Origin of the sequence: Flavobacterium sp. (assembly GCF_017744675.1) — a bacterium.
GTDB lineage: Bacteria > Bacteroidota > Bacteroidia > Flavobacteriales > Flavobacteriaceae > Flavobacterium.
In genome coordinates this window covers 173,015-230,685 of the sequence record NZ_JAGIAV010000003.1, presented here as the reverse complement: position 1 = coordinate 230,685, position 57,671 = coordinate 173,015, and the positions used below count along the sequence as shown (strand labels likewise).

Annotated in this window: 59 protein-coding genes and 3 pseudogenes (2 of these 62 running past the window's edge); 47 read left to right on the top strand and 15 right to left on the bottom strand. The window is 36.5% G+C overall.

The annotated features are described in order from the left end of the window. Positions 1–2,148 carry the 3' portion of a DUF6443 domain-containing protein gene (locus tag J7574_RS09780; protein WP_290967497.1) on the top strand. It extends 1,356 nt beyond the left edge of the window, so 2,148 of the gene's 3,504 nt are visible here — the last part of the coding sequence; its start codon lies off the left edge, out of view; the stop codon is at positions 2,146–2,148. Continuing rightward, on the top strand, positions 2,090–2,659 hold the full coding sequence (locus J7574_RS09775; protein ID WP_290967673.1) for a hypothetical protein: 570 nt from the start codon (positions 2,090–2,092) through the stop codon (positions 2,657–2,659). Before J7574_RS09780 ends, J7574_RS09775 begins: the two co-directional genes overlap by 59 nt. On the opposite strand, the gene J7574_RS09770 is transcribed toward J7574_RS09775, so the two are convergent. The 7 genes from J7574_RS09770 to J7574_RS09740 form a co-directional block, all read right to left on the bottom strand. Continuing rightward, a complete protein-coding gene (locus J7574_RS09770) occupies positions 2,656–3,258 on the bottom strand; it encodes a type II secretion system protein GspG (RefSeq protein ID WP_290967495.1) in 603 nt (200 codons plus the stop codon). The genes J7574_RS09775 and J7574_RS09770 overlap by 4 nt on opposite strands. Before the next feature lie 83 nt (positions 3,259–3,341). After that, positions 3,342–3,995: a hypothetical protein gene (locus J7574_RS09765; RefSeq protein ID WP_290967493.1), complete on the bottom strand. Its 654-nt coding sequence runs from the start codon at positions 3,993–3,995 to the stop codon at positions 3,342–3,344. A 143-nt stretch (positions 3,996–4,138) separates the two neighbouring features. Continuing rightward, entirely contained in the window at positions 4,139–5,242 is a 1,104-nt protein-coding gene (locus J7574_RS09760) for a DUF2971 domain-containing protein (protein ID WP_290967491.1), read from the bottom strand. A gap of 183 nt (positions 5,243–5,425) precedes the next feature. After that, entirely contained in the window at positions 5,426–6,457 is a 1,032-nt protein-coding gene (locus J7574_RS09755) for an HNH endonuclease signature motif containing protein (RefSeq protein WP_290967489.1), read from the bottom strand. A gap of 177 nt (positions 6,458–6,634) precedes the next feature. Next, on the bottom strand, positions 6,635–9,049 hold the full coding sequence (locus J7574_RS09750; RefSeq protein WP_290967487.1) for an AAA family ATPase: 2,415 nt from the start codon (positions 9,047–9,049) through the stop codon (positions 6,635–6,637). A 472-nt stretch (positions 9,050–9,521) separates the two neighbouring features. After that, a complete protein-coding gene (locus J7574_RS09745; protein WP_290967486.1) occupies positions 9,522–9,881 on the bottom strand; it encodes a hypothetical protein in 360 nt (119 codons plus the stop codon). An 83-nt stretch (positions 9,882–9,964) separates the two neighbouring features. Then, positions 9,965–10,207, bottom strand: a complete 243-nt coding sequence (locus J7574_RS09740; RefSeq protein ID WP_290967484.1) for a helix-turn-helix transcriptional regulator — start codon at positions 10,205–10,207, stop codon at positions 9,965–9,967. Positions 10,208–10,875: 668 nt separating this feature from the next. Here J7574_RS09740 and J7574_RS09735 point away from each other — a divergent pair. Genes J7574_RS09735 through J7574_RS09725 form a run of 3 tightly spaced genes read left to right on the top strand, consistent with a single transcriptional unit; the run spans position 10,876 to position 17,863 of the window. After that, positions 10,876–13,905: a TonB-dependent receptor gene (locus tag J7574_RS09735; RefSeq protein ID WP_290967483.1), complete on the top strand. Its 3,030-nt coding sequence runs from the start codon at positions 10,876–10,878 to the stop codon at positions 13,903–13,905. Between the two features lie 17 nt (positions 13,906–13,922). Continuing rightward, positions 13,923–15,299 carry a RagB/SusD family nutrient uptake outer membrane protein gene (locus J7574_RS09730; RefSeq protein ID WP_290967481.1) on the top strand — a complete coding sequence of 459 codons (1,377 nt, stop codon included), beginning with the start codon at positions 13,923–13,925 and terminating at the stop codon, positions 15,297–15,299. 2 nt (positions 15,300–15,301) lie between these two features. Further along, positions 15,302–17,863 carry a prolyl oligopeptidase family serine peptidase gene (locus tag J7574_RS09725; protein WP_290967479.1) on the top strand — a complete coding sequence of 854 codons (2,562 nt, stop codon included), beginning with the start codon at positions 15,302–15,304 and terminating at the stop codon, positions 17,861–17,863. Positions 17,864–17,917: 54 nt separating this feature from the next. On the opposite strand, the gene J7574_RS09720 is transcribed toward J7574_RS09725, so the two are convergent. Beyond that, complete coding sequence (locus J7574_RS09720; RefSeq protein ID WP_290967478.1) at positions 17,918–18,175, bottom strand: hypothetical protein; 258 nt, start codon at positions 18,173–18,175, stop codon at positions 17,918–17,920. An 81-nt stretch (positions 18,176–18,256) separates the two neighbouring features. Next, positions 18,257–19,744, bottom strand: a complete 1,488-nt coding sequence (locus tag J7574_RS09715) for a MauE/DoxX family redox-associated membrane protein (RefSeq protein ID WP_290967477.1) — start codon at positions 19,742–19,744, stop codon at positions 18,257–18,259. A 1,053-nt stretch (positions 19,745–20,797) separates the two neighbouring features. Between J7574_RS09715 and J7574_RS09710 the strand changes: the two genes are divergently transcribed. Genes J7574_RS09710 through mobB form a run of 3 tightly spaced genes read left to right on the top strand, consistent with a single transcriptional unit; the run spans position 20,798 to position 23,047 of the window. After that, positions 20,798–21,268: a hypothetical protein gene (locus J7574_RS09710; protein ID WP_290967475.1), complete on the top strand. Its 471-nt coding sequence runs from the start codon at positions 20,798–20,800 to the stop codon at positions 21,266–21,268. Between the two features lie 22 nt (positions 21,269–21,290). Then, the gene (mobA, locus tag J7574_RS09705; RefSeq protein WP_290967474.1) at positions 21,291–21,728 is read left to right on the top strand and encodes a conjugal transfer protein MobA; all 438 of its coding nucleotides are present in this window, start codon (positions 21,291–21,293) and stop codon (positions 21,726–21,728) included. A 29-nt stretch (positions 21,729–21,757) separates the two neighbouring features. Further along, on the top strand, positions 21,758–23,047 hold the full coding sequence (gene mobB, locus J7574_RS09700) for a conjugal transfer protein MobB (protein WP_290967473.1): 1,290 nt from the start codon (positions 21,758–21,760) through the stop codon (positions 23,045–23,047). A gap of 92 nt (positions 23,048–23,139) precedes the next feature. On the opposite strand, the gene J7574_RS09695 is transcribed toward mobB, so the two are convergent. After that, positions 23,140–23,511: a helix-turn-helix transcriptional regulator gene (locus J7574_RS09695; protein WP_290967471.1), complete on the bottom strand. Its 372-nt coding sequence runs from the start codon at positions 23,509–23,511 to the stop codon at positions 23,140–23,142. A gap of 467 nt (positions 23,512–23,978) precedes the next feature. Here J7574_RS09695 and J7574_RS09690 point away from each other — a divergent pair, with 467 nt between their 5' ends. The 8 genes and pseudogenes from J7574_RS09690 to J7574_RS09655 all read left to right on the top strand — a co-directional run bounded on the left by J7574_RS09690 (position 23,979) and on the right by J7574_RS09655 (position 30,480). Further along, the gene (locus J7574_RS09690; protein WP_290967469.1) at positions 23,979–24,542 is read left to right on the top strand and encodes a hypothetical protein; all 564 of its coding nucleotides are present in this window, start codon (positions 23,979–23,981) and stop codon (positions 24,540–24,542) included. 4 nt (positions 24,543–24,546) lie between these two features. Then, the gene (locus J7574_RS09685; protein ID WP_290967467.1) at positions 24,547–26,217 is read left to right on the top strand and encodes a hypothetical protein; all 1,671 of its coding nucleotides are present in this window, start codon (positions 24,547–24,549) and stop codon (positions 26,215–26,217) included. A gap of 158 nt (positions 26,218–26,375) precedes the next feature. Further along, positions 26,376–27,293: a tyrosine-type recombinase/integrase gene (locus J7574_RS09680; RefSeq protein ID WP_290967465.1), complete on the top strand. Its 918-nt coding sequence runs from the start codon at positions 26,376–26,378 to the stop codon at positions 27,291–27,293. 11 nt (positions 27,294–27,304) lie between these two features. After that, complete coding sequence (locus tag J7574_RS09675; RefSeq protein ID WP_290967464.1) at positions 27,305–28,174, top strand: tyrosine-type recombinase/integrase; 870 nt, start codon at positions 27,305–27,307, stop codon at positions 28,172–28,174. 119 nt (positions 28,175–28,293) lie between these two features. Next, a complete protein-coding gene (locus J7574_RS09670) occupies positions 28,294–28,551 on the top strand; it encodes a type II toxin-antitoxin system Phd/YefM family antitoxin (protein ID WP_290967462.1) in 258 nt (85 codons plus the stop codon). A 10-nt stretch (positions 28,552–28,561) separates the two neighbouring features. Beyond that, on the top strand, positions 28,562–28,837 hold the full coding sequence (locus J7574_RS09665) for a Txe/YoeB family addiction module toxin (RefSeq protein ID WP_290967460.1): 276 nt from the start codon (positions 28,562–28,564) through the stop codon (positions 28,835–28,837). A gap of 297 nt (positions 28,838–29,134) precedes the next feature. Beyond that, positions 29,135–29,932 (top strand): annotated as a pseudogene (locus J7574_RS09660) (RHS repeat-associated core domain-containing protein); the annotation flags it as partial. Beyond that, complete coding sequence (locus J7574_RS09655; RefSeq protein ID WP_290967458.1) at positions 29,929–30,480, top strand: hypothetical protein; 552 nt, start codon at positions 29,929–29,931, stop codon at positions 30,478–30,480. The pseudogene J7574_RS09660 and the gene J7574_RS09655, both read left to right, overlap by 4 nt. A 56-nt stretch (positions 30,481–30,536) precedes the next feature. Here the strand turns inward: J7574_RS09655 and J7574_RS09650 are convergent, their stop codons facing one another. Beyond that, positions 30,537–31,781 carry a relaxase/mobilization nuclease domain-containing protein gene (locus tag J7574_RS09650; protein WP_290967456.1) on the bottom strand — a complete coding sequence of 415 codons (1,245 nt, stop codon included), beginning with the start codon at positions 31,779–31,781 and terminating at the stop codon, positions 30,537–30,539. Next, positions 31,769–32,125, bottom strand: a complete 357-nt coding sequence (mobC, locus tag J7574_RS09645; protein ID WP_290967454.1) for a plasmid mobilization relaxosome protein MobC — start codon at positions 32,123–32,125, stop codon at positions 31,769–31,771. The genes J7574_RS09650 and mobC overlap by 13 nt, the downstream gene beginning before the upstream one ends. A 651-nt stretch (positions 32,126–32,776) precedes the next feature. Between mobC and J7574_RS09640 the strand changes: the two genes are divergently transcribed. The 4 genes from J7574_RS09640 to J7574_RS09625 all read left to right on the top strand — a co-directional run bounded on the left by J7574_RS09640 (position 32,777) and on the right by J7574_RS09625 (position 35,728). Further along, a complete protein-coding gene (locus tag J7574_RS09640) occupies positions 32,777–33,214 on the top strand; it encodes a hypothetical protein (protein WP_290967453.1) in 438 nt (145 codons plus the stop codon). 67 nt (positions 33,215–33,281) lie between these two features. Next, on the top strand, positions 33,282–33,872 hold the full coding sequence (locus J7574_RS09635) for a hypothetical protein (RefSeq protein ID WP_290967451.1): 591 nt from the start codon (positions 33,282–33,284) through the stop codon (positions 33,870–33,872). A 115-nt stretch (positions 33,873–33,987) separates the two neighbouring features. Further along, complete coding sequence (locus J7574_RS09630) at positions 33,988–34,773, top strand: hypothetical protein (protein ID WP_290967450.1); 786 nt, start codon at positions 33,988–33,990, stop codon at positions 34,771–34,773. A gap of 199 nt (positions 34,774–34,972) precedes the next feature. Beyond that, on the top strand, positions 34,973–35,728 hold the full coding sequence (locus J7574_RS09625) for a hypothetical protein (RefSeq protein WP_290967449.1): 756 nt from the start codon (positions 34,973–34,975) through the stop codon (positions 35,726–35,728). A gap of 147 nt (positions 35,729–35,875) precedes the next feature. On the opposite strand, the gene J7574_RS09620 is transcribed toward J7574_RS09625, so the two are convergent. Continuing rightward, complete coding sequence (locus tag J7574_RS09620) at positions 35,876–36,283, bottom strand: helix-turn-helix transcriptional regulator (RefSeq protein WP_290967447.1); 408 nt, start codon at positions 36,281–36,283, stop codon at positions 35,876–35,878. A 173-nt stretch (positions 36,284–36,456) separates the two neighbouring features. Between J7574_RS09620 and J7574_RS09615 the strand changes: the two genes are divergently transcribed. From J7574_RS09615 to J7574_RS09565, 11 genes and pseudogenes are all read left to right on the top strand, one after another. After that, positions 36,457–37,314 (top strand): hypothetical protein, encoded by an 858-nt coding sequence (locus tag J7574_RS09615; protein WP_290967446.1) that lies wholly within the window; start codon positions 36,457–36,459, stop codon positions 37,312–37,314. A gap of 13 nt (positions 37,315–37,327) precedes the next feature. Then, a complete protein-coding gene (locus tag J7574_RS09610) occupies positions 37,328–37,552 on the top strand; it encodes a hypothetical protein (protein ID WP_290967445.1) in 225 nt (74 codons plus the stop codon). 142 nt (positions 37,553–37,694) lie between these two features. Next, positions 37,695–38,024 (top strand): hypothetical protein, encoded by a 330-nt coding sequence (locus J7574_RS09605; RefSeq protein ID WP_290967444.1) that lies wholly within the window; start codon positions 37,695–37,697, stop codon positions 38,022–38,024. Positions 38,025–38,387: 363 nt separating this feature from the next. Beyond that, complete coding sequence (locus J7574_RS09600; protein ID WP_290967442.1) at positions 38,388–38,951, top strand: hypothetical protein; 564 nt, start codon at positions 38,388–38,390, stop codon at positions 38,949–38,951. 4 nt (positions 38,952–38,955) lie between these two features. Beyond that, a complete protein-coding gene (locus J7574_RS09595) occupies positions 38,956–40,626 on the top strand; it encodes a hypothetical protein (protein WP_290967441.1) in 1,671 nt (556 codons plus the stop codon). A gap of 175 nt (positions 40,627–40,801) precedes the next feature. Further along, complete coding sequence (locus J7574_RS09590; RefSeq protein ID WP_290967439.1) at positions 40,802–41,719, top strand: tyrosine-type recombinase/integrase; 918 nt, start codon at positions 40,802–40,804, stop codon at positions 41,717–41,719. A 10-nt stretch (positions 41,720–41,729) separates the two neighbouring features. Further along, positions 41,730–42,605 carry a site-specific integrase gene (locus J7574_RS09585; protein WP_290967437.1) on the top strand — a complete coding sequence of 292 codons (876 nt, stop codon included), beginning with the start codon at positions 41,730–41,732 and terminating at the stop codon, positions 42,603–42,605. Between the two features lie 40 nt (positions 42,606–42,645). Next, positions 42,646–43,269, top strand: a complete 624-nt coding sequence (locus tag J7574_RS09580; protein ID WP_290967435.1) for a zeta toxin family protein — start codon at positions 42,646–42,648, stop codon at positions 43,267–43,269. Beyond that, positions 43,218–43,382 carry a hypothetical protein gene (locus J7574_RS09575; RefSeq protein WP_165768443.1) on the top strand — a complete coding sequence of 55 codons (165 nt, stop codon included), beginning with the start codon at positions 43,218–43,220 and terminating at the stop codon, positions 43,380–43,382. Before J7574_RS09580 ends, J7574_RS09575 begins: the two co-directional genes overlap by 52 nt. A gap of 203 nt (positions 43,383–43,585) precedes the next feature. Then, positions 43,586–44,449: pseudogene (locus tag J7574_RS09570) on the top strand (RHS repeat-associated core domain-containing protein); the annotation flags it as partial. After that, positions 44,446–45,009 carry a hypothetical protein gene (locus tag J7574_RS09565; protein ID WP_290967430.1) on the top strand — a complete coding sequence of 188 codons (564 nt, stop codon included), beginning with the start codon at positions 44,446–44,448 and terminating at the stop codon, positions 45,007–45,009. The pseudogene J7574_RS09570 and the gene J7574_RS09565, both read left to right, overlap by 4 nt. Positions 45,010–45,073: 64 nt before the next feature. Here J7574_RS09565 and J7574_RS09560 read toward each other — a convergent pair whose 3' ends face one another. After that, the gene (locus J7574_RS09560; protein ID WP_290967428.1) at positions 45,074–45,346 is read right to left on the bottom strand and encodes a helix-turn-helix transcriptional regulator; all 273 of its coding nucleotides are present in this window, start codon (positions 45,344–45,346) and stop codon (positions 45,074–45,076) included. Between the two features lie 103 nt (positions 45,347–45,449). Between J7574_RS09560 and J7574_RS09555 the strand changes: the two genes are divergently transcribed. The 12 genes from J7574_RS09555 to J7574_RS09500 all read left to right on the top strand — a co-directional run bounded on the left by J7574_RS09555 (position 45,450) and on the right by J7574_RS09500 (position 55,768). Beyond that, positions 45,450–46,145, top strand: a complete 696-nt coding sequence (locus J7574_RS09555; protein ID WP_290967427.1) for a hypothetical protein — start codon at positions 45,450–45,452, stop codon at positions 46,143–46,145. Positions 46,146–46,187: 42 nt separating this feature from the next. Further along, positions 46,188–46,754, top strand: a complete 567-nt coding sequence (locus J7574_RS09550) for a hypothetical protein (RefSeq protein ID WP_290967426.1) — start codon at positions 46,188–46,190, stop codon at positions 46,752–46,754. Positions 46,755–47,152: 398 nt separating this feature from the next. Further along, positions 47,153–47,779, top strand: coding sequence for a hypothetical protein (locus J7574_RS09545; protein ID WP_290967425.1), 627 nt, complete (start codon positions 47,153–47,155; stop codon positions 47,777–47,779). A 2-nt stretch (positions 47,780–47,781) separates the two neighbouring features. After that, positions 47,782–47,928, top strand: coding sequence for a hypothetical protein (locus J7574_RS09540; protein WP_290967424.1), 147 nt, complete (start codon positions 47,782–47,784; stop codon positions 47,926–47,928). Positions 47,929–48,076: 148 nt separating this feature from the next. Beyond that, positions 48,077–48,754, top strand: a complete 678-nt coding sequence (locus tag J7574_RS09535; RefSeq protein WP_290967422.1) for a recombinase family protein — start codon at positions 48,077–48,079, stop codon at positions 48,752–48,754. 462 nt (positions 48,755–49,216) lie between these two features. After that, positions 49,217–49,780: a hypothetical protein gene (locus J7574_RS09530; protein ID WP_290967420.1), complete on the top strand. Its 564-nt coding sequence runs from the start codon at positions 49,217–49,219 to the stop codon at positions 49,778–49,780. A 4-nt stretch (positions 49,781–49,784) separates the two neighbouring features. After that, positions 49,785–51,455, top strand: a complete 1,671-nt coding sequence (locus J7574_RS09525) for a hypothetical protein (protein ID WP_290967417.1) — start codon at positions 49,785–49,787, stop codon at positions 51,453–51,455. Between the two features lie 118 nt (positions 51,456–51,573). Next, the gene (locus J7574_RS09520; RefSeq protein ID WP_290967416.1) at positions 51,574–52,491 is read left to right on the top strand and encodes a tyrosine-type recombinase/integrase; all 918 of its coding nucleotides are present in this window, start codon (positions 51,574–51,576) and stop codon (positions 52,489–52,491) included. A 12-nt stretch (positions 52,492–52,503) separates the two neighbouring features. Further along, positions 52,504–53,370 carry a site-specific integrase gene (locus tag J7574_RS09515; protein WP_290967414.1) on the top strand — a complete coding sequence of 289 codons (867 nt, stop codon included), beginning with the start codon at positions 52,504–52,506 and terminating at the stop codon, positions 53,368–53,370. 110 nt (positions 53,371–53,480) lie between these two features. Next, positions 53,481–53,786, top strand: coding sequence for a hypothetical protein (locus J7574_RS09510; protein WP_290967412.1), 306 nt, complete (start codon positions 53,481–53,483; stop codon positions 53,784–53,786). A 56-nt stretch (positions 53,787–53,842) separates the two neighbouring features. Continuing rightward, a complete protein-coding gene (locus tag J7574_RS09505) occupies positions 53,843–54,961 on the top strand; it encodes a hypothetical protein (protein WP_290967410.1) in 1,119 nt (372 codons plus the stop codon). A 12-nt stretch (positions 54,962–54,973) separates the two neighbouring features. Further along, positions 54,974–55,768, top strand: coding sequence for a hypothetical protein (locus J7574_RS09500; RefSeq protein ID WP_290967408.1), 795 nt, complete (start codon positions 54,974–54,976; stop codon positions 55,766–55,768). Between the two features lie 14 nt (positions 55,769–55,782). Here J7574_RS09500 and J7574_RS09495 read toward each other — a convergent pair whose 3' ends face one another. After that, complete coding sequence (locus J7574_RS09495; protein WP_290967406.1) at positions 55,783–56,136, bottom strand: hypothetical protein; 354 nt, start codon at positions 56,134–56,136, stop codon at positions 55,783–55,785. A 171-nt stretch (positions 56,137–56,307) separates the two neighbouring features. Here J7574_RS09495 and J7574_RS23170 point away from each other — a divergent pair. From J7574_RS23170 to J7574_RS09480, 4 genes and pseudogenes are all read left to right on the top strand, one after another. Further along, a pseudogene (locus J7574_RS23170) lies at positions 56,308–56,481 on the top strand (RHS repeat-associated core domain-containing protein); the annotation flags it as partial. Between the two features lie 9 nt (positions 56,482–56,490). Then, the gene (locus tag J7574_RS09490) at positions 56,491–57,153 is read left to right on the top strand and encodes a hypothetical protein (protein ID WP_290967404.1); all 663 of its coding nucleotides are present in this window, start codon (positions 56,491–56,493) and stop codon (positions 57,151–57,153) included. 10 nt (positions 57,154–57,163) lie between these two features. Continuing rightward, a complete protein-coding gene (locus J7574_RS09485) occupies positions 57,164–57,454 on the top strand; it encodes a hypothetical protein (RefSeq protein ID WP_290967402.1) in 291 nt (96 codons plus the stop codon). Continuing rightward, a protein-coding gene (locus J7574_RS09480; RefSeq protein WP_290967400.1) for a hypothetical protein crosses the window boundary here: on the top strand, positions 57,447–57,671 show its 5' portion. 282 nt of this gene lie beyond the right edge of the window; the window shows 225 of its 507 coding nt (coding positions 1–225); it begins with the start codon at positions 57,447–57,449; its stop codon lies off the right edge, out of view. The genes J7574_RS09485 and J7574_RS09480 overlap by 8 nt, the downstream gene beginning before the upstream one ends.

Sequence of the window (57,671 nt, the reverse complement as noted above, 5' to 3'; positions counted from 1 at the left end):
TATGATGATAAGGCAAGGCCAATAAAAAATTATCTTGAGAACCATTTGGGAGGCTATACGTCAAGCGAGAGCAAGATTGACTTTACAGGAAAAACGCTTTATACCGTAACAAAACATAAAAGGACTTCTGGCAATCCAGAGATTGCGGTAAGAGAAGAATTTACGTATTCGCCGCAAGACCGTCTTCTTACGCATACCCATCAGATAAACGGCGGGACAGTGGAACTTTTGGCCGAGAATACTTATGACGCATTAGGGCAGCTTATAAGCAAAAAAGTGGGAAGCAATACAGGAAACCCGCTTCAGAAAGTAGACTTTGAGTATAATATCAGAGGCTGGCTGAAAGAAATTAACAAAACCGCCAATTTGCAGCAGGGTACAGACCCTGCAGATTTGTTTGCTTTCAAGATTAATTATGAAAACACGCAAACCGATATCACAGATGTAAGGCCGCTTTATAACGGAAACATTTCAGAAACCTTCTGGAAAACGGCTTCAGACTTAAACGAAAGAGCCTATGGATACAAGTATGATAACCTAAACCGTCTGACCAATGCCATTTATGAAAAGAACGGTTTAACGACAAGCGCATACGATGAAAACCTGTCTTACGACAAAAATGGAAATATTAAAACATTGGGCCGTAAAGGAGATTACGACCCTCAGGTAGGCAATCTTGATATAGATGATTTAGTTTACACTTATCCGACAAATTCTAACCAATTGTCTAAAGTTGTAGACAATTCCAACAACAGCAGCGGATTTAATGACATCAATAAAACCGATGATGATTACAGTTATGATGATAATGGAAATATGATTACGGATAAAAATAAAAGCATTACAGAAATCAGCTACAACCATTTAAACCTGCCAAAGAAAATAACATTTGGAACAACAGGAAGTATTGAATACTTTTACAATGCGTCTGGACAAAAAATACAGAAAGCGGTAACAGAAGGAACGGTTACCACTGTGACCGATTATTTGGGAGGCTACCAGTACAAAGACAATGTTTTGGAGTTTTTCCCAACGGCAGAGGGGTATGTAAAGAATACGGCGGGAGCTCTTTCGTATGTTTTCCAGTACAAAGACCATTTAGGAAACGTTCGAGTTAGCTATGCTAAAAACCCGACAACGCAGGTTGTTGAAATTATTGAGGAGAACAATTATTATCCTTTTGGATTAAAGCACAAAGGGTATAATGATTATCTCGCAACAGCAAATAAGTATAAATACAATGGAAAAGAGCTGCAAGACGAGATGGGGCTTAACTTTTACGACTATGGCGCAAGGAATTATGACCCTGCTTTAGGTCGATGGATGAATATTGACCCGCTGGCGGAGAAAGGAAGACGATGGTCGCCGTATGCGTATGCAATGGACAATCCGGTTTTCTTTATTGACCCAGACGGAATGTGGCCATTTCCTATTTCCATAAGATCGTTTGCACCGTTTAGCTCTTTTGGTGGCGGATTTCATGGGGATGGTGCCAATAGAGGATTTACAACTTCTGCTTCAGCGACATCTAGAGTGAAACAAACAGTTACAGTTGATCCGACAGCAGGTACATATTCAGGATTGAAAACATCAAGTGACCCGAGTTCTCACCCTATTTTGGGAAGTGCTACTGAAAAACCTTCGGGCAGTATTTCTGATTTTAAACAAACGCAAAATAAAGATGGTAGTAGTACAGTTTCATTCTCATCATCAATGTCTGGAGCGAATCCATTGGTGCCTGGCTCACCTGATATTGATGTTAAAACAAACTTTACAATGACAGAAAATATGAAAGCTGGCACACTTGATGTTAGTATTAGTCAAACAGGCGATAAATTTCCAGCTGCCGAAACTTTTATGAAAGACACTGGTGGCAATGCTTTATTTATGGGAGTTAGTCCATATGAAGGCAATCCATATACAAGCCTTCCAGGAGATAATAATAGACAAATGATGTCTAACTCATTTACAGTAACAATGGATGATAAAGGAGTCTTTACAGGAGTTGTACAAGGCGATAAGACTTACACAACATCTGAATGGAATAAAATGTATCAGGGACAACCAGTAAGTACTGAAAGAAGAGGATTTGAGGAAGGATTTGGCACAGGTGGATTTAGTGGAACTGGTGCAGGTGGAAGATATTAAGATAATAATTAAACATAAGAATATGCATTTAGTATTTTATTTTTTGACATTTTTTTCTTTGATGGGCTGTAATCAAAGTAAGGAAAAAGAAATTTACCTAATACAGTCAGGTTTTAAGGGGAAGGTTAATGTTATATTTAACAACGCGAAAGGCGAGCCAACCAAATATGAAAATGGTGTTAGGATTTATGAAATTCCAAAAGACGGCATTTTACTAACCCAATTCAAAGTACAGGAGGGACTTATCAAACGGGATTATTACTATGTAGATGGCAGTGGCAAAAGGAATCCATTGAAAATAATGACAGATTCTGAAAACACCAATGATTCTGAAATTGGAATTTTTAGAGATGGAACAATTGGTGTATATGGAGATTCTAATGATAAGAACTCTTTAACTTACCAAGAGTTTTATGTAACAGATAAAAATAAATTAGAAGGTTATTTTACTGATGAAAGCATTAATGAGTTCAACAAACGAGTACAAGTAAAGACTGGATATAAATTTTAGTTTTTAAATACAATGTCATCTTTTGTAAATAATTTTTGGTCTTTGCCTTTAGAAATTAAAATAAAATTTTTATCATTATTTATGGATTTGTAATACAGGTCATTATTCCATCTATCTTTTTTCCAGGCCTTTCTTAAAGGATTATTACCTATCAAGCTGTCCATACTCTTTGGATAACTTGATAGGTCTTTTTTATATGAATTTAGTGCAGTTACTATTTCTTCACAATCCTGTCTTGTATTCTGGTTTTTATAATAAGATTTAGAAAAATAAAAAAATCCGATAATTGCAATTGTAGTTATTGTGAGTGTAAGTAAAACAATTTTAATAGACGAAACCACTGACTTTTCAAAATCTTCCTTTTTTAAATTGTTACCGATAGTTCTAAAATTAAAATTTTGTAGATCGAATTTAACGCTGGTATCAACATCTTTATTTGTAAATATCATAAACCCGCCTAAAAGCATAAAAAGTAAATAAATAATACTTGGCCAAAAGCCAAAAAATACCATACAAATATTTAATACTAATCCAATGACGAATAATATTTTACCCGATATTTTTATTAAGCCTCGAATGATTTTAGAATTGCTATCCATTATTTTACAATGAAATGCTAAAGTTACAAATAAAACCGCAATATCTGTAGCAACCAGATACCAATTATTGCTTCAAACCGCTGTTAGCGGTTCTGCTTTTTACTGTCAAACTTTTCACGATAATAAGCAACTTTAAAATCATAAACTGGTTTCGCCGAGTTTCTATATTTCTCTTTATTTTCTAAGTAAAGACTTGATTTTGAAATTCCAACGTTTGAAGATCCTGATGGAGAAAACAATACGGTTAATTTGATAGGTCGTCCAAATATTTTAGTGTCAACTATTGTTCCTCGGTTTAACTTGATTTCTTTAGTAATTTTAAGTCCTAGAATATCTTTATAGAAAAGCCTAAAAGCATTGTTTTTACCGAAACCGCTCGTGAAAAATATTTCAGTAATATTTGATTTCTTTATATCATCTATAATCTTCTTGTTTAGTTTGATTGGAATTAAATCTTTATCTAATGCTGTTGGATTAATTCTATCACAAACTAGTATTGTATCACTAACGGCGATTTTTCTTTTCTTCAAGAAATTTCTAATTCCGTCAAGTGTTAATGGCCGTTTTAAATCTTCTGGAAATGCTAAACTTAGTATATTCCAAATACTTGTTACATTTCCATAGAAGAATTGTATTGTAAAATTATCGTGATTATGTGGATGAATTGTTCCGACTATTAGTTTTTCGCTGTCTTTAGAAATTGGATATTTGTCAAGAAATTGATGGGTTGTTCTCATTTTGTCTTTTTTCTGGGATGTGTCGAAAGTTGACCGCTAACGTGCCGCGGCTTGGCGTTAGTAGCGGCAATTTAAGAAAAATATTCTGCGGATGAACAGGTTTTGAAAAATCGCTAGATTTTCGGCGTAGCAGTTATGAGCTATTACGCCAAACCGCTGTTATAAGCAGGCTTTTTAACTATATTAGTTCTAGTTAAAACGAATGTATTTTCTTCAACTTTTTCGATTTCCATTTTCTCTTTCGTTCTAACTAAATAATGCACTCCATTTTCGTCTAATTCATATTTTACGCCTGAATAAAATAATCTATCTTTTAAATTTTGGAAAACATAATCCATAAATAAGTTCAGGCTTTCATACTCCCAATTTGAATCTGATTTCAAAGTTTTAACTTTAATGTTTTGAGAATCTAACCACTCTATTTCAAAATCTCTACTATTGAAAAAATCTACACCCAAAGTTATTTCTTCAACTATTTCCTTATCATAGTAAACGTATCTGTTCTTTTTGTCAATATGGTAATCTTTTTGAATGTTTAACCCTCTTTTACTGTAAGGAACTCCCATATTTTGTTTTGAAACTAGCAATCTCCATTCATTTTCGTAGTTCCAACTTTGCGCTTTTATGTTAGTGGAATAATATAAAGGAACTAGTAACGATTTGAATGGACTTATATCGATTGGAGCCAACTTTTCTACGTAGTTTACAGGATATAATCCTATATATTGTTCATTTTTAGGAAATTTTTGTTGAATGCTTTTCTCAAGTTTTTCAGTAGTGAATTTTATTTGAAATCCTTTTTCTTGAGTATAATATGGCCACATTAATGGGCTGAATTCATTTTCGGAAGTCGATATTATTCCAAAAAGATTGGTTGCAACTTGCCACATTGTTGAAATATAACTTTGGCATAAACGTTCTCTATTTGCATCGTCCTCGTAAATTTTGTCTAATTCTTCCTTACTTTGAACTACTGGCCCATAAAGTTTTTCATATAATACAAAGTCTAGCTTTTCAGAAGTGAAAAATAAAAATGGACTACTATCCAGAAGATCGTTTAACTCTATTGGATGAGATGCATATAGATATCCATTCATTAGTGCGTCAACACTATATTTAGTTAAAGAGTAATATTTAAATATATTTTCAGGCTTGGATTTTCCATGTTCAATAATTGGACTTTCGTCGCTTGGAGCATAATTTTTTAAATAAGTAAATCCATTAAATTGATAATCTTCTTTGTCCATTTTTTTTCTTTATATTGGTGGTGAAAAGCTTGCTTATAAAGTTCCGCGGCTTCGCGACAGTTGCGATGCCAGCGAACGGATTATTTTCTATTAAAGATATAGTTTTTTCGTGAAGAAAAAACGTCAAGGTCACTAAGCAACCAGCTATTGTGCGAAATTGCTGTTAGCGGTTCGGCATTTTGATTATAATTCTTGAGTATATTCAGTAAATATTTCTTCTAACTCTTCTGTCGGATGAAAGCCCGATTCTGCCCTTCCGTGAACAAATAAACCATCTTCATAGGTTACTTCCGCAAGTGAATGAGGTAAATCTTTAGCAGAAATTTTTTCCTGAAGTTCAGCTAAAGGTGTGGGTTTCCATTCTCCATCTTTTTGTTCGCGATATACATAAGCAGCCTTTGTCATTACATATAGTGTTTTCTTGTCTTTGGAAAATCCACTTTTCACAACTACATATTCTCCGTTATGGTTTCGGAAGAAAGTAGCTCCCTTGTTCAAACGTTCATTATATGCTATCAATGGGTTACCCTCAAACAATTGCGGAGTACTTGGATATTCGTTTGGTTTATCTTCAAAGGTGAAAACAATGCGTTGTGCTGCATTAGGAGTTTTAGACATTATGTAATTTGGTCGAGTAACAGATGGACTTTCAACAATTTCTCTGCTAAAGATCCACTCTCCTAACGAACCTCCTTGCAATGGTTGATTACTTTTTGCCCAAGATTGCATTCGTTTTAAACTTACTTGTGCTTCTTCTACTGAAACGGCACACATCCATTCATAGTTTGGGTCTGGAAATTTGTCACGGAATTTTGAAGGGTCAGCAAGAAACGCTTCAACACTTCCGCAAATAAGTTCAATTCGTCTTGCTGTAATTGGGTTGAGTAAAATGTTTTCTAATCTTGTTACCCACCGAAGGTTTTCAGGTCGATTATTTTGCTTGTTTGTATCAATATGGTCTACAACGTGTTCTTTTGTTGGCGGTTCGCTGTGAAATGCGGTCGCAACTATTCTGTGAATTCTAACAGAAGCAATTTCTAAATAGCCTGACTTTCTGTTTAGTTTTCCAAAAGTCCAATTGTTGTCGGTTGGTCGAGGTCGTTTTCCTTCAGGTGAATGACGTAATATTGCCCCGTTATCACGAACAGAATAACGTTCGTCTTTGTAAATGCATTCAAATTCTTGTTCAAAATCTTCCAAGTCAATCATATTCATTCTTAAAATCGTTTGTCGGTTAGATGTTCTTTATGTACAAGGTGTAATATATTGACCATTAACTTGTTAATATTTGATAATGTCATACATGTACATCTATTTTTGGCAGATATGTATGACAAGACCCACATTCACTTGCTAATTTAATAATAATTAAGAAATAGTATTTCAAAATTTTTAATCCTTTTCCACCAAAGGGCTTTCTATTTCTTCTGGTATTATAACACCAATACTTAATAACAATGCTTCGTATTGCTCACTATCTTTTTCTTTAATTCTCTCCAGAATATAAGACGCTGTTTTTTTCATTTCTGGTATGTCAATGGGAGTCATGCTCCTTTCAAACAAACCTTCCAGATGTGAAAATTCATTGTTTATTCGGTCTGTCATTGTTGATGCTTGACGATTATCACCAAAGAATTTAAATAGTTTTTCCTTATCGTTAACATTAGCATTTGGATATTTGTAATAAAGAAATGCTTCTAAAAATTTTCGAGTATTATTCGCAAAATTATAAAATATATGATGCTGGCTATCATCATCTGCATCAACTGTTGAACACATATAAATTTGGTTGAAGAGAAAATTGAACTCCGTAACATAATCCTTCAAATATCTTGGCATTATCTTGATCTTGCTATTCTCACTATCTCTAGAAATTATAAAGTAACCACATTGGTTCTTATTCAATGCACCTGGCAATCTTTTTAAGTATTTTAGAAAATCAAGGTTATGCGTAGAAATGAATAGTTGCTCAAATTCTTCCTTGGTTACTATTTCAGAATTAATAAGACTGTAAACAAAAAAAATATGATTACTATCTAAACTTGAAATTGGGTCGTCAATCCAAATAATTGGTTTGCTATCTTTAGTTTCAACATCTTCAAGTTTAGCCATGAAGTAACAAAATGCTATTAAACTACATTCACCTTCACTTAGATGGTGTGCTTTTTTCCCATTTCTGACTATTTCAAATTTTATTTTTTTCCCACTTCCAGATTCATCTTGCTCTTCTAATGCTTGTAATGTAAGAAAGTCATGACCGAAGAAATTGTTTAGATACTCATTTACTTTTAATGCCCCTTTTTCTTCATCCTTCATTAACCTTTCTTTATCCTCAATTTCTGTAATTTGGCTTTGAATCTTCTTTTCGATTACCTGTTTTTTTTGAATTTCTCCATCCGAAACATTTTTTAAGCTTTGGATTTTTGCTACAAGGGCTGTGTATTGAATTGTTTTTACAAAATCACTAACTTCACGTAATCGCAATAATTTTTTTGCATCAGCTTGCTCATTCGATAATGAATTGCCATAATCATTAGCCAGAGTTCTAAAATTTTCAAAAATCATCCAACACCATTCAAGCCTTTTACTATTATCAGTTATTTCAGGAAAATCCTTTGCGTTTAAAAGGTCATCTTTTCTTTCACGCAAACTATCTTTAATGCGATTTAATTCAGTTTTTATTTTTCCGATGATAATTTGTCTTAGCAAAATCAATCTTTCTAAATCTGAATGAAATTTTGAATAAAAAACGCTTTTATTTATTTGTATTTGAGAATCAATATTTACAATTAAAGAATCTATTTCTCTAATCATTGTATCAATTTCATTTTCTAATTTTTCAGATTCTTCGTCAAAATGACTATCAAGTTCTTTCCAACGCTCTTGGGATATTTCATTACCACAAAATGAACAATTATTAAGTTTATCCTTGTGGATAATCCTTCCTTCTTTAACCCAACGATTAAGAATAGAATCTTTTACAAGTTGCTCTATTTTATCAGAGTTGCCTATTGATTTGATAACAAGATTTTTTGCTTTGGAACTAAGAGCATTTATATCAAGATTTGGTTTTACAACAGGTTGAATATCTGCATTCACAGTTTCGGTCAGTAAAGCAGTTTTTTGTAATACTTCAACATCGGTAAGAGGTTGGAAAGAAACTTGAGTAACAATTGAAATATCTGCTTCCAGTTTTGGTTTGGTATAATTTTGGTCACCAAACTTTTCAGATTTATATTTTATACCGTCTGGATTATTTGTCGCTTTATAACTTAATTGTTGGTTCAAACTATTGCTTTCTGCTTCATAAGTTTGGAACGCAGTATTGGCAGTTGAATTGGCATTTTTAAGTTCAAGGAAAAAACCACTTTCACTTCCTACTTCATTATTTCCCAATTCATCTTTTAATGTTTGTATTTCTCCTTCAATTGTAGCATTTCCACCTATAATAGCAAAGGGGTTAATACTTTCATCGGAATTTATGATGAATCGAAGATTGTCCTTTACAAAATCTTCATTAAATACTCTAATCTTTTTACCATGTGCTGTTAAGCTACTTTGTGTTGCATCAGAAACATCCTTAATGCTAACTTCAAATTGAGGATTCTCATATTTATCTGAAAGGCTCCCTATTTCCAATGCCCTAATTATTCTTGATATAGTTGTTTTTCCTGAATAGTTACGCCCATAGAAGATATTAATAGGTTTGAATAAAACAACGGTATTTGCTTCATCTCTGATAACTGTATCCCAATCGAAATTTTGAAAAACTGCTAAGTTGTTGATTGATTTTAATTTAGTAATCATTTCTCATTGACAATATATTAATATTTTAAAAAGGTGTAACACAAACATAAGAAAAACTTTTCGAAACAAGTCAACGTATTAATATTCAGTGACTTATTTTTATAGAATCCAAGAAAACACTTGTAAAGTAAGATGGCCCTGGTATCTTTGTCATATCAAAACGCCAAAATTCAATTTTATACGCTATGACAGTAAAACAATTTTTCCAACAATTCCCCAACGAAGAAGCTTGCCAAAAGCACTTCAAAAACTACAGAGATAAAGAAGAGGGAACCTGTAAAAAGTGACAATCAACTGATCATTATTAGCTATCAACAATTTCATACTACAAAAGCAAAAAATGTGATTTTTATACTTCACTAAAAAGCGGAACCATAATGGAAAATGGTAAGCTTCTTTCCAGCATTGGTATATGGCCTTTTAGGGTGTCTTATCTATGCAATTTATTACAGGCACAAATAAAAGCCACTCATTACGGAGTGGCTTTTTTATTTTTCTTACTGTTTTTTTTAATCCAAAACGGGACTTCCACAATTGTACCATCATTGCATCGCAGGGTATCTTTATATTGGGGTTTTAGATCATATACTTTTTGCGGTTTGCCTACACCCAGATCAATTTCTCTCCACTCCCAAAGACTTTCATCGTTTATATATTTTGCATAAGGATGTGTAGAAGGCACTTTATCACCAGGCTTAAGCGGACAGGTTTGACAGGGAGTTATATCATAACTTCGAAACTCAAAATTCAGAAGATCTGTAGTATCTTTTTTCTGTTGGGCAAAAACAAAACAACAAGAAAGAAACAAGGAAGTCAATAAGAAATTTTTCATTAGCAAAATCTAAAATAATACTGAACAAAAATAATCGATTATCACTAATCTATTTTAAAACTATATATTTCAAATTATAGTTTCTAATTAAACAATTCCTTGATATCTACTCCTAATTCCTTTGCGATGGCAAATAATGTTTCAATTTTCGGATTAGTTTGACCTCTTTCGATTTTACCTATATGATTTTTTGCAAATCCTGTTCTTAATCCTAGTTCTTCTTGCGACATTGGCTTACCGGTGTCTTTATTAATGCACTGATTTCTAAGATACATTATTCTTTTTCCTAACCGTATTCTTTCCTTTTTAAAACCATTTTCTTCCATATTATAAAAATCGTTTTAAAAAGAAACAAAAAAGGCAATCTGTAGATTGCTTTTAAAAAAAAAGTATTATATTTGATTTTAATAATTAAATTTGCGATACTTCATAGAAAATAATTGAAGCATTCGCTTTGAATCTCGCCTTCAAAAACTGGTACTTTTTAAATGGGAACGAGAAGATAAGTGTAAATGCTCACGCCTATAAAATGGCGTGGGCTCACTTATTGTTCCCGGTATACCAGTACCATGAAGGCAATAAGCTGAGAACAACCCACGCCTCCTTTTTGGGACTCTATCTCAACTTCTCAAAGCAACTTCACGATTTATTTCTCAGTAAGATCGCAGCCATTTCTGTCTAACCCTTAAGAGGTTTGCTTATGCTGTAGTTTCATTATTTTCATTTATAAGATGCCCAGCCCGTACTGGTATCCAGCTGAGTTAGTCGGGGGAAGGGCTGGGTTATTTTACTATAGTCAAAAGATATAATTTCTCCTGTATAGCCACAGGTTTTAACCCACACAACAGCTATTGACTTATTACATATTCTAAAATCAAATTATGCCTATGGTGAATTAATTAACAAGAAAAAGCCTTCTATTACTTGCGTCCAAACTAGCATAGAAGGCGAGAGAAAACCAAAACTAACGTTTCATTTAATCCTATCTAAAATTATGAAAAATCTTTCATTCAACAAGGGCAGACCTTCCTGTCCTTGCATTTTTATTTTTGTGCTTTTGCTTTCAAACCAAATTTATGCCACCGAACTAACGTTCGGAAGCTACACGAAGCAATCACAACAGCAAATTACAGGTACCGTTACTGATGCTTTGGGACCGCTTCCCAGCGTAACAGTCACCGTAAAAGGAACTGCCATTTCAACCGTAACAGACGACAAAGGCAAATTTTCAATTACGGCTAATTCTACAGACATACTTGTCTTTTCATTTATCGGGTATGCCACCCAAGAAATCATAGTCGGAAACAAAACCTCAATAAATATAACATTATCCGAAGACAGCACTCAGCTGAAGGAAGTGACTATTAATGCAGGGTATTACAAAGTAAAGGATAAAGAGCGTACGGGTAGTATTGCTAAGATTACGTCTAAAGATATTGAAACACAGACTGTTTCAAACCCATTGGCTGCAATGCAAGGACGCGTGTCGGGAGTAAACATTACACAAAGCACGGGGCTTCCCGGTGGTGCTTTTGATATTCAGATTCGCGGACGCAACAGCATACGTACCGAAGGGAACTCCCCGCTTTACATTATTGATGGTGTACCGTATTCTTCGCAATCTGTAATGACTACAGGTCTTTCTGGCGGAATCATGCCGGGAACAACAAGCCCTCTTAATAGCATTAACCCATCAGATATAGAAAGTATCGAAGTATTGAAAGATGCCGATGCTACGGCTATATATGGCTCGCGAGGGGCAAACGGCGTGGTGCTTATTACAACCAAAAAAGGAAAAGCCGGCGCAACACGATTTACAGTCGGCAGCGCCACCACATTCGGGGTAGTAGCAAGAAAAGTAAATCTGATGAACACACAGCAATATATCGCCATGCGGGACGAAGCTTTTGCAAATGACGGCATAACTGAATATCCTGAATGGGAGTATGATGTCAATGGCACTTGGGATCGCAACCGCTATACTGATTGGCAGGATAAGCTGATTGGCAATACTGCCCTGGTAAACACATTGCAAAGTTCAGTTTCAGGCGGCACAGTAAATACACAATTTCTTTTAAGCGGGTCATTCCGTGATGAAACGACTGTCTTTCCCGGAAGTTCAAAGTACAAGAAGGATTCAGTGCATAGCAGCATTACGCACCGGTCTGATAATGAAAAATTCAGTCTGGCATTTTCGGCTGATTATGTTTCCGATAATAATGCACTACCGGGTATTGATCTGACTTCCGAGGCGTACATGCTGCCACCAAATGCACCTGCCCTGTATAATGATGAAGGGAAATTAAATTGGGAAAATGGAACATTCAATAATCCATTAGGCTATTTAGAAGCTAAATTTTCTTCCAAAACACAGAATCTGATTTCAAATGCAATACTGTCCTATAAATTTAATCCAGCTTGGGAATTAAGGGCAAGCGTTGGTTATAATGACAGCCATATATCCGAAATCCGAACTGCACCATCAACAATGTATAATCCTTCTTATGGGCTTACAAGCGCTAATTCATCACTGGCGGTAAGTACTGGCTCACGCCGTTCGTGGATCATCGAACCGCAGCTAAACTGGAACAGGAAATGGAATAACTTGAAATTAAGCGCGCTTGTCGGCACGACTTTTCAGGAGCAAAATACAGAACAGCTTTCACAATCCGGTTCCGGTTTTGCAAGCAACAGTCTGATTAATAATCTGGCAGCGGCTACAAACCGTACAGTACAGAGCCACATTTTTACGGAGTACCGTTACAATGCATTTTTTGCCCGCCTCAACGCAGTCTGGGCAGACAAGTACATTATCAATGCGACTGGCAGAAGGGATGGTTCGAGCCGATTCGGCCCGGGAAATCGCTTTGCAAACTTCGGGGCAGTCGGCAGTGCATGGATTTTCTCAAACGAACAATTGCTGAAGGATAAGTTTTCAGTTCTTAGTTTCGGGAAGTTAAGGGCTAGTTATGGTATAACGGGCAACGACCAGATTGGCGATTACCAATTCCTAGATACCTATTCAGTTTCGACAAATAATTATAACGGCATTATTGGAATGGTTCCTACACGACTTTATAATCCGCAGTTCGGCTGGGAATCCAACAGGAAATTTGAAGCGGCTATCGACCTTGGTTTTCTGCACGATAATGTGTTTTTCTCCGCGGCTTATTTTCAGAACCGCTCATCGAATCAGCTGGTCGGCGTTCCGCTGCCGGGAACTACGGGATTCCCATCAATATTGGCGAACCTTGATGCGACAGTCGAAAACAATGGTATCGAGCTGGAACTGCGAACTGTCAACCTCAAAACAAAGGATTTTAATTGGACAACAGCAGTAAATCTTTCAGTTTCTAAAAATAGGCTTGTTTCATTTCCCGGACTTGAAGGTTCGACCTACGCCAACTCATTGGTGGTTGGCGAATCGCTGGGAATTGCCAAAGTTTACCATTACACAGGCATTGATCCCCAAACGGGTGTTTACACTTTTGAGGATTACAATGGCGATGGTATAATCAATGCAAGTGATCGCCAATATATTGCAGATACCGCTCCGAAATACTTTGGCGGATTTGGTAACAAACTCAATTACAAAAGGTGGGAACTGGATTTTCTGTTTCAATTTGTAAAACAGCAGGGCAGAAACTTTGCCTATACGGCACTGCCTGCTGGATTAATGGTAAATCAGGCTATAGAGGTAGCAAACCATTGGCCACAGGATGGAACGGGTGCATACAGCCAAATATATACGAGCGGGCTAAATGATGATGCTGTTAATGCAGCGGACAGGTTCAGCAACAGCAGTGCATCGATAAGTGATGCATCATTCATAAGGTTAAAGAGTATTAGTCTTTCATGGCAGATTCCCGAAAAATTAAGCAAGGTGTTCACTGGGAAATTATACCTGCAGGGTCAGAACCTGTTGACCTTTACCAATTACAATGGTGCTGATCCCGAGAATCGTTCCGGGTTATACCTGCCGCCTCTTCGTCAATTCACAATTGGATTTCAAATAGGTTTCTAATCTAAAAGCTATATACAATGAAAACATATAATTCTTTAAAAATAGTATTGATTCTAACGCTGGCGAGTTGCTTTGGGGCCTGCGAGAGTTTCACAGAGGTAGATTTACCGCAAACACAGCTTACGGGCGAAACGGTTTTTAATGATGTTTCAACAGTTACGGCAGCATTGTCAGATATCTATGCCCGGATGCGGGAGAGTGGCCTTATATCTGGAAACGGTCAGGGACTATCTGCTTTAATGGCTTCCTATTCAGACGAGCTGGTTGCTTATAGCAGCAGTTCCGCCGCTGCACCGTATTATAACCATACTGTCAGTGCAATGAACTCATCCGTTGCAAATTTCTGGAACACGGGCTATGGTCAGATATACGCAGCAAATGCACTGATTAAAGGGTTGGAAAACTCTGAATCAATAGAGGCTGCCGACAAGGAAAAACTCAAAGGTGAGGCGTTGTTTATTCGTGCGCTGCTGCATTTTCACCTAATGAATGTTTTCGGTAAAATCCCATACATAACCACAACAGATTACCACGTTAATGCAGTGGTTCATAGACAATCCATACCTGAAGTATATCAAGCAATAATTGCTGATTTATCACTGGCGAAAACAATGCTGCCCGATGCATACGCTGTTTCTTTTAGAGTAAGGCCAAACAAAGCAGCTGCTTCGGCATTGCTTGCCCGCGTATACCTGTACAATGAAAATTGGGCATCAGCCGATGCCGAATCCAGCACAGTAATCGGTAATCCACTATATGCAATAGTACAGGATCCGGCTGCTGTCTTTTTAAAAGAAAGCAGTGAAACGATATGGTCGCTTCACGCAGGACTCTCGGGAACTACTACCATTGATGCACGAACGTTTGTATTTACTGCAACACCACCGCCTTTTTTCGCCCTTGATAATACATTTGTAAACGCATTCAGCACAGGAGATTTGCGCCGTACAAACTGGATAGGAAGCGCCACAAACGGAACCAATACTTGGTATTACCCCTTCAAATACAAACAAATAATAAACACCGGTACGTCCAAGGAATTTACGATAATGCTTCGATTGTCCGAACAATATTTGATCCGGGCTGAGGCGCGCGCGCACCTTGGTGATTTGGACGGTGCACATGCAGATCTGAATGTAATCCGTCACAGGGCTGGACTTTCTGACAATATCTCCTCAAGCCCTGAAAATATGCTAGAAGCAATTATGGGAGAAAGACGATTGGAACTTTTTACCGAACAGGGACACCGCTGGTTTGACCTAATACGAACAAATAAAGCAGCAACGGTCATTGGAGCAATCAAACCCTCGTGGCAGGCTACCCATGTCCTGTTTCCGCTACCGGAGGCAGAAATCATTTCAAACAGTAACTTATACCAAAACCCCGGATACTAAAGATGATGAGTAAAAATAGCCATATAATCATAACCATGCTGTTCTGGATTGGCACGATTTGCAGCCAGGTTCAAAAGAAAAAAATGCAATGGACTGACGCAGACAAATGGAATACATTGACAAACGAGCAGCTTTCTCCTGATGCCAAATGGATAAGCTACATTCTGGATTATGATACCGGTATTGACACGCTCTTTATACAAAATGTAAAGACTGGTAAAAAGATTGCATACCCTGATTGCATCGATGCCACTTTTAGCGGGGATAGTAAACATGTTAAGCTTTTCGCATCTGGAAGGAATCTGCTTTTGCGCAACCTCAATACAGGCACTGCCAAATCATTCAATGATATTGTCAAGGCAGAATTTTTCAACAAAGGAAAATTCTTGGTCGCATTGGAAGCCAATGATGAAAAAAAGGGATTGCGGATCGTCAACCTTAATAACGATAGTGAGCATTTTTACCCAGGAATACTGTCTTTTAGCATTCATGAGGCAACCGGTATTGTAGGCATTACTTCCAATAGCATATTGCTGCTGCAGCCGCAGCATGGCGGAAAATTTACGCCAATAGCCATTGCAAAAGACTCTGAATTTAGTGATGTCGTTTGGTCTGCAAATGGGAATACGCTTGCCTTTATGGAGAAAAGCAAAGGCGCTTACAATATTGGCTATTGCCAAAACGTCCAGACCGCTGCTGCCTTACAAATGCTAGATAGTAAAACATTTCAAGAATTAAAGGATCGGTGCATTGATAGGCCTCTTGGCTCTACAGCTTTAGATATAAGCGCTGACGGCAATAGAATTATTTTTCATTGCGTAAAGGAGAAACCTGTTGCTGCTGCTATAATACCCGAGGTGTGGGATTCGGAAACTGTCTGGGAATATCCACGTGAAAAAATCTACGGAAACTACGAATATGCACCGATGGTAACGGTATGGATTCCAAAGCAGGACAAGATTGTACAGGCTGCAACGCAAGGACGTCCTGTTGGAATTTTCACAGCGGATTACAGATATTTTGTGGCCTATCATCTGCAGGACTATGAGCCCCAATACGATGTTTATGGCTATGCTGATTTTTATATTACAAATATAGAAACGGGCGCCACAACATTGCTGGCTAAAAAACAAAACCGCAAGCTATTGACCATGGGGGCATCTCCTGATGGGCGATTCATTAGCTACTTTGATCTCAAAAATTGGTGGGTATATGATACCAGAACAATGAAGCATTCGTGTCTGACCGATACCATGGGCACACCGTTAACAGATGTTGAAAATGACCGCCCATCGCCATCGCAACCCTATGGAACTCCTGATTGGACTTCCGATGGCAAGGCCATTATTTATGACCGCTATGATATCTGGCTGATGTCCCCCGATGGCAAAAACAGGCAGCGAATCACCGATGGCTTTAAACATGGCATTACCTACCGGCTATCGGCTGCCAACAAACAGGAGTCAAAGGTTAACAGCTTCAATTTTGTAAGTGCATGCTACAACACTGACAATGGATTGGTTCTGGAATCCCAAGGGGACGATAAAGCAACGGGGTATTTTTATTGGAACAAAAGGGAGCTGCAAAAGCTGTTTTACACAGCTGCAAAAAATTCCCGCTTAAAAAAGGCACATACTAAGAACGCCTATATCTTCATCAGCGAAACTGCTGTAAGCGCTCCAAAGTTAATGTTTCTTGCAAATGGCAGATCCGAGGTTCTGCTACGAAGCAATGCGCATGAAGACAATTTCGAAAAAGCAACAGTCAGGCTCATTTCATACACGGATGCTCGCGGGAATAATTTGCAGGGGAAGTTATACTATCCAACTAATTTTAGCATCGGAAAAACATACCCGATGATTGTCTCGATATATGAAAGGCAATCCTACTTATTTCATAGCTACTCTAAACCCACTCAATATGACAGTATTGGGTTCAGTCCATTAAATTATGCTTCTGAAGGGTATTTGGTGCTGTACCCGGACATCACCTATCAAATTGGCGAGCCAGGCAGATCGGCAGTTGATTGTGTGGAGAGTGCAGTAAAAGCTGTTATAAAACTCGGTATTGCTGATACAAGCCGTATAGGTTTAATTGGGCATTCCTATGGCGGTTATGAAGCCTCTTTTATAATAACGCAGTCAAAAATGTTTGCTGCGGCTGTTGCCGGTGCCGGTGTTACTGACATGGTTAGCGGTGTCTTGGAAATTCGAGCCAAACAGGCGCAAAATCAAAGGTATGAAAGCGGGCAGCATAGGATAGGTAAATCGCTTTATGAGAATTATGGCGGTTATATTGAAAATTCTCCAATTGCCCAAGCGATAGGTATTACGACGCCACTGTTAACATGGCACGGAAAACAGGATGGTTCAGTTAAATGGGAACAAAGTTTGGAGATGCATTTGGCACTTCGAAGGCTGGGCAAAAAACATACAATGCTTATTTATCCGGGAGAAGGCCATGCTTTGGCGGCACCCGAAGCCTGTAAAGACCTTTCCGACAGGATTCACAATTGGTTTGATTACTACCTGAAAGGTATTGGGAACGATATTTTAGGAAATTAATAACAATGCCGGGACAAATGTTCCGGCATTGAATTTTAAAGCATGCACAAACCACTATGGTTTTTTGTGCAATGGTTGCGCACAGCCGCTGCCGTCCCATTCATAAAGCGTCGTAACGCCGCTTTTACACAATGGGCCGATTTGATCCGTTGTACACTCGATATTGGTGTCAGCACAGCTAACTGGCATTCTACCAAAAACGATTGCTAACGAAGCATCTTTTGCGGGTGCCTGGTTAAAAGCGAAGGCACCGAATGCTGCGATTAGAATGGCTGCAATTTGCAGCCCCGGTTTGAAAAATCTATTTTTCATGGTTTCTAATATTAAGTTACGGTTTACTCTGTTACAGGTTTTCAACCTTACCCTGCTGCTGATCAGTAGTTCTTTATACTGTTAATAGTGAATTTTATACACAACTATATCTTCCCCAAAAAAGGCAACGAGACGGCTACTGTTGATCCTGAACTGTCTTACCTTTTTATCTCCTTTATTATAGATGTAAAAACTGGAAATATATGTGCCTTTGTCAATATCATACACATCGATAACAGACGCTTTTTGCCACATGGAGCTGCGCTCAAACTTTCCCATTAGGCCTGCATTTATATAAAGGTATTTGCCATCGGTTGCTGCATCTTTATTTACAATAAGAGGCGGGCCCGCTAACTGGCTCTGCTTTTCCTTGGAATGAAAGGCAACCTTAATTTTTGCGATCGTATTGGTGTCTATTGTTTTTCCGCGGTACTTCAAGTTGAGATCTTTATCGGCAACGACGTATTGGTTCCGGTAGTAGTAAGAATAGATCAGTTCTTGTTTTTGGGCATTATAGAGTAGCATTCCATCGGTATCAAATACCCCATCAATCTGCTTCTGCAGTAATTTGTCAGACAATCGCAGGTTTGAACCCGGGTGGGCAGATACAGTACCCAAAACATTTTCTTTTGAGTTGGAATCAATACCCCTAAAAGCTACTGTTGCAGAATCAATAGGCTCAAAATTCGTGAAGAATGCTTTTTTATTAGGCCATAACTGAGCTTGCCAGTTTGATGTCCTGCCGCTAAAAAGACAGGGAACCGAACCATCAAAAACATAGAAATATGGAGGACGAACGGCAACTTTAATGGATCTAAAATTTAATAGGGTGTCCGAAAGCGAAATCATATAGCGCTCCTGTTTGCGCAAAAGGGTATCGAGAATTGTTACCGTAAGTGGTGCCGTGATATTGCCAAGATAGATTTCACCATTATCAAATCCAGCCAGATAGTAACTGTTGACATCCAATTTTTTTTCAAAAATTGGGCTGGCCAATCCAGGATAAAAACGGCGGACAAAATTATTTCGGTGATGGATTATGTCTTCTGATAGCATGAAGAGCAGAGTAACAATACCTATGCTGAAAAATATTGTCATAGAAAAGGCACTGGCCAGTGCAGCAGGTTTTGAAATAAAGTGTGCCTTGGGCACACCCCGGCGCAGTATCAGGATACCTGCTGCGGCCAGCATTATGAAAACACAATTAAAAATAAGATGTTCCCCCCATCCCATTTTCTGCAGAATTCCTCCACAGGAACAAGGAACAAAAGGGCTGTAATTTAAAATAATGAAAATATATGCGGTAAACATAACCATCAGGCACAACGCTCCAAAAAGCCCCATAATTTTCCACCTTTTTGAAACAATAAGCAATACAATAAATAATTCAAGTATAGGTACCATCCATGCAATATATCCGGCAAACGCACTTAATAAAGGTGACTGTCCCAATTGAATACGGAAGTTCTCAAAATCAAGCAGCTTGCTTATAGCTGCATAAACAAAAAGCAGGATATAAAGCAGGCAGATTATGTCGGCTATGATATTTTTAGATATTGATGTTTTCATGCCATTGCTTTTAATGTTTATAATATTTTATTATCTGACTTAAGGCATATCAAAATAGCCTGATAGATGTTTTTTTTATAATATCCACTTTATAAGTATTTTATAAATCTAAATTAAAATAAACCGAACAAAGGATTGATGTAAAAAACGATCCAAAATTTGTAAAAAACGATCCATTTTACATCACTTAAAAATAGTTATGCAATCAATAAAAACGACTTTGGAGTTTTTTTCAGCCCCCTGCAAGGGCAAGTTGTTTTGAGATGCGGAAAGTATTTCAAGCATCTCAGAACACAACTTGCTATTTTCTCTCGAAAATAATTTTACAGATGGATTTAAACTGAAAGGGCTCGAAGCCCTTTTTTTATTGTGCCTAATTTCAAGTTTTATACCGCTTCTTAAAATCAGCCTTTGGGGCTGTGGCGAGCCGTAATAGCATTAAAAATCCGGACAGTCTTCATTTGAGATTTTTTTCTGCTTTTATTTCCTGAGTTGTTATGTTGGGATATGCAAGCTGGCTTATGAGAATATGCCTGTAAAGGCCTGCATATCTACATACCTATACAATCCTGCAAGTAAATGCAGATGCAGGGATGTACCTATGCAAGCACGCTTTTATGCTTTTGCAGATATATGCTTTTACGCACCTGCATCAGTACCTGCCTTTGTGTTTATAGAAGCACATATATCTTCATATCGGGCAGTATATGAATATATATAAAAACCTCAAATATATTTTCCAAAAGAAAACAGAAAAACGGAAAAAAGAAAAAGAAAGCAGTTTTTTCAGGGCGGGATGCAGACAGGCCAAAAGGAAACGGAATAAGTCCCGCAGGGTGGCTTGTGAGGATACGAGCAAGGCATTATGCCGTAGTCTTTTGGACAGGCTGATCCATCACGTCCTACCTTGGTTTTCTTTTTATTCTTTCTTTGGGCAGAATATAAAACCCATCCCTTCTCAAACTGGACAGCTACAGCCATTCACTGCCTTAAAGTGCCAAAATCAATAACATTAAAACCCTTATGATTATCTTTTCCCTTAAAATCAAGATCATGGAAAAAGACAAGCATAAAGATAGGGATCTGAAAAAAAAGAAAAAGCCATTTGCACCGCCAAGACCTGAAGAGGAAAAAAAGAAGAAAATTAAAAAGAGGGATACGACAAACGCCCCCTTTATGCAGGCAGACAAGGGCGGGGACATTTTATCCAATTTCTTTTCCAATTTTATCAGACAGCTTAAGAATCGAACAAAAACAGGGCTTGGCAGGCTTTTAAAAAAACTGCTGGCAGTAAAAATCAATGGCAAGACAAAGAAGCCTGAACATAAGCCTGAGAAGTATCCGGATATAATGGGGCCGGTTAAAACGGTCTTCCAATTTATAAATAATCCTGCAAGGGACAATCTAACCCCAAGCGAAAAAGAATCACTGAGACAGCGAACCAATCTGCCCTTGAGGATTAAAGAGGATCAGGACAAGGAACAGGATATAAATAGGCCAGGGAAAAACCGCTTAAGGCTGTGAATAAATTAATGCACCACTGATCATGGAAAAGAGCAGCAGAACCAGCCCTAATAAGGGAGGCAGGCATCCTAAAAATGACCCTGCCGTCCACCGCTATTCCATCAGCCTGAATGCACATGAGAATGCCCGGTTCCTCTCCCTGTTTGAAGAGTCAGGAATGAATGCAAAGGCGCACTTTATTACGGCCTGCATCTTTCAGAAGGGCATCAAAACGATCAAGGTTGACAAGACGGCAATGGAATATTATGTGCGCCTGACTGCCTTATTCGGGCAGTTCAGGGCTGTGGGTGTAAATTACAATCAGGCAGTAAAAATGCTGAATACTAATTTTTCAGAAAAGAAAGCCCTGGCATATCTGTACAAGCTGGAAAAGCTGACTATAGAACTGGCCGTTTTAGGGAATAAGATTGTGGAGCTGACCCAAGAATTTGAAACAAACTATCTTAAAAAAGATCATTAAAGGCTAAAATAGTATAAAAAAGATTAAGCATGGTGGCTAAAATCTCAAGAGGAAGCAGTTTATACGGCGCAATGGCCTATAACTTTCAAAAGGTCGAGAAACAGAATGCGCAGGTTCTCTTCACCCAGAAGATTATCGAATCGCCTGACGGGAGCTATTCCATGGAAAAGCTGTTACGCTCTTTTGAACTGAATCTGCTGGCCAACCGAAAAACTGAAAAACCGATACTTCATATCTCGCTCAATCCCGATCCTAAAGACAAGGTAAGCGATGCCGATTTTGAGAATATGGCTCAGGAGTATATGAAGCAGATGGGGTATGCAGGCCAGCCCTTTGCGGTATTCAAGCATACTGATATTGACCGCCCCCATATCCACATCGTCTCTGTATGCGTGGACGAGGACGGCAGGAAGATATCAGACAAGTTCGAGAAAAGGCGTTCGATGGCTGTCTGCCGGACACTTGAAAAAGAATACAGCCTGAGTCCAGCTATTGATAAAAAGCACGACCCGAGGATTCCTGCATTAAAACCCATAGATTACAAAGAGGGCGATATAAAAAGCCAGATGGCTTCGGTTATCCCGCATATTCCAAAACATTACCAGTTCCAGACTTTCGGGGCATACAATGCCCTCCTCTCCCTTTTCAATATTACAGCCGAAGAAATCAGGGGCGAATATAACGGGATTACCAAACAGGGACTGGTCTATTTTGCCCTGAATGACAAGGGGGAAAAAGCAAGCAATCCCTTCAAGGCTTCGCTTTTTGGCAAAGGTGCCGGATTAGTGCAACTGCAGTCCCGCTATATGCAGAACAAAAAAAAACTAAAAGCCAGCCCCGCAAAGGAAGCTATTAAAAGCATGATCGAATCCGCAATGCAGACTGCTTCTAACGAATCGGAGTTTAAGAAAAAGCTGTTGGAACAGGGCATCAATGCCGTGGTGCGCCGAAATGAGGCGGGGCGCATTTACGGGATGACTTTTATAGACCTTAATTCTAAAATAGTATGGAACGGTTCTGAGCTGGCTAAAAACCTTTCGGCCAATGCATTTAATGGCTGGTGGAATAATGCCAGTAAGGCAGACCTGCCACAGAAAGAAAACACTGCTTCACAGAAAATTATTACTGCAGAAAATCAGATCAACGAGCCAAACAGCCCGACTGTCTTTTCAGGGAAGGAAGATATACCCGAAAACGGTCAGGACAGCAATATTTTTGAGGCTTTCGGAAGTTTACTGCCTCAATCGCAGGGAGAAGATTATGAAGAAGAGGCATTTGCCAACCGAATAAAACGAAAGAATAAACGTAGAAGATTGTAATTTAAAGATTAGACTTCAACAAAAAAATAGACTGCTTAAAAAGCAGCCTATTTTTGGTACAAAAGTGATATTTTCGATCTTTTTAAATTTACCTATCTTTTCCTTTCTGCTTCCAACAAACGCTCATAAAGTTTTCTGTTTTCTTCGTATGCTTCGACCAATTTATCTAAAGGATTAAATGTGCAATGATGTCCAGTATATATTGGACCTTTGTTATCAGTAAAACTATTAAAATAATTAATAACACCTTCTTCAGAAAAATTCTTTATAGCTTCCGTACTAACACCCAGAGCTTTTGCCACTTCAATTAGTTTTTCTTCTTCAATTGTCTCACTGTTCTCCATAATTGATATTGCCTGTTGGGTTGTTCCAAGAGCCTGTGCCAACGCATCCTGTTTCATATCGCGAAGTTCACGGATACGGCTGATTTTGCGTCCTATATGATTTGATTTTGCTGTTGTCATGCTCATAAATTCAAAGGTAATAGTTAGTTATGATAGTCCCTGCAATGTAAAAAACAAGAATTTCAATGTATCGTATATAAAAAATGGATATGGTACATTTTTATGTTTCTTTTACTTGCCGGCCATTACAAAAATACAATTTTTCATTTATGTTCCATCGTAAATCTTTAAATTATCCCATCAGATCACCTCCTAAGTTTTTGCTTAATTACCCGAGCCACTTTGTGCTGGCTCATTAAAACGATACCTATCTGAAATATTGCCGGGCTGTAGCCAGCGCTGAAAAACAAATTGTCTTGATCAGGACATCAGAAGACAAATAGTGCCGACAGTGCCTGCAATGCAGAAACTTCAAAAATGCATTTTTAAATTTACGGGAAGACTTTGATTCTTTCTTTGAAATAATGCAATACTGCTCATGGCTTCGGCCGTCATACCTCCAAAATAATAGAAATCATTAAAATAGTATGGAAAGTTTAGAATCACTTTTCCGGTCTTTTGAAACGGGCATCCGAAGTGCCAAGGCTCTAAAGCCCAAGGAATACCTCAAGAGTATCGGGCTGGAATATTCTGATCTTCGGATCGGTTTTAATTCAGGACAGTTCCACCATCGCCGGGAACAGCAGGTAAAAGACCAGTTCGAAAGATTGGGCATGCTTGCCAAAAGCGATGCACCCGTGCGGGAAGAAGGAATGACAGCCTATACCGTCTTTGGACGCTACGGGCTTATCTTCCCCCTGTTGGATAAGGACAGCACCATCGTTAATTTTTTTGCCCTGCGTTTTGATCTGGACGAGCAGAAAGAGCAGTACCTGAACAGCGAGGGAATCTATCCCGCCTATCCGCATCCGTTGACCAAGAAATTGTATTTGGCACCGACGGTCATTGACTGTGCCAGTCTGATACAAAGCAGGATACTGGATCAGAGGGAAGCGGTTATTGCCCTGCACGATGGGGAACTGCTGGAACAGCATTTGGAAATTATCAAATCATTATATGAATTGGAAGAAATAATAATCTTTAAGCGGTGAGAAAATGGAAAAGATCAGGTTACAAATGCAGGAGATCAGACCCGACGTTCCACTATCGATAGTGGAGCTTCCCGAAGGGCACAGCCTTAACGAGATGTGGGTCAATTATGGAAGCGAAGGAATATCGAATCTTTTAAAAAATGCCAAAACAGAAAAGACAGGCGAAGGGCTTCAGATTGTCAACGGCTACAAAATCAGCTATAAAGGCATCGCAGGAGTATTTTTCGTTGTAGGCAACCTGCCTATGGATTTGGGCAACCTCAGGGTATCCCTTCAGATTGTGGCACATAATACACAAAAGAAACACAGGCTGAAAGTCGACCTTTTCGATTTTGGAAGCGTGCAGAGTCAGTGCGGTGAACTCTCCGAAAAGCAGGGGTTTGATTTTCAGGAACTCGAAACAGACTTTTTACAGCTGACCGACCTTCTTGAAGAACATCGGGAAGCACTCTTTGATGCGGAAATAAACCCTGTTACGGATCGCTATTCGGAAAAGGAACTTACCCCGCAGGCACATGAGAAAGCGGTCGAATTTCTTTCAAAACCGCAATTGCTTGAAAACATAAACAAACTTTTGGAGCAGAACGGAATTGTCGGGGAAGAACAGAACAGGATGGTTCTCTTCGTGCTTGCCTCGAGCTATAAAATGCCTTACCTGATGCACGCCATCGTGCAGGGATCAAGCGGGGAAGGAAAAAGCCACCTGATTAACGGGATCGCCCAGTGCATGCCTCAGGAAGATGTGATGAACATGACCCGCATTACCAGCAAATCCTTATACCATTACAGGGACAGGGAACTGATCAACAAGCTGATCGTGATTCAGGATTTTGACGGACTGGACGAGGAAGCTCAGTATGCCTTTCGTGAAATGCAGTCGGCTAAATTCCTGACAAGCTCCACAGTAACCAAAGATATTTTCGGAAACAACAGGGGAAGGATCAAACAGGTACAGGCACATTTTGCCAGTATGACAACCACAACCAAAGCCGAGGTATATTATGACAACATGAGCCGTTCAGTAATCTTGGGAGTGGATGAAAGCCAGGCGCAGACCATGCGGATCATAGCCATCCAAAACAAAAAACTAGCGGGAAAAGGAAATAATGAAAATGAATTGCAGGCAACCCAGCTTCTCAGAAATGCAATGCGGGTACTGAAATCCTACGAGGTGATTAATCCATTTGCAGATAAACTTATACTTCCCTTGGAAGCCAAGATGCTCAGAAGATTAAACAGCCAGTTCCAAAACTTTGTCTCGCAGATTACAATCCTGCACCAGTACCAGAGAAAAACGGACAGCAAAGGCAGGCTGATAGCGACCAGAGAAGATGTGAAATCCGCCGTTGATATTTTCTTCAGTTCCATTATCATCAAGGTGGATGAACTCGATAAAAGCACAAGACAGTTTTTTGAGAATCTTAAAGGGTATGTAAAGAGCCAGAAGAATGGCACGACACACCGTTTTACCAATAGGGAAATCAGGCAAAAACTCAATGTCAGCAAGACATCTTCATTCAGGTATATCCAGTTTTTGCAGGAACTCGAATACATTCAGGCCATTGAAGGCTCGGTAAACAGGGGTTTCAAATATGTGATAAGCCACTGGGACAATATGGAAAAACTCAAAAGCAGGATCAGGAAAGAACTGAATAGCCAATTGGAGCAACTTTAAGACCGCTATAAAAGAAATAACCAAAATGGAACACCCCGGAACGCCAGCGGAACACCAGAGCCCTTTTATTTACTGAGCATACGATACTGGCGTTCCGTGTTCCACGGAGTGCGCAAGCGAAAGGTTTTAATTATAACAATTAAAGAACACTACAAAAGATGAAAAACAGGATACAGAATAAAGAATTCCGCAGGCTCTTGGAAGCCTTTGAGGGTTTTATAAAAGTCAGGAATTACAAGACAGGCAACAGCAGGATGTACCAGAATACCTTAATAGAATTCTTAGTATGGTTAGAAGAATCAGGAATTAATAACATCAAAGAGCTGACCACGAAAGAATCAATCAGGTACTTTGAGTACCTGATTGCAAGACCAAAGGTCAGAGGTGAAGGCACATTGTCACAGAAAAGCATCAAATTTCATCTTTTCGTACAGGGGCTTTTCCTTTTGAACCTGATGGAAAACAAGGAAATCGAGAACGGATATTACATTCCCTCTTATGATGGAGGCAGTGAGAAATCAAGAAACACGCTCAGTGTTGAGGAAATAAAAAGCCTATACAAAAATGCAGAGAACGAACTCGAACGTGCCCTGCTCTCTGTGGCTTACGGATGCGGGCTCAGGCGTTCTGAAATCAGTGCGCTGGATTTAAAGGATGTAAAGCTGGCCACGGGAATGGTTGTGGTCAGAAGCGGAAAAAACAGCAAAAGGCGCGAAGTTCCCATGAGCGATACGGTTATGGGCTATTTGAAAAAATACATTCAGGAAGAGCGAAGCCAGAGGCTTGCAGGAAAGAAACAGACAGAAGAAGCCTTTTTTATCAATTCCAAAGGCAGGCGGAGCACTGGGGAAAACCTGAATGACATCCTTAAAAAAATGATAGAGCAGACCAAAGATTTCCGGCTAATCCAAAAGGACATTACCCTGCACTGCCTCAGGCACAGCATTGCAAACCATCTGGCCGAGAACAATGCAGGGATTGATTTTATAAGAAGGTTCCTTGGGCACTCCGATATCAATACCACCTATATCTACGCCCTTAAGAACAAGAAACGAAAACCAATAGTAAACTTTTAAGCAAGCGAGTTATGCCAAAACAGACATTAGAGGAGTTCCTGCTCCAAAATTACAGCCCGCAGACCGTGTCAAGCTACCTGTTTGCGATCAATCACTTTTTAAAATTGAATCCGAAAGCCAAGCGGTACAAATACGGGAATATCGTCAGGTATATGGACGAGATAAGCGCAAGGCAGTCCAACAGCAAATATCGTGTTGTCATCTTATCGGCAATCAAAAAATATTATGATTATCTGGTTATGAGCGGTTACAGGAATGACCATCCCTGCAAACGCCTGAATATAAAAGTAAACAGCAATCAGGCGATACAGGTGCAGGATCTCTTCAGTAGTCAGGAACTGCAGCTGCTTCTGGAAAGGGAGAACCGGTACAAGCATTTAGATGTGAGAAATAATGTTTTATTATCACTGCTGATCTATCAGGGGCTCACAAGCGATGAACTTATAAGGCTTGCCGTAAAGGATATTGATCTGGACAATGGAACAGTTTATATCAAGGCTTCCGCTAATCTTAATAAGCGGACAATGAATCTGGTTCCAAAACAGATGATCGTTTTTTTCCATTATCTGCAGGAAACCCGACAGCAGATGCTTCGGTGCAAAACGGATAAACTGATTATCACCAAACTTGGAAGGCCAATCACCGTAGGAGGCATTCACGGGATGATTGAACCTTTAAAAGGATTATTCCCAGATCGGAAGCTCAATGCACAGACTATCCGAATGAGCGTGATCTGCAACTGGCTCAATGAGGGAAATATTTCTTTGGAAAGGGTTCAGGAGCTTGCCGGACACAAATGGCCAGGCACTACCGAGAAATATATCAAAGTGAACAGCTCGCATCAGAGGGAAATTATAAATCGATATTTTCCGAGTTTATGATGCCTAGAGAATTTATAAAGAATGGTCAACTGTTAAAGTTTATTAATGGAATATTATATGCGATTAATATTTAGTACATTTGAACGTACAAAATAACGTACGATATTAGAAAAAGCATTATGAAGGCAGTTACTATTTCAACACTTAGAAAAAACATAAAAGGATACTTTGATGAGGTATCAGATTCATCAGAAATTATTATCGTTCCAAGAAACGATGAGGATGACGCAGTAGTGATAATCTCAATTAAAGAATATAATTCAATGGTTGAAACCCAGCATTTATTGTCTACTAAAGCAAACAGAACCAGACTGGCCAAATCAATTCAGCAAGTCGAAAAAGGCGAATTGAAGACTTTCGATTTAGACGAACTATAAACTGCTTAAAATGGATTTTAGTTTTACGACAGAAGGCTGGGAAGATTTTGAATATTGGATGGATACCGATCCTGATATAGCTGTCAAGATTAGGGCACTGCTTAAATCTATCCGACAAGATCCATTCAAAGGAATCGGAAAACCCGAACCATTGAAATATGATTTAAAAGGCTATTGGTCAAGGAGAATTACAAGTGAGGATAGATTGGTCTATAAAGTGTCAGGTACTAAAGGTGTCGACCAGAAATGCACTATTATCCAGTGCAGGTTTCATTATGACGATTAATAATTTTAGAGATGGAAGAACACAGAACAGAAACACTGACCTTATTGTTATGAAGGACGGAAAAAATAGTTAGAATTAAACCAACTTCCTTACAGGTTACTAAATTTTAACTGCCTAAAGCTCTCAGAAATGAGGGCTTTTTTATTGCCATAAATAAAAAAATTATTAGGAAAATCACTAAACTAAATCTACTTTCGTATTATAGAAAAAAATGTAACCGGACGTTCTTTGTATAGAAATTTTTTTGCAAGGGGGTATCTTGTATAAAAAAAGTTTGCAGAACCCTATAAGTATAAATACAACGGCAAGGAGCTGCAAGACGAGCTGGGGCTTAACTTCTACGACTATGGAGCAAGAAATTATGATCCAGCTTTAGGACGCTGGATGAATATGGATCCTAAAGCGGAAAAATATGTTAATTTGAGTCCTTACAATTATGTTGCTAATAATCCAATGATACATATTGATCCAGATGGAAAAGATATTATATTTGTTGTAACAAAAGGAGATCAAACTAGAAATTTTAAATATAGTAAAGGGAATTTTTACGATGTCCAAACTGGAAAAAGGTATAATCCTGGGAAAGAAAGTGTAAGTTCTGGAATGTATAAAGTTCTGTCTTCATATAGAAAAATTGAAAGTTCTAATGATAAAACATTAAAGAATGTTCTTCATAAACTAGAATCGAGTCCTAGAACACATTTAGTAACAGAGTGGGGAGGTGTAAATAAGACTACTAATAATCCTAAGGATGTATATGATCCATCAAATCCAAATGCACCTTCTGGGTCTTTAACATTGTTAAATTTTTCGGATGAAGAAAAGGACAGGCTGGAAGAACCAGGGACAAGTAGGGATACTGATTTAGATATTGTTGTTCATGAAATGGCCCATGCCTATGATAAAGATCAAGGCAACACTGGAGATGATGAGAGTCCAAATAGTGCAAAAGACCCTTCTGAAATTAGAGCAACATTTTTTGAAAATCTTGCACGTAAAATGGAAAAGAATGCCACTAAAAGAATAAAATATGGCGGTGATTTAATAGAGAAAGCAAAACTAGATAACCCTCCTAATAATAAATTTAATCGATGAAAAGAATAGTTTTTATTTTAATATTTTGGTGCTTTATTTCATGTGAAAAGAGAAGTACAATAATAGATGATGATGTTCTTGATAAGTTATCTAAAGCAAAGTATGAAATGCCTTCAATTTATGGTCAAGAAAGTTTGTTTGTTTCAGTTAAAAATTTCGAAATTATTAAAACGAATGCTGATTTTTTGAATTATTTATATGAGTTAAAGTTTAAAAAAGCATATAAATCTTTTAAAGAATTTCTAGACGCAGTTCTAAATCATAAGATAGAGATTGATAAGAATGATTTTAAAAATGTTTATTATGAAGTTTTTATTTTGAGCGATAAAATAACAAAAGAGTATGAGAAAGGGTTTAATATTTTCTATACGAAATATACCGAAGAATTAAATTTAAAGAATAAAAAAATTGTTTTAAAAAAGACAAAATTAAATAAAGATGAATTTTTAACAATTCAGTATTATTTTTATTTAAATGGTTATCAAATACAAGAGGATGATTATAATGGATTTTATTATGTAGTCGATAGGGAGACATTATTTAAGTAGGTAAGGCTAAAAAAAATGAGACAAAGTTAAGGGTGCAAATAAGCACCCTTAATTATTTAAATACCTTTATAAAATCTCTTTTTCTTTTTTCTTTTAAATTGTTTTGAAACATAATCATTTACTTTTTCACCACGAAGTAGTATGTCTGCCAGATTTTCTTTTACATACACTTTTAATTCAATATTTTGAAAATTTTCAAAGACAGTTGAAAGACTACTTTGATATTTTCTCTCAATTGCAAGAATGTTCATCGCACAGCTTTCCTGAATTCCTTTTGCACTGAATTCTTTTCCCAGACTGCTTCCGTTGAAAACGGATCTAGTTTTATGGTCAACGTAGGTTATTCCGTAAAGTTGCCCTTCCCTGCTTTTTCTTAGTGTCATTTGAATGTGTTCTTTTTCCAATATCTTGGATAATTTTTCGGGAGAAATTATGTCCTCGTGAAAGAAAGCTAGTTTGATGGCATTTTTTACATATTTTTTGCAGGGTTCTTTTTCAGCTTCATTAGACTTAAACTTCTCTTCCAGAAATTTTAAGGTAGGTCTGCTGTAGAATTCGCTGGCTTTTATCGGCACTCCTATTGGTTTTGAATTCTGGTCAAGTATCTTATAAAGCAGTCCGTTGTTTTTAAAAACTCTCGATTCCTCAGTTCCTCTGTCAGCATGGACATTGTAGAGATTTAGAACGGCATTGAGTTCAGTCAGACTCGAATACTTGTAATCAAACAACACCTTGTTTAAAACTGAATTAATCGCCTTTCGGGACTCTGCTTTTCCGTATTGGACTCTGCCGACATCAATCGGATTTAACGAAAATTGTTCTTTCTGTTTTCTTCCTTGAGCTTTTACAAGCCCGAAGATTTCCTCAATTTCTTTTCGGGCAGGTTCTGATTTTCTGATCCCCAGTAAATGCAGATCTATTCTTTTTCCGTCTCTCTGAATGTTATTTGTCACGATATGGCAGTGCGGATGACCCGCATCATAATGCTGATATACAAGGTAAGGCTGTCTGCCGAATCCGAGTTTTTCCATATAGGTGTCTGCAATTTCAGCCAGTTTTTCTTTCGAATGATTCTCCGTGGGATCAAAGTTGAGCGAGATATGCACTGTGTTTCGCTTCGCATTGGTATTGAGTTCTGCCAGTTTTAGAAAGCGGTTTAATTTTGAAGTGAAACTCAGTTTTTCCAGTTCCAGCGGATAATTCACAGCACTTATGCATTCCGCTTTTCCAATTTTAACTTTATTTTCGTTGTAATTCAGAATGCCTCTTATGGACGAGCTTGTTTTTATCACTGCAACCATTTTTCTGCTATTTTCTGGGTGTGGCCTGAGACTTCTTCCATTTTATCAAAAAGCCTTTCTCTTTGGATCTCGAACAGATAAAGATGCCCTTTGAATTCGGGAACTGTTTTGAGCGTGTTTATCTTTCTGGCTATCTGATTGATATTATTGCCAATTGCCCGCAATTCGGAAGTAAGTACAGCGGTCTCTTCCATCAGTTCGTCTAAAGACTGGTTTCTGTAGGTGGCTACAATTGGTTTGTTGAATAAGTGGCTTCTGATGTGGTCACTTAATTTTCGGCAGGTGCTTGCTCTGAATCTTTTTTCCAGTTCAGCATACTCCAAAGGAGTGAATCGCAGTCCCACGATTCGTGTTCTGTTTGAATTTTCTCTTTTCATCATCTTTCATTTTCATTATTATCAAACTCTTGTCTTTTAAGTTTCTCCACCGCCGAGTTCCGAGGCAATGGGTGGCAAGATAGGCGGTTGTTAAACAACCGTTCATCTTGCTGATGTCAGGAACGTGGACATCTTTGGAGATTTTTTAAAAGCAGGCTTCTAATTTAAGAAAAATATCTATATGTATCATGCGCAAAATATGTGCATGATGGCTGTAGACTGTTACAATGGATAAATGCTTAAAAAAAGAAAAAGGAAAAAAAGAAAGCAGTTTGAAATTGGACATTCAGACAGTTGAAGTGCTATAAGTCCCGAAGGGCATTTTTTGAGGAACGAAGAAAAATGTTATGCGCACTTCTCTGTCTGTGTCCAATACCTTGCTTTGCTTTTTTTTTTGTTTCACCTAAAGTGATAATTTGTACAATAGCGTTTTCAAATTTTAGAAATAATTTCAATTTATGGCAAAGCGTAGCGGCTCTTTGTTTTTTTTGTTTATTATTGTAATCTAATACTGTTTTTATTGAGAATGTTTACCTGTGAAATGGAGAACACCCCACAAAATAGTTGTTATTTAAAATTTGAAGTTAAGTGCCTCTTAAACAAAACAAATCGGATTACATGAAATATATCATTTTAATTTTATTTGCATTCTCATTAAATGCTTGTTCGCAGAATAAAACAAATTCTAAAGAAATGAGAGATGAAAAGGAACGAGCTGTACCCTTTCATGAATTTGACATATCGTTAATAAGGTTAATTTCAACTCCAGAAAAATATGACGGAAAACAAATTCAAGTTATTGGATATTTGAATTTAGAGTTTGAAGGGAACGTAATTTATTTGCATAAAGAAGATTATTCAAAAGGAATATCTAATAATGGTTTTTGGGTGAGTTTTTCAAAAGAAACTGCTGAAAAGAAAAATTTAAAAGATTACAATAACAAGTATGTAATAATTGTGGGAACTTTTGACATGGATGCCAGGGGACATATGGGAATGTTCGGAGGAACAATTAAAAACATTACGAGGCTGGATTTATGGAATTTTGACAATTAAATCGTATGGCAATAATTTTAGTAAGATATCTGGAAGTTAAAAGTAAAACTAATTTAGTAACCTGACTATGAAAGTAATAACTGCTTTTTTATTATTTTTTGCATTTTTAAGTTGTCAAAAATCATATGAAAAAGAAGAATTAAAAGCAATTGAAGAGATTGCAAATGATTATCTTAAAAAAAATCATTTAGATAAATATTATCTGAACCCGACAGATTTTTTTGGTAACCCCGCACCTAAAGCAAACATTGATACTCTTGATTTTAAATTGTATTTATCAGATGCTTTAATGCCAATAGACCAAGTCAGGGAAGATAACAAATGGATGTTTAAAAATAACAATTTTAAGAAATCTGATTCAATTATTTTTTATGGTATTATGCATTCAAAAAAATTTAAAGAACTTGAATATCGTGAATATGATAAATCAAGAATAAGATTAATAAAGCCATACAAACAATTTGACGAAGAAATTAAACCAGAAGATGACTATTCGAAAATTCTTTTTTCAAGGGTTTGTTTTGATGAGAGAATGGAAAATGGAATTGTTGTAATAGATTATTTAATTGGAAATGAAAATGGTTATACCAGCGGTTATAACATGGCATTACTTATAAAAAAGAAGAATAATAAATGGAGATATGTTAGTACAAGATAAAATAATTTGGAGATTTAAGCAATTTGCTTGATGGAAAAGGTTTTTCCTTTTGGGGTATGGAAAAATGGGAAAAAGATTTAATATAAATTCAGTCCGATCAAAGGACTTTTACATTATGAGAAATATTATATTTACATTAATATTAATAAACTTATTTTCTAGTTGTTCATCGAAAGAAGATTCAGAATTGGGAGGTTTTGTCTTTTATTCATATCCTTCATTTTATAGTGGATTTAAGATTGAACTGAATAACAACACTAAAAAAGTAACGGTATTAATTCCCTACGAATATTCCCTCGCAGATTCAATTTCTCCAAAAACATGGAAATTTATCGATTCTACTAATTTAGCCAGCATAAAAAAGCTCCTGCCAAAAGATAATAAATTTGAAACTAAGCCGACGGAATTAGAATTCGAAAAGCTAAAAGATGAATTACAGAAACTATCAAAAATAAAATCACACAAAATACCGCCTGAAGATGGTATTACCATTTATTTAGAAACAAAATCGACTAAAAACAAAATCTCAAAAAGTATATTTTATTCTCCAAATAAACTTTCAGAATCAGGAAAGATAATTTCAAATGTCTATAGCATTACATCAAGTATATACAAGGAAAATACTAAAGTTGAAGATGCAATTGAAAACTCCCAAAGATATTTTAATTCTCCAATCTTTGTATTAAAATCAGCCAATCCTTTATATGTTAAATTTCTCGATGATAATTGTGATGAACTCGAAAATGAAATTGCTAAACTGCCATTTTCAAAGACAATTTTCGTTGACTTAACCAATTTTCATAAAGATAAAGACAAATGTTTAGAAAAAATTATTCGAAAAAAATATTCTAAGATTAAATGGATATTAAAAGCGAACGAAAATTATGGTTTTGCAGAATAAATCTTCAAGCACAATACAAAGATAGATGTGAGTAATTGGCTTAATGCTGGATTTATTCTTGGGATGATTTAGCAAATACAAAAAGCACTTAAACTTAAACTTAATCCAAATTCAAATTTGAGCATAAAACTAAAAACTTAGAAGAGGATAAAGTAAAAAAATATATACAATAAAATTTAACCTGTAATTAGAAACTAATATGAATAAAGGCCTTCTACGTATTTTTCTCTTTATTACTACTTTCTTATTAGGCTGTAAAAAAGATTCAAATCTAATAGTAAAAGAAAAACCGGCACTAATATTACAGGCAGGCTATGATGACAATGAATCCGAAGATTTTAAATATTATTCCGATTCCACATACACTTTTTATATTAAAAGAATTGAGTTTAATTATGAAAAAATAGAAAAATTTAATGGTTTTTGCCATCTTAAAAATGATACTTTGTATTTTACTCCTTTTGAGTTTAAACCCACTCAAAGTGAAAAAGCAATTCTTAAAAATAATTTCATAGAATTTATTGGGGAACACTCTTCTTACCGTTTAGAGATAAAGAAAAATAAAACCAGTATAAAGAGTAAGCTCAACTTTAAAAATATAAAGGATTTAGCTGTTTTTACTTATTATCCTGAATCTGAAAAATCCAATTATAAGCAATACGATTTAAATCAATCAGAATTAGAAAAAGCAAATGAAATTTTAGAGAAATGTTTCAAAGAAAATAAACTTAGGCTTAGAAAATCATCTGAATATGTGAAGCAATGTATTGCAGTTAAGAATATAAATAATGAGATTGAAGTTTGGGTAAGTTGCTATTGTAAAAGTTCTTTTACCAAAAATGGATATAAGTTTTATCTAATAGACATGAATGATGGCGGAAACTGTAACATTTCAATTAAAATAAACATTACTAAAGGAACATATTCGGAACTTCAAATTGCGGGATTAGCGTAATGGTAATTTCTGTCAAAGGACACTAGCAGTGGATTTGGTTAGTTAAGTTATCCCTGATCCTATTAGTAAATAGAGAATGTCTAAACAAAAAAGAGACCAAAACAGTCTCTTTTTTTTAGTGAATTAATATATCTCTTTTATAAAAGCTTACTTGGCTTTTAGTAATTTTTCCAAATATTCTACCTTGTCTTTTTCTGCTTGAACCAAACGTTCATATAGTTTAATCTGCTGTTCGTGAGATTGTATTAATTTATCTAATGGATTGAATGTGCATCCATAATGCACCGCGGAAGAATTATCCACATGATATGTGTTGCCAATAATATTCAAAACGGCTTCCTCTGAAAAGTTTTTAATTGCTTCCACACTTACTCCTAAGGCTTTTGCCACTTCTTTCAATTTTTCATCATCTATTTCTTCACTATTTTCTAATATCGAAACAGTCTGCTGGTTTGTACCCATAGCCTGTGCGAGTGCTTCCTGTTTCATGTCTTTCAGTTCACGGATACGGCTGATCTTGCGCCCCATGTGGTTTGGTTTTGTTAGTGTACTCATAGCTCAAAGATAATAATTAAGAATAAAAAAGCGGGATTCATGTATGATACAAAAAATCTCATGTACGGTACGGTAAAATTTGATGCCGTACGGTACAAGCATTTGCTTACTTGCCTGTGTGTTAAACAAAAATACAATTTTTCAGACAAGTATTAACTAAAATGAGTAAAATTATGAAAGCAATTCAAAACACCGCATCCGATTTAATCTATCGAGTTATTTCACAGAACATCGACCCAATTGGCATTTACTGTTTTGCAGAGAAGAAAAGCAGTTATACTTTTAATGAGCCTTTCCAGAAACCCGCTCAGAAAGAAAAGCATGTCCATCTTTATCTGCTTGTTATAACCGAAGAGTTCGAGGATAATATCGGCAATGACCTGACCGACAAGATAAAGAGCAGATCAAGAGGCCAGATAACGGTAACGATTCTCATGCACCGCCTGAGAAACATCGTCAAATTATACGGAGACCAGCAGTATTTCTTCTGGAACATTTTTAAAAATGCACAGAGGATTCATATAGATGCATACAGATCGCCTATAATCTGGGCTAAGAATCCAGAAAAGAGATATGTGAAAAGCACTTCAGCATACGCAGGAGACAGAAGAAATGTCAGTGAATCGATCTGGGATCTTATCTATAATAACGACCAGTATTTCTCTTATGAAGCCAGAATGTGTTCTCTTCATCAGATAGTGGAACAGACCTGTCTTTCCCTTATCAGGGTATTTCTGGGATATACCCCTAATCACTTCTCACTGGGCTACTTATTTGAGCTGTGCGAATACTTCACAAGCCTGACTTCGGAATATTTTCCCCGAAACAGCAGTGATGAAAAAAACATGTTCAAGATTTTGAAAAAGAATCCAAACACGCTTCGCTTCAGCAGAAACAACAGTTATGGTTACGATTACTATGGAATAATGGAAGGCAGATGCCGTGATTTTATGAAAGAAGCGCAAGCCATGATCCAGAAGGAATTGGAGAGGCTTGAGGGAATCCATCAGCAGGAAGTTTTATCAGCATAAAGAAAATGAAGTTATGGAAACCGATAAAATCAAAAAACTGGAAGACATCAGGGCGTTAAGCGGAAAACTGCTTAATGCCCTGAAAAAAGCAGAGGATAAAAGGGGCATGTATAATGCAGAGATCAGGGTTTATGGCTATTGCGAACTTGGTTCTGTTGTCAGAAACCTGATGAAGCTGTGCATTATCGCTTTAGACCACGACAGCGCAGAAGTTCCGCCTACAATCGAAAACCAATAAATTGATGTGGGGCTTATACTGGGAATTGCTCTTCAGCTGTTTCCAGTTGACGAATTTGAATTTTTAAATGAGATTACTGATCTGTTTTCAGAAAATAATGAAGAAACAGAATAGCACAGATTAAGATTTAATATTTAAAATTATGGAAACTGACAAAATAAAAACACTGGATGAATTTAAAGATTTTGCATCTTATCATTTTAAGCTTCTGAAACCTGTAAAGGACAAAAGAGGCGAGTCAATACGAGAGATAAGATTTTACGGCTACACGGATATGACGTGTCTTGGAGTGAATCTCATTAGAATGTGCCTGAATATAATTTATTCGGACGAGCTTGATAACAGGGAAATATACATAGGCTCTGTTCTGGAGCTTGCCCTTCAGCTGATTCCAAGGGCTGAAATAGAAGTTCTAGATGAAATATATAAAATGGTGAATGAGAAGCAGGAAAACGAGCAGTCTTCCCAATGATGCTAATACCGCTTTCATGTGCATATTATGTCCATGACAATGAGGCGAAAGAGCTTTATATTTGCCTGAACCAAATGTTACGTTCTACGGCTTTCATAGGTATATTTTACCATTGAAAATGAAAGCAATACCAATTATCTTTGCATTTATCCCCACCAAATTTTGAGCAGGATGCGCATTGAAATCTGGTTTATCTTTGCAGTAGAAATCTATTAATAGATTTCTATTCTCATAAACGGCCGTTCCCTGTCACAGACGGCCTATAATTAACGCCCATACCGCACTTCCGCCTGAAAGATTATTTCAGGCAGGGCATCGCTGTGTTTATAACAGCGCAGTAACCAATTAAGAAAATTAAAGCATATGGAAAGTTTAGAATCGCTGTTCCGTTCATTTGAAACAGGCATCAGAAGCGCAAAGGCTGTAAAGCCTAAAGCATACCTGAAAAGCATCGGACTGGAATATTCAGACCTGAGAATAGGCTTTAATTCGGGACAGTTCCACCACCGCAAGACCCTTAAATCCAAAGAAAGGTTTGAGGAGCTTGGAGTCATAACCAAGAGTGATGCAGGAGTGCGGGATGATTCTCTGACTGCCTATACCGTCTTTGGACGCTACGGGCTTATATTCCCCCTGCTGGACAGAGAGAATGCGATTGTAAACTATTTTGCGCTTCGTTTTGATCTGGACAGCCCTCGGGAGGAATATTTAAACCAGAAGGGAATCTATCCTGCATATCCCCATCCGCTTACCCGAAAGCTCTATCTGGCGCCGACTGTCATTGACTGCGCCAGCCTGATGCAGAGCAGAATACTGGATCAGAGGGAAGCGGTCATTGCACTTCATGACGGTGAACTGCTCGATGAGCATATTGAAATTATTAAATCATTGAATGGACTGGAATCAATAGTAATCTTTAAGCGGTGAGAAAATGGAGAAGATCAGATTACAAATGCAGGAGGCAAGACCAGACGTTCCGCTTTCAATAGCGGAACTTCCCGAAGGGCATAGTCTGAATGACATGTGGGTCAATTATGGAGCGGAAGGGATATCGAATCTTTTAAAAAGCGCAAAAACGGAAAAAGCAGGCGAAGGACTGCAGATTGTAAACGGCTACAAAATCAGCTACAAAGGCCTCTCGGGCACTTTCTTTGTTCTGGGAAACTTGCCGATGGACTTGGGAAATCTCAGGATTTCGCTTCAGATTGTGGAATATGATACAAACAGAAAACACAGGCTTAAAATCGACCTGTTCGATTTTACGGGCGTGCAGAGCCAGTGCACGGACTTATCCGAAAAGCAGGGATTTGACTATGACAGCCTTGAAAAAGATCTGGTAACGCTTACCGATCTTCTGGAACAGCACAGGGAATCGCTTTTTGAGGCTGAAATAAACCCGATTGCGGAACGTTTTGCCGAAAAGGAGCTTACGCCTCAGGCGCAGGAAAATGCAGTCGCATTTCTCGCAAAACCCAGACTGCTTGAAAATATAGACAGGCTCTTGGAACAGAACGGCATCGTTGGGGAAGAAGAAAACAGGATCGTGCTTTTCATACTGGCATCGAGCTATAAAATGCCCTATCTGATGCACGGCCTTGTTCAGGGATCAAGCGGTGAGGGAAAAAGCCATCTGATAAACGGCATTGCAGGATGCATGCCTCAGGAGGATGTGATGAACATAACACGCATTACAAGTAAATCGCTTTACCACTACAGGGATAAGGAACTGATCAATAAGCTGATTATCATTCAGGATTTTGACGGGCTTGATGAAGAGGCGCAGTATGCCTTCAGGGAAATGCAGTCCGCCAAGTTCCTTACCAGCTCCACTGTTGTAAAAGACATATTCGGAGACAACAGGGGAAGAATCAAACAGGTTCATGCGCACTTTGCCAGCCTTACCACAACCACAAGAGCTGAGGTGTATTACGACAACATGAGCCGTTCGGTGATCTTGGGCGTGGATGAAAGCCAAGAGCAGACGCTTAGAATCATTAAAAAGCAGAATCTTAAAACAGCAGGACAGTCAGACAGTGAAAAGGAAGAGCAGGCAAAACAGTTTTTAAGAAATGTGATGCGCGTGCTTAAATCTTACGAGGTTGTAAATCCCTTTGCAGATAAGCTCAGCCTTCCATTGGAAGCCAGAATGCTCAGAAGACTGAACTCGCAGTTCCAAAACTTTGTCTGCCAGATTACAATCCTGCACCAGTACCAGAGAAAAACCGATGCTAAAGGCAGATTAATCACTGACAAAGCAGATATAAAATCAGCTGTTGATGTTTTCTTCAGTTCGATCATCATCAAAGTAGATGAACTGGATAAAAGCACGAGACAGTTTTTTGAGAACCTGAAAGACTTTATAAAAAAGCAGAAAGAAGGAACGTCAAAAAAGTTCACGGCAAGAGAGATCAGACAGGGGCTCAATATCAGCAAAACATCCGCTTTCCGTTACATGAACCTGCTTCAGGAGCTCGAATACATCCAGCCTGTCGAAGGTTCATTCAACAGGGGATTTAAATTTATGATCTCCTACTGGGATGATATGGAAAAACTCAAAAGCAGAATCAGAAAAGAACTGCACAGACAGCTTGAAGAGTTCTAAAAAAACAAAAAATCAGAAGAAAACTAGAAAAGTGGAACACCACGGAACGCCAGCGGAACACTGAAAGCATTGAAAACACTGGCAATACGATACTGGTGTTCCGCGTTCCGCGCAGTGTGCAAGCGTTCGTTTTCATCACTCAAAAAAAAACAGCGTTTAATTAAAGCAAAAGACAATGAAAAAAATGATACAGAGCAGGGAATTTCTGAGGCTCGCAGTGGCATTCGGAGAATTTGTAAAAGTCAGGAACTACAGGCAGGGACGGTCAAATCTCTATAAAAACATCATAACGGAATTTCTGATCTGGCTTGAACAGGCAGGAATCAGCAGAATCCAGAATGTGACCTCAAAAGAATCTGTGAGGTATCTGGATTATCTTTCTTCAAGGCCAAAGAAAAGAGGAAACGGCATTCTTGCTGAAAAGACAATCAAACTGCATCTTTTTGTGCAGGGGCTTTTTCAGATATATCTGCTGGAAAACAAAGAGATCCAAAATGCCTATTACATCCCATCAATTACAGGCGGAATGCAGAAGCCCAGAAATATTCTCACGATTGAAGAAATAAAATTGGTGTATCATCATGCTGAGAATGAAATGGAAAAAGCCCTGCTGTCCATTGCCTACGGATGCGGACTGAGAAGATCAGAGATTGCCAGCCTTGATCTGAAAGATGTGAACCTCGTAAAAGGAATGCTGGTTGTCAGACAGGGAAAAGGAAACAAGAGACGTGAAGTTCCAATGAGCGATACTGTTCTGCAGTACCTGAAAAAATATGTCAGGGATGAAAGGCCTGAAAGGCTGACAGGGAGAAACCAGAATGAGGAAGCGTTTTTCATCAACAGCAGAGGCAGAAGATCGACAGGAGAAAACCTCAATGAGATTTTAAACAAGATGATTGAGCAGACGGGAAAATTCGAGCTTGTACAGAAAGAAATCACTCTTCACTGCCTGCGCCACAGCATTGCCTATCATCTGGCAGAGAATAACGCGGGAATTGACTTTATACGCACTTTTCTGGGACATACCCAGATCAATACGACCTATATCTATGCGGTGCAGAACAAAAAACGCAAACCAGTCGTAACCTTTTAAAACTACAGCTATGGAAAATAAGAAACCTGATCTGGAAAATTACCTTAGAGGGATTGTAGCGGAAAAGACAGCACAGAGTTATCTTTATACAATCAACCATTTTTTGAAGACCAACCCAAAGGCTAAAAGATACCAGTACAAAGATATAGTCAGGCACATGGATAAAGTCAGCCAGAAGCAGTCCAACGTGCAGTACCGAATCAGAATACTCTCAGCCATTAAAAAATATTACGATTATCTGGTAATGTACGGTTATCGAAATGACCATCCCTGCAGAAAGCTTAATATCAAAATCAAGGGTAACCAGACCATTCAGGTGCAGGATCTGTTCAACAGCACGGAACTGCAGCTTTTAATGGAACGGGAGAACCGCTACAAGCATCTTGACATTAGAAACAATGTTCTGATTTCCCTATTAATCTATCAGGGGCTGGCAAGCGATGAAATAGCGAGGCTGTCTCTAAAGGATATTGATCTGGACAATGGGACAGTTTATATTAAAGGCTCTGCCAATCTCAATAAAAGAACGCTGGAGCTTGTGCCAAAACAGATGATACTGTTTCATAATTACATAAATGAAACACGTTCTGCTCTGCTTCGCGGGAGCAGTGACAAATTCATATTGACAAAGCTTGGACAGCCTATTGTTGTGAACAGCATTCATGCCATGATTGAGCCGTTAAGAGGATTATTCCCAGACAGAAAACTAAACCCGCAGACCATCAGAATGAGCGTAATCTGCAACTGGCTTAACGAGAAAAATATTCCATTGGAAAGAGTTCAGGAGCTGGCAGGGCACAAATGGCCAGGAACGACTGAGAAGTATATCAAAGTGAATGCTGTGGAACAGAGGGGATTGATAAATAGATATTTTCCAAGCATATGACAGGTGTTTATTAAAGTTGAAATTTCTTATCTTTGTTACAATGAATAAAAATCTTTATATAATAGCAGGCTGTAACGGTGCAGGTAAAACTACAGCTTCATTTACAATTCTTCCTGAGATATTGCAGTGTAAAGAATTTGTAAATGCGGACGAAATTGCCAAAGGGCTTTCTCCTTTTCAGCCCGAAAAGGCAGCCTTTGAAGCGGGAAGGATAATGCTTCACAGAATCAATGAGTTATTAGCCAACAATGAAGTCTTTGCTTTCGAAACGACTTTAGCCACTAAAAGCTATAAGCAGAAAGTGATTACAGCTCAGGAAAAAGGCTATAAAGTGGTGCTTTTGTTTTTTTGGCTCAATAGTGTTGATCTCGCAATCGAGAGGGTTAAAACAAGAGTTCAGGAAGGCGGTCACAATATTGAAACCGATGTTATTAAACGCAGGTATAAAAATGGAATAACTAATTTATTTGATATATATTTGCCTATAGTTAATGAGGCATTGATTTTTGACAACACAGCTGTAAAAGCTGAATTAATAGCACAAAAAACTTTAGGCAATGACATTGAAGTTATAAATGAAATCAAGTTCGATAAACTCAAAAATGACCGATCATGGGAGAACACAAAACAACAACAACGACACCGACTCAGAAGAAGATTATAGAGGCAATGGATAAAGTTTCTGAAAAACTAATTGAGTTTAAAAAGAAAAATAACAGCGATCTGGTTGTTATGCAGGACGGTAAAATCGTAAGGATAAAAGCCAGCTCTTTATAAAATATTATTAAAATTAAAATGCAAAGCTCTCAGAAATGAGAGCTTTTTTTATTTGCAGACTAAAAAATTATTAGGAAAATAATTAAACTAAATCTACTTTCGCATAAGCTGGAAAATTGTAAGAGAACGTTCTTTATATATGGATTTTTTGCAAGAGGGCAATCATTGTATAGGAAAATTTTACAGACCCTTATAAGTATAAGTACAACGGCAAGGAGCTTCAAGACGAGCTGGGGCTTAACTTCTATGACTATGGGGCGAGGAATTATGACCCAGCACTTGGGCGCTGGATGAACATTGACCCCCTCGCCGAGAAATATGACAATTTTTCACCATACGTTTACACAATTAACAACCCTATATTTTTTATTGACCCAGATGGAATGCGTATAAAATGGGCAAGCTGGAATGATGTAAAGAATGATAAAAAATTGAGTGAACAATTCTCTTCAAGAAAAGAATATAGGGAAGCAAGAAGAGAGCTTAAAAAACAGTATAGAGAGACTATGAAAAATTCAGAAACAGCGTCAGCAATTTACCAAGATTTAAAAGATGATTCTGCGACACATACAATTTATGCAACTAAAGATACTGGCGGAGCAACAACTGCTACCGAAAATGGAGGAAGTAATATCAAAATAGGTATAGGTGATGGTTCAAATAATTTCCTAGATGGCATAAGTAGTAATGAAGCTAATATTCAAGCACAGATTGGACATGAAGGCGGACATGCATGGTTAAAGATGAATGGTTTAGAAACAGAAAAAAGTGCACCGAATATGTCAACGGCAAATAGCTTAGATGTAGCAATTTATAATAGTTATTACGAAAAACGTGAACGTGGAGCATCGCATATTGAAAATATTATCAGGGGAGAGTTAATTTCTAATGGTGCGAAAAATATGAATCTAAGCTCAACATATCATGGTCAAACTCTCCAATATACAGGTGGTTCTCTTTTTAAATATGATTTTCAAACCTCTGCATTAAAGTTATTGCAAAATAATCCATATAATGCTCAAGGGTATTTAAACAAAACGTATAACCTTCCAACACCAAAAAAATGAAAAAGTTGATTGTAATTTTATTTGCTATTTTCAGTTATTCATGTCAAAGCCAGAAGAATAATATTTCAAATTACGAATGTAATGTCATAAAGACGCAAGATTTAAAAGAGTTTGATGCATTGATTAAAAGTATTGATACTACGAAATTATTCAATAGTGCACTTAAGGATTTTGAAAACACAAAAGATGGAGTTCTGTTTTACAAATTAACTTCAGGTAATAAGTTTGGTTATTTTACAATTTTTACTGAAGAAGATTCAAAAATCTATTGCCAAAAAATTTCAAAAGACTTCAATAAAAAAGTAAACGTAAATGATAAAGACAGACAAATAATAATTAAGGGAATAGAATTAATTAAAGAATCTAGTACTTTTTACTATGAGCAATGTAATAAAGATTCTACAGATTTTATTTATCTTCTAATTATTAAGAAAGAAGGGAAAATAATCTCAAAATATCTTTCCCATAATTATAGCGAATATTTAGATGATAATAAGAATAATGATTTAAAAACTATTAAAAGTCTTTTAGGAGTTTCTTACAAGTATTCGTACAAATAGATTTAGAACCTTATAGCAAAAAGCCACAGCTTTAAAGTTGTGGCTTTTCTATTCAAATTAAATTCTACTTATTTGAAAATGATGATAATTCAAAATTAAATAGCTCACTCAGTGGAATCTCGAGTGTTCTGGCAATTTTGAATAATGTACTGACTGTTGGGTTTATTCTGACAGTCTCAATTCTTGCAATCTGAGATAAAGTTATTTCAGACCGATAAGCAAGTTCTTCCTGTGATATACCTTTTTCAGAGCGTATTTCTTTTAGTCGCTTGGCTAGCAACTCTAGTCCTTCTTGGTCGAAGATTAATTTTCTGGTTTTATTATCGTCTTTTTTCACTTTATCAAAATGAAGATATAAAGAGCAGATTCATTATAGCACATGTGCTATAATTTGTGTATATTTGCTCATATCTAAAACTTTAAACAAAGAATTTTAATCTATGAAAAGAATAATCGCCGTCGGATTGCTGTTTTTTTTATTTGGCTGTAAAAAAACCGAACAACCAATTGCACCAGTTAAAAAGAGTAAAATTGTTAAAACGCAAAAACCAGCTGATAATGTTTCTAAATCAGAAATTGGCAGTGAGATAATTACTTTCAAAAAAATAGAGTGTGTAGATGATTGTTACTATCTGTTTATTGATGAAAAAGGTAAAGACGTGATAATTTATCTTCCAGATTATTGTGAATACAACTTTGACGACGGAAATTATAAGGGTAAAAAATTCAAAATAACATATGATTTGCCAAAAGCAACTGATGATAATGTTTTGGCGAAATCAATAGAACTGATAAAAACAGTAGAAAATCATCAGACAAGTTCTTCCAGCAATATGAAATCGTTCGCAGAAATTAGAAGCTTAATAATCTCTGGAAACAAGAAGAATTTGATTCGTCAGATTGGGGAACCAGATGAAGAGTACTCAGCTCATGATTTTCTTGAGAAATATTATGATTGGAAGCCAATAAGTGTTTACACTTCTCAAAGACCAATCGGAATCAATGTTTTCGTTTATAATGGAATTGACAATACCAACCGCCAAATCTTGGTCATTTACAATTTTGAGAAAAGCCAAGTAACTGAGATTTTGTACACATTGGATGTAAAATCGTTTGAAGATATCTGTATTCACTAAATGATTATTACCAAAATATTATCTGCTATAAATTTAACCAAAATGAGAAAAATTATTTTAAGCTTACTGGTAATGGGCTCTACAATTTTACATTCCCAGAGCAAAGATTCAGAAGCAAAAGAATTTGAAAGTGCTATGAACCAAATGACGATATCAGCAATGGATACTTTTATATTATTGCATCCTGAAAGTGAGTTGAAAGATAAAGCTGTTCAGTATAGGGATTCATTGGCACTCCCTCAAGAAGGAGCAAGCTATTACCAATTTTCAGCGTATGTGGAAAAATATCCTAATTCAAGATTTTCGGCTTCAATAATTGAAAAACTTCCAGACATGGTCGATAGAGATTTGCATTTTCAAGATTCATTTCATTCGACAATTGAACTATTAAAGCATTTTGTTACTTTATATCCTACTGCACCAAATATAAAAAAAGCAAAAAAAGATTTAGAGCTGTACTATGCACGTTCATTGAGTTATAAATTCAATATTGAGGAATACAAAGATTTTAGAAAATTATTTCCAGAAAGCAGATATTACTACAATAATAAGACGAAAAAGATGGCTAAGAAATATGACCCGAAAGAATCGCCAGCCGCTACATATTAATTGTACCTAATGAACCCAGAGTAGCACGTGTATACTGATGAACCCAAATTTAAGATAATAAATTTTTCTAGCCCTCCTCCTCTCGTAGTTTCGCCTTTTTATTATCAATATCGCTATTTTTTTCTCCCAGTTACCTCTCTTACTAATGCAAAGAAAACGTCATTATAAACCTTCATTCGATAGTGTAAGTTTGTTATAATATATTTTACAAAGCGATGCATAGCTGTGTCACTTTGATACAATAATTTATGAGGCAAAAAATATTTTTTTGAAAAAAAAAGTCCTAAAAAGCTACACTTTTAGATTATCTGTAGTATTTATTATTGAAGATGCTTGATTGGTTCCCTTGTAGGGAGTTCTTGCATCTACTCAACAAAAATATTAACAGATAAAATGAAATGAAATATGAAAAGATAAAAGAGTTTACAAACACTACGAAAGCAAGTAAAAGCAAAATATACAGATTTTACAAAAAGAATGAAGAATTATTTTTAGAGACGAAGAAAACAAACGGAAAACGAATGTTTCCAGTTAATCATACGCGTTATTTTGATAGTGAGATAATGTTTGATGAAAATAAAATGTTAAGACAAGAAAATCAGTCAATGAAAAATCTTATTGATTGTTTGTCAGACAAAAACAGTATGGCATATACCTTGTGGCAAATGGAATGGAGTTTTTTCTTTACAGTGGCGTACAAACTGGAACGCCAGAAAGTAAGCTGTTTTAAGCAGATGCATGGGCTTTATGATTTCCTGCTTGAAAAATATGGCAATTCTACGGAATTGAGATTGTTTTTTACAACAGAACCTTTCGCCAATAGGAATGGGCATCATAACCATTTTGTCATTCATATTGAGAATAAAAGATTATACGAACAGGTTATTACTGATATTAGAGATTATTTCAGCTATGATAGAATTGACTTTTCGATATATGACAGATATAAAGCAGGGTTGTTTTATATGACAAAAGAAGGTTTGACAGGTGAAGATTGGGATTTTTTAAATGCTAAAAAGCAGTAATCATGAAAGTAATACTAACTCTTTCTCAGATAAAGATGATTCTTAAAACAGAGAATCTGAAGTATCCAATAAAATTTAAAGGAACAAATTTTACCAAAAATGAGCTGAAAGAACTTTCTGAACTGCTAACATCAAAATCACGAGGTTAATACCTCGTTTTTTTGTTTTTAAAAATAGTTAAATCTCTGTGAGCCCAGGAAAACCAGGATTTTTCTTGGAAAATCAAAAATAGACCTGGACATTTGAAGCGTAATAAATCACAAACGGACGTTTAAGGTTTTTAATCAAATGGAGAATATGAAAAAGTATATCGCTTATTATCGTGTTAGCAGAAAAGAGCAAGGCATTTCTGGGTTGGGACTATCAGCCCAAAAAAGTTCAGTTGAAAAGTATGTGACTTCACAGGAAGGAATCATTTTAAAGGATTTTACTGAGATTGAAACGGGAACCAACAAGAGAGAGCGAGTAGAAATTCATAATGCAATTACACTAGCTAAAGTAGAAGGGGCGGTTTTGGTTATTGCAAAATTAGACCGTCTTGCAAGGAATGTAAATTTTGTAAGCTCACTTATGGATGCAGGAATTGAATTTGTAGCTGTGGACATGCCATCTGCTAATAACTTCACAATCCATATTTTTTCAGCACTTGCTGAACAAGAAGCCAAATTAATCAGTTCTAGAACAAAACTTGCTCTTGCGGAATTAAAAAAGAAAGGGGTTAAACTTGGAAATCCAAAAAATTTGACTAATGATGCCAGAGCTAAAGGGATAGAACGCATAAAGAGTAATGCAATGAACAATGATAGAAATCGTCAGGCGCAATCGATAATAATGAACTGCAGAGAAAAAGAAATGAGCTACAGACAGATTGCTGACTATCTCAACGGATTAAACTTTAAAACAAGACGTGGAAATAAGTTCTACGCCCCTACAGTTCTTCAATTATACAATAGAGCTATTAAAATGGTCGCATGATTTTTAATTTAAGAATTTCCTTTCTTTTTTAAAGGGTTTTAAATGGGTTTAATGCATGTTTTTGAAATTTAAGAAAAAATTAACATTTAGTAGTTCTACTAATTTTGAAATGTTAAAATGTTGATTTTCAACAATAGATTTTTATCGTATCTAAGCTTTAGCAAAAACGGATAAAATAACGCCTTAAAATCTATAAATCAAGAGCTTAAAAATTTTGAAATTTGGAGAAGGCTCTGTAATAACCTATCTTTGCAGAAGAAATCTATCGATAGAAATCACTTGCAAGACAATTATCATCCTGTCAGATTTAGGGTGATTTTAACAAAATAAGACAGCGCTGTAAATCTGAACAGAGTAGTCAAAAAAATCCACATTCAAATCCCAAATTTTCAATTCGGTGCAATACCCGAAGCAGGATTTCTATGTCCAAAAATTATCGTTTAATCAAAGAAAATCAAGCTTATGGAAAATTTAGAAACCTTATTCCAATCTTTTGAGACAGGCATTAGAAGTATTAAAGCAATAAAACCAAAAGACTATTTGAAAAATATAGGACTGGATTATGCAGAATTGAGAATCGGTTTTAATTCTGGACAGTTTCATCATTCCAAAGACCAAGAGTATAAAGATAAATTTGAAGCATTAGGAGTGCTTAAGAAAAGTGATGCAGGAGTACGTGAAGATACACTGACCGCTTATACGGTTTTCGGAAGATATGGATTGATTTTTCCTCTGATGGACAAAGAGAATGCAATTGTAAACTATTTTGCTCTGCGCTTTGATTTGGATACTCCTAAAGAAGAATATCTCAACGAGAATGGCATTTATCCAGCTTATCCAAACGCTTTGACCCGACGGCTTTATATCGCACCCACAGTTATTGATTGTGCAAGCCTGATGCAGTCCAAAACGCTTGAGAATAAGGATGCAGTTATTGCCATGCATAACGGAGAGCTGTTGCCCCAGCATCTGGACATTATCAAATCATTATACGAACTAGAAGAAGTTATAGTCATTAAACGTTAAGAATATGCAATCTATAAAAACGCAGATACAAAATATAAGACCAGAATTGCCAGTAAATACCATCCAGCTTCCAGACGGGCACAGCTTGAATGACATGTGGATGAATTACGGAGCAGACGGCATTCTGGAACTTTTAAAAAATCCGATAAAGGAGAAGATAACTCCAAGTCTGGAAATTCTTAATGACTATAAAATCAGCTACAAAGGAATAACAGGTACTTTTTTTGTTATCGGTAATCTGCCTATGGATTTAGGCAATCTCAGGATTTCGCTCCAGATTCAGGAAAAAGCAACCCAGAGAAAACACCGATTGAAAATTGATTTGTTCGATTTTGTGAATGTTCAGACCCAGTGTACCGAGCTGTCGGAAAAACAGGGCTTTGAATATCATTCCCTGCAAGCCGATATTATCCAATTGACGGATTTATTGGAGCAGTATCGTGAATCATTGTTTGAGGCTGAATTAAACCCTATAACAGACCTTTATTCCGAAAAAGAGCTGACACCCCAAGCAGGCGAAAAAGCAGTGGAATTCCTCTCTAATGCATCGTTATTTGAGAGCATCGATAAACTGCTGGAGCAAAGCGGTATCGTAGGGGAAGAAGACAACAGACTGCTTCTTTTTATTCTGGCTTCGAGCTATAAAATGCCGTACCTGATGCACGGGCTTATACAAGGTTCAAGCGGAGAGGGAAAAAGCCACCTCATCAATGGGATAGCCCAATGCGTGCCTCAGGAAGATGTAATGAACATGACCAGAATTACCAGCAAATCATTATACCATTACAAGGACAAGGAACTTACCAATAAACTGATACTGATTCAGGATTTTGATGGTCTGGAGGAAGAAGCGCAGTTTGCTTTCAGGGAAATGCAGTCCGCTAAAATGCTCAGCAGTTCCACTGTGGTCAAAGATATGTTTGGCAATACCAGAGGGAAAATAAAGCTGGTTAGTGCGCATTTTGCCAGCCTTACCGCCACGACCAAAGCAGAGGTTTATTATGACAATATGAGCCGTTCTGTAGTTTTGGGCGTTGATGAGAGCCAAGCTCAAACCCTTAGGATTATAAGACTCCAGAACAAGAAAAATGCAGGACTGTCCAATGATGAAAAAGAAGAAGAAGCAAAACAGCTCCTAAGAAATTCGATTCGTGTGCTGAAATCCTATCATGTGGTTAATCCTTATGCGGATAAGCTTATGTTGCCTCTTGAGGCTAAAATGCTCAGAAGATTAAACAGCCAGTTTCAAAACTTTGTCTCGCAGATAACAATCCTGCATCAATACCAGAGAAAAACCGATGATAAAGGAAGATTATTAGCGACCAAAGAAGATGTGCAGAAAGCCGTGGATATATTCTTTAGCTCCATCATTATTAAGGTGGATGAACTCGATAAAAGCACCAGACAGTTTTTTGAGAATCTTAAAGGATTTATCAAGAGCCAGTCCGATGGAACAACGTATCGTTTCACGACCAGAGAAGTTCGTCAGGCACTCAATATCAGCAAAACATCGGCTTTTAAGTATATCCAGCTTTTGCAGGAACTGGAATACATCCAAGCAATTGAGGGGAATGTAAACAGAGGGTTTAGGTACATAATCAGCTATTGGGACAATATGGAAAAGATTAAAGCAAAAATCAAAGAAGACCTCAATAGACAGCTTGATGCATTGTAATCCAGTGAAAAGAACACGTCAAGCCCTGAAAACACTGCCAATATAACGCTGGCGTTCGCAGTTTAGGGAAATGCGCGTAAGCAAGATTTTGAAATGATGATTAAAAAACAGAAAAGAGATGAAAAAAGCAATAGATACGCCAGCATTTCAAGACCTGATTAAAGATTTTGAAAGCTACGTGAAAGTTAAGAATTATAAACAGGGAAAAGGCACAATGTACCAGAATGCAGTATCGGAATTTCTTATCTGGCTGGAAGAATCTGGAATTGCCAAAATAAAGGATGTGACAAGCAGAGAGTTCGTGAATTATCTGGAATATCTAATCTCAAGACCAAAGAAATTAGGAAGCGGTACACTCAGCGGTAAGACCATCAAATTCCATCTTTATGTTTTAGGGGTGTTTATGGGAAATCTATTGGAAAACAAACAGATTGAAAGAGACTATTATATTCCAAGCTATTCCGATGACAGCGGAAAATCCAGAAATACGCTCACGGTCGATGAAATCAAAATTGTTTACCAGTACTGTGAAAATGATTTGGAGAGGGCTTTATTATCGGTTGCTTACGGATGCGGGCTCAGAAGGTCTGAAATTGAAGCCTTAAATGTTATGGATGTCCAGTTCTCAATCGGGATGCTTATAGTACGTTCTGGCAAGGGAAGCAAAAGACGTGAAGTGCCTATGAGCAATATGGTTTTGGAGCATTTGAAGAAATATGTCATTGAACAGAGACATCAGAAGCTACTGGGTAAAAATCATATTGAGGATGCTTTTTTTATCTATGATAACGGCAGAAGGATGACAGGAGAATACCTCAACAAAACATTAAAAAAAATGATTGAGCAGACCAGCAAATATGAGATGATTCAGAGAGGCATAACGCTTCACTGCCTGCGCCACAGCATTGCGCACCATTTAATGGAAAACAACGCAGGAATTGACTTTATACGTGGTTTCTTGGGACACCTAGAAATCAATACGACCTACATCTACGCCATCCAAAACAAGAAACTAATACCAAGAATAACGTTTTAAATACACCAATCCATGACCAAATTAACACTAGAAAATTTCCTGATACAAGATTACAGCGCACAGACCGTAAAAAGCTATCTGTTTGCTATCAATCACTTTCTAAAGATGAACCCGAAAGCCAAACGATACAAGTTTAATAATATCGTTGAGTATATGGAAGAAATCGCAGAGCAACAGCCTAACAGAAAATATAGGGTTGTAATTCTATCAGCTATCAAAAAATATTATGATTATCTGGTTATGAGCGGATACAGAACAGACCATCCATGCAAGCGGTTGAATATCAAGGTTAACAGCAATCAGGCGATTCAGGTTCAGGATTTGTTCAGCTCGGAAGAACTGCAACTGCTCATGACCCGTGAGAACCGTTATCAGAATCTGGATACTAGAAACACCGTTTTATTAAGTCTCTTGATTTACCAAGGTCTGACAAGTGACGAAATTATAAGGTTGACCGTTAAGGATGTCGATTTGGATGCGGGAACAATCTATATCAAAGCATCCCGTAATTTGAAGAATAGAAAACTGGAACTGCTCTCTAAACAAATAATATTATTCTCAAAATACATTAACGAAATAAGACCGCTTATGCTCAGAAGCACGACAGATAAATTAATCATTACCAAGCTCGGAAAATCCATTGCAGTAAACAGCATCCATGCCATGATTGAGCCGTTAAAACCATTATTCCCAGATAAGAACCTCAACCCAAAGACTATTCGAATGAGCGTTATATACAACTGGTTAAATGAACAGAAACTGGCTTTGGAACAGGTTCAGGCATTAGCGGGACATAAGTGGCCTGGAACTACTGAGAAGTATCTTAAAGTTGACAGCTTACAACAAAGAGAGTTGATTAATAAATTCTTTCCAATTTAATATTTAAAGGTTATTTCATTATAAAACCAGTATAAATACGTATTGTTTAGCGTTTGGTTTTATGATAATTTTCGAATCAAAATTATTATAAATTAAAGAAAACTGTAATTATGATTGTAAATGGAACATTTTCAGTAGAATGTGATGTTTGTGGTAAAGTGCACAATATTGGTGCTGATGAAGCCGAATTTGAGATTACAGAGACAGAAGAACGAGCGCAGGGACAAGAGCGAGCTCGTGGTTGGGGAACTGAAATTGACTGTGATGGTAATAATAATTGCGATAACCAAATTGAAATTGAATGTGAGGTTTGGGAGTATCCTCAAGGACAACTTAGCCATCAAGATACTAATGTTACAGGAGGGACTTTGAGAAATGGGTTTTCCTATGATTTAGGTGAACATCCTGAAGAATAAATATTCATTAGAGATTCAGAAAATTACGAAGAAACATATTTAAAAATAATTGAGCTATGAATTTTTCTACTGAAGAAATTTATGCAATGTATGGTCAATACGATACGTTCGTAATTATTGAGTTTACTAGAAATTCGGATGAATTTAGTCGCTTTGGCAAACAGCTTATGGGAACTTTTTCATACACTCTTGATGAAAGGAAAGAATTAGAATTAATTTTTAAAAGAGAAGCTGTTTCTAGAACAGATTCAAAAATTAAATTTAATCCTTCAGAAGTAGAAAAACTTTCACCTGAAAATGTAGAATTCTTAGATAGATTTGGTATCCAATCTAGTAGTATAATAGGAATTTCAACTTTTGATATGCCAAAAACAAATAGATTTGTTCAAAAGGGAATTAAGGAAATTCCTAATCAAGTTGTTTTAAAATCTCCAAAAATTAATGGATGGCAAGAATTAAATCAATTGAGATTTGGATTTTTAAATTCACTTTACAAAGCAGGAAAAAAATTTTCACCTTATCAAGAGATTGAATATTGGGGATTAAGAACTCATCTGGAAATGGGATTGGATTCAGATGATTATTTAGAAATCTTAAATAAAGATAAAGATTTTCTAAAAAAAGTTAAACATATTGAATTAGATTGTAAATTTCAGGAATTAACCATTAATGAGGAGCAAATTCAAGAATTAATGAGGTTAAAAGTTGAAGAGATTTTTTATAAAAAGGACATTATTGATAAAGAAATACAAATGTCTAGTGAAAATATCAAAAATGTATCCAGTAATTTTAAAACAGAAATCGATGAATTAAAAAAATGTTGTTACGGATTTAATGAAGATGTAATTGGATTTGGTGATAAACTTGTTTATCTAAATTTCGAAAGATTTGTTCATATTTATGCTAGACATGTTGCAGAAACGCAGATTGGAGAAAGATTTTCAGGTGATAAAACTGTATTTCAATATAAACTGGAAGATATTAAGCATTTAATAAGAATGGTTGTTGAAAGTGTCAATGATGAAATTCAAGTTCATTTCAAAGAGAATCCACAACTTCCATTTAGGAGATTAGGCAAAAGAGCTATTTATATTGATGGTCATTATTATAGACTTGTAATCGATAAAAATGGAAGTATTCAGGATTTTCATCCTTATAACGTAAATGAAGAATAAGTAATTTTTATTATGGGACATATTCGGTTAAAACCAACAAGAGAAATTAAGATTGATTTTCATCCTTCAGAATTAAATGATTTCATAATCCCAGAGGAAAGTAAAAAGAAAGCCAAAGAGTATTTAAATTCAAAAAAAATATCAGAAGATGATATTATGATGATGCTGGAGAACAAAGTCATTTTTGGTTATGATTATGTTTATCAAAACAAAAAATTGATTCTTCCAGAGGTTAATCCCATTACAGTTTTTTATTCTAATGCGGTTATGTCTTATGGCATGCTAGAAGAATATAAAAAAATATTGCTTAATGAATCATCTGAGGCAGGAAAGGTAGGGAGAATAGTAAATTTAAATCATTCTGGTAGTTTTTTTCATTTGGCTATTAACTGCATAATCAATCTCCAAGCATCACTTGAAAGTTTTGCAAATCGAATAATTCCTGACAATTATCTTTTTATAGATAAAACTGGAAACACAATACATCCAACGGTTTCTTATAAACTTTATAATACGATACCAAAAATTAAAAGTATTGATTTTAGATTAGGAAAACATAAGAAGTACAATAAATGCATTGACAGTTTAGTTAAGCTGAGAAATGACATAGTTCATTTAAAACCTGTTGAAGAAACAAATACAGCATACAAAGGAGTTTATAGAGATTTATTAAATTTTGAATTTAAGAAAACAATACTATCCGTAAAAATGTTCATCAATTTTTATGAACCGAATTTAATTGAAGAATGTGCATGTGGACAAGATTTTTATTTCGATGCTGTTTTAAGTGATGATTCTTCAATCTGATGCATAATCTTAATTTATTGAAGCATTTCGTTCGTTCTGTTTTCATAAGCAGTTATTAATTTTCTTTTTATTGAATCAATTTTCTCTTTTTGTGTGAGCCATTTTTGTCTATATCTTTTATTTTCTTTTTCATAGTCGTGTTCAAGCTCTCCTGTAAGGTCTGATTTGAATATAGAAATTTGTCTCACAATTAATGTTAGTGGCAAAATTGTTTCATTACTTTGGGCTTTCCATCTATTTATAATATCTAAAAGTTTGTCCGCATAAGCTTCTAGATAATGAATAGATGGTCTTTTTGATATTACCTCATTTTTACGACTAAGTAAAAATTGTTTAATTTCTATTTGTGGATTAAAATTATTTACCATAATTAATAGTTTTTATTTATTTAAAAATACAAATATATAAAATTTATCTATTGTTTTTAATTAGGATTTCAATTTGAATCCGTTTATTTTAGTTCGATATACGTTCTTAAATCTTATGGATAATATGTAGAGTTATATTATAAGGGAAATTTTGTAAATCCTTATAAGTATAAGTACAATGGGAAGGAACTGCAGGACGAGCTTGGGCTCGGAGTTTATGACTATGGGGCAAGATTTTATGACCCAACTGCTCCACGTTTTTGGCAGTTAGACCCAGTCGCAGAAACATCCAGGAGATTTTCTCCATATAGTTATGCGCTAGATAATCCCGTTTATTTCATAGACCGTGATGGAATGTATGCTGATACTCATGAGAGTCAAAATTCTGGAGAATGCTGTCCTGGATTTCCATTTGGAGGAAATTCTCCTAAAAACACTAGCCCTGTTGGTGGAGAGATGCAAAATTTTACTCCCTCAGAAAAAACTATGAGCTTACTTAGTGAAGGGAAAGAACTATTGAGTAATGTTCTTAGCTATGAGGCAGGTGGGTCTGCGGGTTATTCATTTGGAGTAAAGGGAACAGCTGGGCCAGTAAAACTAGAAGGAGAATTAGCGGTAGCTGAAATCTCTTTAAAAACTAGTGATAAGAATTTAGTTGAAGGAAAGATTGAAGGTGCTAGTGGAAAATTAAGCGCTTCTTTTTCAGATGCAAAAATTGAAGCAAAGGGCACAACTGGTTCTTCAAAATTTGAAGTCGATAAAAAATTAAATGTGAAAACAAGTTCAGATGGAGCAAAAGCCTCTGGAACGGCAACTATGGGGAAAAACAATAAATTAAGTCTTTCAAATTCATTAACATTAGGCGCAAGTGTAAAAATACCGACACCTGAAGGTGTAAGTGCAAAGGTAGGTGTAAGCGCAAATCTCTATAATGCTGGGAAAGGAGTTGCTAAAATGGTTGAAGCTGGTGCCAGTTATTTGAAGGATTATATATCTAATTATTTTAGTACAAATTAAAACGAAAATTATGAGAAAAATTATTGAAAATTATTCAGTATTACCCAAAGATTTATTCAAAAGAATATTTGTAACATTTTTATTTGGATATCTTCCTTTAGCTATTTTACATATAACTTTAAATGTTGCAGGAATAATTCCAGTTAATTTTAATAATAAACAGGTTTATGGTTTAGAAGGAATTTTGATTATAATTTTATTCATACCTTTTGTAGTTTTGCTTATAACTTTTTTTGTATGGTTATATTTTATTTTTGGTAATTTAATTATAAGAATTTTAAAAAGAGTATTTTATGAATAAACTCTATGTCGGCATTGTGGTTTTGTTTAGTATAATAAACTGCAAAATCTACTCTCAGGAGAATCTGAATACAAAATTTTATAACGTAAAAATACCTGAGAAGACGATTGTTAAGTTTTTTGATTCAACAAACGAAGAGTTAGCGAATATTGATGCATATCAGTTTATTAGTGATGAAAAACCTAAATATCTTTTGTATTTAATGTCAAACAAGACC

Coding starts and splice junctions, on each gene's coding strand:
- J7574_RS09770 (WP_290967495.1), bottom strand. CDS start 3,258: ATGGATAGCAATTCTAAAATCATTCGAGGCTTAATAAAAATATCGGGT.
- J7574_RS09765 (WP_290967493.1), bottom strand. CDS start 3,995: ATGAGAACAACCCATCAATTTCTTGACAAATATCCAATTTCTAAAGAC.
- J7574_RS09760 (WP_290967491.1), bottom strand. CDS start 5,242: ATGGACAAAGAAGATTATCAATTTAATGGATTTACTTATTTAAAAAAT.
- J7574_RS09755 (WP_290967489.1), bottom strand. CDS start 6,457: ATGAATATGATTGACTTGGAAGATTTTGAACAAGAATTTGAATGCATT.
- J7574_RS09750 (WP_290967487.1), bottom strand. CDS start 9,049: ATGATTACTAAATTAAAATCAATCAACAACTTAGCAGTTTTTCAAAAT.
- J7574_RS09745 (WP_290967486.1), bottom strand. CDS start 9,881: ATGAAAAATTTCTTATTGACTTCCTTGTTTCTTTCTTGTTGTTTTGTT.
- J7574_RS09740 (WP_290967484.1), bottom strand. CDS start 10,207: ATGGAAGAAAATGGTTTTAAAAAGGAAAGAATACGGTTAGGAAAAAGA.
- J7574_RS09735 (WP_290967483.1), top strand. CDS start 10,876: ATGAAAAATCTTTCATTCAACAAGGGCAGACCTTCCTGTCCTTGCATT.
- J7574_RS09730 (WP_290967481.1), top strand. CDS start 13,923: ATGAAAACATATAATTCTTTAAAAATAGTATTGATTCTAACGCTGGCG.
- J7574_RS09725 (WP_290967479.1), top strand. CDS start 15,302: ATGATGAGTAAAAATAGCCATATAATCATAACCATGCTGTTCTGGATT.
- J7574_RS09720 (WP_290967478.1), bottom strand. CDS start 18,175: ATGAAAAATAGATTTTTCAAACCGGGGCTGCAAATTGCAGCCATTCTA.
- J7574_RS09715 (WP_290967477.1), bottom strand. CDS start 19,744: ATGAAAACATCAATATCTAAAAATATCATAGCCGACATAATCTGCCTG.
- J7574_RS09710 (WP_290967475.1), top strand. CDS start 20,798: ATGGAAAAAGACAAGCATAAAGATAGGGATCTGAAAAAAAAGAAAAAG.
- mobA (WP_290967474.1), top strand. CDS start 21,291: ATGGAAAAGAGCAGCAGAACCAGCCCTAATAAGGGAGGCAGGCATCCT.
- mobB (WP_290967473.1), top strand. CDS start 21,758: ATGGTGGCTAAAATCTCAAGAGGAAGCAGTTTATACGGCGCAATGGCC.
- J7574_RS09695 (WP_290967471.1), bottom strand. CDS start 23,511: ATGACAACAGCAAAATCAAATCATATAGGACGCAAAATCAGCCGTATC.
- J7574_RS09690 (WP_290967469.1), top strand. CDS start 23,979: ATGGAAAGTTTAGAATCACTTTTCCGGTCTTTTGAAACGGGCATCCGA.
- J7574_RS09685 (WP_290967467.1), top strand. CDS start 24,547: ATGGAAAAGATCAGGTTACAAATGCAGGAGATCAGACCCGACGTTCCA.
- J7574_RS09680 (WP_290967465.1), top strand. CDS start 26,376: ATGAAAAACAGGATACAGAATAAAGAATTCCGCAGGCTCTTGGAAGCC.
- J7574_RS09675 (WP_290967464.1), top strand. CDS start 27,305: ATGCCAAAACAGACATTAGAGGAGTTCCTGCTCCAAAATTACAGCCCG.
- J7574_RS09670 (WP_290967462.1), top strand. CDS start 28,294: ATGAAGGCAGTTACTATTTCAACACTTAGAAAAAACATAAAAGGATAC.
- J7574_RS09665 (WP_290967460.1), top strand. CDS start 28,562: ATGGATTTTAGTTTTACGACAGAAGGCTGGGAAGATTTTGAATATTGG.
- J7574_RS09655 (WP_290967458.1), top strand. CDS start 29,929: ATGAAAAGAATAGTTTTTATTTTAATATTTTGGTGCTTTATTTCATGT.
- J7574_RS09650 (WP_290967456.1), bottom strand. CDS start 31,781: ATGGTTGCAGTGATAAAAACAAGCTCGTCCATAAGAGGCATTCTGAAT.
- J7574_RS09640 (WP_290967453.1), top strand. CDS start 32,777: ATGAAATATATCATTTTAATTTTATTTGCATTCTCATTAAATGCTTGT.
- J7574_RS09635 (WP_290967451.1), top strand. CDS start 33,282: ATGAAAGTAATAACTGCTTTTTTATTATTTTTTGCATTTTTAAGTTGT.
- J7574_RS09630 (WP_290967450.1), top strand. CDS start 33,988: ATGAGAAATATTATATTTACATTAATATTAATAAACTTATTTTCTAGT.
- J7574_RS09625 (WP_290967449.1), top strand. CDS start 34,973: ATGAATAAAGGCCTTCTACGTATTTTTCTCTTTATTACTACTTTCTTA.
- J7574_RS09620 (WP_290967447.1), bottom strand. CDS start 36,283: ATGAGTACACTAACAAAACCAAACCACATGGGGCGCAAGATCAGCCGT.
- J7574_RS09615 (WP_290967446.1), top strand. CDS start 36,457: ATGAAAGCAATTCAAAACACCGCATCCGATTTAATCTATCGAGTTATT.
- J7574_RS09610 (WP_290967445.1), top strand. CDS start 37,328: ATGGAAACCGATAAAATCAAAAAACTGGAAGACATCAGGGCGTTAAGC.
- J7574_RS09605 (WP_290967444.1), top strand. CDS start 37,695: ATGGAAACTGACAAAATAAAAACACTGGATGAATTTAAAGATTTTGCA.
- J7574_RS09600 (WP_290967442.1), top strand. CDS start 38,388: ATGGAAAGTTTAGAATCGCTGTTCCGTTCATTTGAAACAGGCATCAGA.
- J7574_RS09595 (WP_290967441.1), top strand. CDS start 38,956: ATGGAGAAGATCAGATTACAAATGCAGGAGGCAAGACCAGACGTTCCG.
- J7574_RS09590 (WP_290967439.1), top strand. CDS start 40,802: ATGAAAAAAATGATACAGAGCAGGGAATTTCTGAGGCTCGCAGTGGCA.
- J7574_RS09585 (WP_290967437.1), top strand. CDS start 41,730: ATGGAAAATAAGAAACCTGATCTGGAAAATTACCTTAGAGGGATTGTA.
- J7574_RS09580 (WP_290967435.1), top strand. CDS start 42,646: ATGAATAAAAATCTTTATATAATAGCAGGCTGTAACGGTGCAGGTAAA.
- J7574_RS09575 (WP_165768443.1), top strand. CDS start 43,218: ATGGGAGAACACAAAACAACAACAACGACACCGACTCAGAAGAAGATT.
- J7574_RS09565 (WP_290967430.1), top strand. CDS start 44,446: ATGAAAAAGTTGATTGTAATTTTATTTGCTATTTTCAGTTATTCATGT.
- J7574_RS09555 (WP_290967427.1), top strand. CDS start 45,450: ATGAAAAGAATAATCGCCGTCGGATTGCTGTTTTTTTTATTTGGCTGT.
- J7574_RS09550 (WP_290967426.1), top strand. CDS start 46,188: ATGAGAAAAATTATTTTAAGCTTACTGGTAATGGGCTCTACAATTTTA.
- J7574_RS09545 (WP_290967425.1), top strand. CDS start 47,153: ATGAAATATGAAAAGATAAAAGAGTTTACAAACACTACGAAAGCAAGT.
- J7574_RS09540 (WP_290967424.1), top strand. CDS start 47,782: ATGAAAGTAATACTAACTCTTTCTCAGATAAAGATGATTCTTAAAACA.
- J7574_RS09535 (WP_290967422.1), top strand. CDS start 48,077: ATGAAAAAGTATATCGCTTATTATCGTGTTAGCAGAAAAGAGCAAGGC.
- J7574_RS09530 (WP_290967420.1), top strand. CDS start 49,217: ATGGAAAATTTAGAAACCTTATTCCAATCTTTTGAGACAGGCATTAGA.
- J7574_RS09525 (WP_290967417.1), top strand. CDS start 49,785: ATGCAATCTATAAAAACGCAGATACAAAATATAAGACCAGAATTGCCA.
- J7574_RS09520 (WP_290967416.1), top strand. CDS start 51,574: ATGAAAAAAGCAATAGATACGCCAGCATTTCAAGACCTGATTAAAGAT.
- J7574_RS09515 (WP_290967414.1), top strand. CDS start 52,504: ATGACCAAATTAACACTAGAAAATTTCCTGATACAAGATTACAGCGCA.
- J7574_RS09510 (WP_290967412.1), top strand. CDS start 53,481: ATGATTGTAAATGGAACATTTTCAGTAGAATGTGATGTTTGTGGTAAA.
- J7574_RS09505 (WP_290967410.1), top strand. CDS start 53,843: ATGAATTTTTCTACTGAAGAAATTTATGCAATGTATGGTCAATACGAT.
- J7574_RS09500 (WP_290967408.1), top strand. CDS start 54,974: ATGGGACATATTCGGTTAAAACCAACAAGAGAAATTAAGATTGATTTT.
- J7574_RS09495 (WP_290967406.1), bottom strand. CDS start 56,136: ATGGTAAATAATTTTAATCCACAAATAGAAATTAAACAATTTTTACTT.
- J7574_RS09490 (WP_290967404.1), top strand. CDS start 56,491: ATGTATGCTGATACTCATGAGAGTCAAAATTCTGGAGAATGCTGTCCT.
- J7574_RS09485 (WP_290967402.1), top strand. CDS start 57,164: ATGAGAAAAATTATTGAAAATTATTCAGTATTACCCAAAGATTTATTC.